Below are 42,425 nucleotides of genomic sequence, written 5' to 3' on the forward strand. Positions count from 1 at the left end.
ACCTTATGCAACGCGGATTTGGCTGCATTGATTTGGGCTAGTACATCTTCACAAGGAATGTCTTCTTCAATCATTCGATCAATAGCTTGTACTTGACCTAAAATTTTACGCAATCGACGATGTAGATTGTCTGAATCCATACACTGTTTCATAATACTCCTCCAATTTGGGCATGCTTCATCATCTTATCTATTATACGACAATATGGTTAACAAATACAATACATACAAGTATGCTAAAAATAGATAACTTATGATACAATACAATCAATATATGATAGTTGTATTATAGGGATGTTATTAGTGAAAGTTTATATACTTAGAAGTCTGCTGTAAGGTAGATATAGGTGAATCTATGTTTATATTTCGAATGGTGCGCCGATTAGTTCTTATCATTTGCATAGTACTAGGGGCTATATATGTGTATGATACATATCAAAGCTATCAAGGAACAAATCGCGTTAGTAAGGCTCATACAACTGTAGAACAGACAATTGAAGAAAATGAAGATACATTAAGTCGGTGGGAACGCATGCATCGTATTTTTACCTTCCGAGAAAAGGTTGAAGCCGCGCTTCATCAACGTGTGCCAAGGGATAAATGGGTGAAATCTGAAAACATTCCAGACAATGCGAAACGAGCTCTAGTGGCCATTGAAGATAAACGCTATTACAAGCATGGTGCTATCGATGTGCTCGGTGTAACACGCGCTTTTTATGTTAACAGCGTTGCTGGTGAAACTGTTGAGGGTGGTAGTACTATCACACAACAATTGGTAAAAAATCTATTTCTATCGTCTAAACGGACGATGTCCCGTAAAGCGGAGGAAGCTATTCTAGCGGTAGAGATGGAGCATTACTATAGTAAAGATGAAATTTTAACTATGTATTTGAATACGGTCTATTATGGTCATAATTATTATGGTATAAAAGAGGCTGCCGAAGGGTATTTTGGTACCAGCCCTAGTCGATTGACCTTAGGTCAATGTGCAATGTTAGCGGCATTGCCCAATGCACCAACCTATTTGGATCCTTATGAAAATTATAAAGGTGCTAAAGCTCGGCAAAAATTAGTTCTCGCTCAAATGGTAGATCAAGGTATGATATCTCAAGCGGAGGCGGACTATGCATATAAGCAAGAACTTGGTATAGAATAATATATTCATTAATATGACACTACATAGAAAACAATCATGGTGCTATACATACTCGCATCATGATTGTTTTTATTTACATATATTATTCGTAAACGAAATATATTATATAATTGAATAAAATTTCTGCTTGCATTTATAAATATGCAGTGATATACTAACACCTGTAGTCGATAAGACATGAAGAATTCATAATGAATTCGTAGTATAATAATAAATGGTATGAATCATACCTAGTATAATTTAGTTTATGAGGTGTTATCATGGGTAAAGCAAATAAAGTAGTACTCGCATATTCTGGTGGTTTAGACACATCCGTTATCATTCCTTGGTTAAAAGAAAATTATGGCGCTGAAGTTATCGCAGTGTGCGTAGACTTGGGCCAACCTGAGGATTATGATGCAGTTGAGAAAAAAGCAATCAAATCCGGCGCATCTAAAGCGTACATCGTTGATGCTAAAGAAGACTTCGTAAAAGATTATGTATGGCCAACAGTGAAAGCTGGTGCTGTTTATGAAGGCAAGTATTTATTAGGTACATCCTTCGCTAGACCTTTAATCGGTAAAATCCTTGTAGATATTGCTAAAAAAGAAGGCGCTGATGCTATCGCTCACGGTGCGACTGGTAAAGGTAATGACCAAGTTCGTTTTGAACTTGCTATCAAAGCATTGGCTCCTAATATGAAAATCATCGCTCCTTGGAGAGAATGGGATTTGAAATCCAGAACAGACTGCATGGAATATGCAGCTAAACATGATATTCCAGTTGTAGCTACGAAATCCCATCCATATTCCATGGACCAAAACGTATGGCATTTGTCCCATGAAGGCGGCGATCTTGAAAATCCAGCAAATGCGCCTAAAGATGATGTGTACTTGGTAACACATACGCCTGAACAAGCTCCAGATGAAGCTGGTTATGTAACTGTATCCTTCAAAGATGGCGTACCTGTAGCAGTAGATGGCCAAGAAGGTACTCCATTACAATTGTTAGAAAAACTCAACGAAATCGGTGCACACTATGGCGTAGGCGTTGTAGATATCGTTGAAAATAGATTAGTAGGCATGAAATCCCGTGGCGTTTATGAAAACCCAGGTGGATCCATCATCATGTATGCTCACAGAGAACTTGAATACCTTTGCCTTGACAGAGCTACATACCACTACAAAGAACTTATTGCTAACAAATACGCTGAACTTGTATACGATGGCATGTGGTTCGCACCATTGATGAACGCTTTGCAAGCATTCGTTGATGAAACTCAAAAAACTGTAACTGGTGAAGTAAAACTTAAATTGTACAAAGGCAACATTATTTCTGCTGGTGCAACTTCTCCATACTCCTTGTACAGCGAAGATTTCGTAACATTCGAAGAAGATGATGTATACAACCAAGCTGATGCGGCTGGTTTCATCAACTTGTTCGGTTTACCTCTTAAAATTAATGCATTAATGAAAGAAAAGGCAGGTAAATAATGGCTAAATTGTGGGGCGGGCGTTTCACAAAAGGCACAGATAAAGCGGTAGAGGATTTTACATCCTCTATCGCTTTTGATGCGCGGATGTACGCCGAAGATATTGCAGGCAGTAAAGCACATGCTACAATGCTGGCAAAACAAAATATTATCTCCGACGCAGATCGGGACGCTATTGTTGAGGGCTTAACAAAGATAAAAGGCCAAATCGATAAAGGTGAGTTCCCATTCTCCGTGGCTCTTGAAGATATTCATATGAATATTGAAAAGCGCCTAACCGATGATATTGGTGAAGCAGGTGGTCGTTTACATACAGGCCGTAGCCGTAATGACCAATGCGCAGTTGATTTACACATGTACGTGCGTAAAGCCGTAGTAGAAATGGGCGAGCTCATCGTAGATATGCAAAAAGCCCTCATCGAAACGGCTGAAAAATACAGCGATGTTATCATGCCTGGCTATACGCATTTACAACGGGCACAACCTGTATTGTTCGGTCATCATATGATGGCATACTTCTCTATGCTAGAACGCGACTTTGACCGTTTGTTGATGGTCTTCAAACACGCAGACATCATGCCACTTGGTGCAGGGGCCTTAGCTGGTTCTACATACGGTATTGATCAAACCTATACGCAAAAGCTACTCGGCTTCTCTCGTATTTACGAAAATAGTATGGATGCCGTATCCGACCGTGACTATGTAGTTGAATTCTTGTCTTTTGCATCTCTTGTGATGATGCACTTGAGCCGTCTTAGCGAAGAATTGATTTTGTGGTCTACCAATGAGTTTAACTTCATTGAACTCGATGATGCGCATTGCACAGGCTCTAGCATTATGCCACAAAAGAAAAATCCTGACGTATGTGAACTTGTTCGTGGTAAAACAGGTCGTACCTATGGTCATTTGTTGGGTCTTTTGACAACCTTGAAAGGATTGCCTCTTACCTATAATAAGGATATGCAAGAGGATAAAGAGGGTATTTTTGATGCTATCGATACAGTACACTTTGCATTGTCCATTAATGCGGCGATGATTCGCGGTATGAAGGTCAATGGGGCGCATATGAAAGCTGTCCTTGATGATGACTTCTCTAATGCTACAGATATGGCCGATTACCTTGCGAAAAAAGGCGTTCCATTCCGTGAAGCGCACGAAATTGTAGGCAATGCTGTACATCATTGTATCGAAAAAGGTTGTGTATTGCTTGACTTATCCGTTGAGGATTTCAAAGCAATTTCTCCATATTTTGATGCGGACATTCTAGATGCTATTTCCATTGAAGCTTGTGTAGCAGGTCGTAACAACTATTCTGGTACGGCTCCAGAATGTGTGAAAAGACAACGTAATAATGGGAAGCAAATTATTGCTAACGAAGAAGCACAAATCGATAGCTGGAAATCTATCGTAAACTCTGTACAAGAGTAAATCCTTTTTATTAGAATCATAGATGCTTTCTTAGTTTATAAAATTGGCTCCACCTTTAGGTGGGGTCAATTTTTGTCTATATTGGGTGGACTCGTAGCGGATAATGGTCTTGTGGAACAATACTATAATCTGAATAGATAGTGATTTTTCACACATTTAATTGATTAAACTAAAATAAAATGATACTCTTACATTCATCATACCGTTTCTAATCAAAAATAATATATAATTACTATATTTTTATTCAATTCGTGTAATATGCTTTGTCCACTAATAAAATACTTTTAATTTACCACCTATGGTGTTATTATTAATTCGAAAAACAAATAAAAACGGTACCTTCACATTCCCGCCCATTACAGCAGGAACTGAATGTACTTAGCGGTTTTAATATAGTTACGTGAATTATGGACGAGAAAAAATTCACCTTACGAAAGGGGATTGATACATGAAAACCACCGCTAAAAAAATGTCTGTATTCCAGCTAACCACAATGGTAGCAGCCAATATGCTAGGAGCTGGGATCATTATGTTACCAACCAATTTGGCTCAAGTTGGTACTATTTCAGTGTTATCTTGGCTCGTGACGGCTGTGGGTGCGCTTTTGCTAGCGTATATTTTTGCTCAAGCGGGTATGTTCTCTCAAATTAAAGGAGGCATGGGCGGTTATGCAGAACACCGCTTCGGTAAGACTGGACATTTTATGGCGAGTTATGCTTATAGCATATCTCTCATCATTGCTAATATAGCGATTGCAGTTTCCGCAGTTGGCTATGGCTCAGAATTCTTTGGTGTTGATCTAAATGCAACGCAAACAAGTCAAGTAACGATTGTCTTGTTATGGTTTGCAGCGATTTTGAATTTTAGAGGAAATCGCTTTACAGGTCAGCTCAGCAATATTACGATTTGGGGTTGTGTTGTGCCGGTTCTTCTAATCGGTACAATTGGTTGGTTCTGGTTTAGCCCAGATACGTATTTAGCGGCATGGAATCCAAACGACTTGCCGTTCTTTGAAGCAATTAAACAATCTATTGCTTTAACATTGTGGGGATTCCTAGGGTTTGAATCTGCAGCAGCAAATGCAGATGCTGTAGAAAATCCAAAGAAAAACGTGCCAATTGCAACATTTGCAGGTACATTAGCAGTGGCGGTGATTTACATCTTGTCTACAAACGTTATGGCCGGTATCGTGCCTAACACAGAATTACTTAATTCCAATGCACCATTTGGTCTCACATTTGCATACATGTTTAATGACACAATTGCAAATGTTATCATGGCGCTCATGATTATCTCTTGCTGTGGTGCTTTACTTTGCTGGCAATTTACATTGTCTCGCGTATTCAAGAATGCAGCAGAGGCAGGTTATTTCCCTAAGGTGTTTGCTCGTGTAAACAGCAAGGATGCACCTGTGCGTGGCGTATTTATCTTATTAGCGATTGAAACAATTCTTACATTGTTCACAGCTAATGATTCTTTACGCGATCAATTCGAGACATTGGTAAACCTTGCGGTTGTAACTAATGTAGTGCCTTATATTCTCTGCATTCTTGCAGTACCAACTATGATGCACATGTCTGGATTGGAAAAACGTCGTATTGATCGTTTCTATTTCGTTGCTGTTGCAGGTGTTTTATACTGCTCATACGCAGTATATGCGTGCGGTGTTGATGCCATGCTCGGTAGTGCTGTTGCAGTAACTATTGGCATTTGCATTTATATGATACGCAAAGGTTGGTTAGCGTATCGTGCACAACGATTCCAACAAAGTATCGATTAATTGAATACTTTCTCGTCTTATAGAGGCTGTCACTTCGGTGATAGCCTCTTTTGGTTATATGTATAGCAAAATGTTTTATATGTAAATTAAATTAAAATACAAATGTAAATATATACGTTTATATACAGAAAAGAAAAGTAAATAAAGTATTTATTTCAAAAAATGGGGCACAATATACGAATTAATGCATGTAAATGATAATGAATATTGCTTTTATGAATAAATATGATTGATTGACAAATATACAGTAGGGGGTATATGTATTGCTGGAGAATTATAAATATAGTATATTTATAATTAATAAAAGTGAATAAACTGAGTGTCGGTTTTACCGAGCGTAAAAGAGGAAAATGGGTGTAAATCCTATACTATGAAAATAGCTGTAATGAGGAGCGATATTTCGTATTAGGGTCACTGGGAAACTGGGAAGGCAGAAATATTGTGATGAATCAAAAGTCAGAAAGCCTGCTCAATCTTGAGGAACATTGTGCTAGAACACGGTGTTTTAATTTAGGTTAGTCAGGTAGGCTAATCTTTTTTTATGGTTATTTCATAGATCTTATTATACAGCATCATATTATATGTTTACTTTCTATGTTTATTCACTATTATGTGTTTTTATTTGAAAAGGGTATAGGAGGTGCCTATGGGCAAACGCTTTGCCAAACAACTAGGACAGTTTATTGTCACCTTGTTTGGCATCACATTTTTGACATTTTGTCTCACCTATTTAGCTCCAGGGGACCCAGTTACGATGCTACTGGAAACGGCGGATACCATCGTGTCTCAAGAAACGATTGATGAAACTCGAGCACAATTAGGCTTGGATAAGCCGTTTATCGTACAGTATGCAAACTGGGTAGTCAATGCAGCACAAGGTGACTTAGGAATGAGTTACTCTGCTAAAAAACCGGTAGTAGATCGCATGTTAGAAGCATTACCTGGTACGCTTGCATTGGCAGGAACCGCATTGGTATTTACGATTCTCTATGCCTTACCGGCAGGTATACTGAGTGCGTATAATCGGAATAAATGGATAGACTATGTGCTGAGAAGCCTTTCCTTCATAGGCGTATCTATGCCGACATTCTGGTTAGGCCTTGTATTAATTTACATCTTTGGCTTAAAGCTCGGTTTAGTTCCAATCGCTTCATCTCGTATAACGGCGACAGGTGTTATTTTACCGGCTGTTACATTAGCGGTTGTTGTAGGCTCTAAATACATGCGTCAGGTTCGACTCGTTATCCTTGAAGAGATGCAAAAGGATTACGTTATCGGTGCCCGTGCTCGTGGCGTGAGCGAAATGAAAATTTTATTCGGTCATATTTTGCCTAATGCCGTATTGCCATTAATCACCATTTTAGGTGTTCTTATTGGTTGGTTATTAGGTGGTGTAGCGGTAGTTGAAATGGTATTCTCCTGGCCTGGCCTCGGGAATATGGCAATCTATGCCATCACCATGCGTGACTATCCATTGATTGAAGGTTTTGTGTTATGGGTTGCTATTGCATACATGTGTATCAATGCTTTAGTTGATGCATCCTATGTTCTATTGGACCCTAGATTGAAAAGGGAGAGAGCATAATGAAAGAATTTATTCAGAAACATAAATTGTTCTCTTTCTACACTGCATTGATGCTCGTCATCGTATTCATTGCTATCTTTGCACCATGGCTTGCTCCGGGCGATGCTTTCACATCGGATATGTCCAAGGCATTACAAGCACCTAGTGCTCAGCATTGGTTTGGTACCGACAAATTGGGCCGTGACGTATTGTCTCGTATCATTTATGGTACTCAATTATCCTTGTTCATGGGTGTATCCATCGTAGTGATTATGGTGAGCATTGGTACAGTCATCGGTGCCGTAGCAGGTTACTTTGGTGGCAAGGTTGAAATGGTTCTTATGCGCTTGGCGGATATCATGTTATCTTTCCCAGGGGTAGTGCTCGCCATTGCCATCGCCGGTATCTTAGGTGGTAGTATTGTAAATACCATCTTAGCATTATCGGTTGTAGGATGGGCTAAATATGCGCGACTTGTGCGTTCTATGACGTTGAAAGTACGCGGTGAAGAATATGTAACGGCTGCCGTTATGATGGGGGCCTCTACATGGACGATTTTACGTCGTCATATTATTCCTAATATTTTGCCACTCGTTGTAACTACAGGTGCTCTTGATATTGGGGCTATTATGATTGAGGTAGCAGGTTTATCCTTCCTTGGATTTGGTGCGCAACCACCTACACCAGAATGGGGGCTTATGCTAAATGAAGGTCGTCAATACTTGCAAACAAGTCCTTGGCTCATGGCATTCCCTGGTATGTCTATTTTAATCGTAGTAGCTGTTTTCAATCTTTGGTCTGATTCTTTACGCGATGTAGTGGATCCTAAGAATCAAGGTTAATCTTAGTTTTTGGAATCTTTATTAGGCCTTTGCGGCATAATAATGATATATAAGCTTTGTATATTGTGTTAATAAGGAGATTTTAAATGAAAAAATCTTGGAAAAAGGCTCTTTTAGCAGGTCTTAGCATTGTAATGATGGGTTCCTTCATCGCTGGCTGTGGCTCTGATAATAATGGCGCTGCTAACAAGGATGTTTTAAAAGTTGGTGTAACTAACTTCGCATCCACATTAGAACCTACAGAAAACTTCTTCGCATGGGTCGTTATGCGTTATGGTGTGGGTGAAACATTGGCTAGATTTGATGAACAAATGAAGCCACAACCTTGGATTGCTTCTAAATGGGAAGTATCTCCAGACCATAAAACATGGACGTTTACCATCAACGATAAGGTAAAGTTCTCCAATGGTAAAAAGGTTGATGCAGCAGCTGTAAAAGCATCTATCGAACGGGCATTTGAAAAATCTAACCGTGCAAAAACATTCTTCGAATATGATTCCATCGAAGCTAATGGTCAACAATTAGTTATTCATACAACAAAAGAATATCCTAATATGCCTGGTCTTTTAGCTGACCCATTGTTCCTAATCGTTGACGTTCAAGCTGAAAAAGATGGCCGTAACTTTGCTAAAGAAGGTCCTATCGGTACAGGCCCATACGTAGTTAAATCTTTCACAAAAGAACGTGCTGAAATGGCAGCCAACGAAAACTACTGGGATGGCACAGTACCTTTCAAAACTGTAGAAATTCCTTCCATCGACGATCCTAATACGCGTGCTATGAGCTTGCAATCTGGTGATGTTGATATGGCGGTTAACATCGGTGCTGGTGAAATGGGCTTATTCCAAAATAACGATAAGTTCAAGGTTGATGAAATCGCATCTCTTCGCGTAGTATTGGCTCGTATTAACCAAAAAGGTGTTCTCGGTGATGATAAAGTTCGTGCAGCTGTTATTTCCGCAACAGACCGCAAAAACTATGCAGATGTGTTGCTTAAAGGTACATTCATCCCTGGTTCCGCTCCAATTCCACCATCCATGGACTATGGCTTCAAAGATTTGAAAGATCCTAATGCATATAATCCTGATCGCGCAAAACAATTGTTAGCAGAAGATGGTTGGAAAGATACTGATGGTGATGGCATCCTTGATAAAGATGGAAAACCATTAACATTCAATTTCGTTGTATATAACTCTCGTGCTGAATTGCCACTTTATGCCGAAGCTGTTCAAGCAGACCTTAAAAAAGTGGGTATCGACATGAAAATCAAAACAGTTGACTATAACTTGATTGATAAAATGGGTCAAGATGGCGACTATGATATGCTTATCTCCAACATCGTAACTGCTAATACAGGCGATCCAATCTGGTTCTTAGCTAACTACTGGCATACTAATGACAATGGTTCCAACCCTCAAAACGGTTCTGGTTACTCCAATCCACAAGTTGACCAATTGTTAGATGCTGCTGAAACTGAATTCGACCCTGCAAAACGTCGTGACTATGCAATTCAAATTCAACAATTATTGATGAATGACGGTGCTGCATTATTCTTAGGTTACCCTAAAACTAATATCGTTACTGGTTCTTACTTGAAAGGTGCAGTCATGTATCCAAGTGATTACTACTGGATTACAAATAAAATTACTAAATAATAAGGAGCTATAATGGCAGAAAACGTACTCACAGTAGAACATCTTAGTATCGCGTATCAAGGCGTGCCTGCTGTTATGGATGTAAATTTTACCTTGGAACGCGGCAAGGTATTGACCATTGTAGGGGAATCCGGATCCGGTAAGACTACCGTGATCCGCGCCCTCATGGGGTTATTACCAGTCGGTGGTGAGGTTACAGAAGGGACACTGCTATTTAATGGTAAAGACCTTCGAAATCTTTCAAAATCCGAATGGCGTTCCATACGTGGTAAAGATATGGCCATGATTTTCCAAGATAGCGGTAGTGCACTCGACCCGATTGTACGCATTGGTAAACAATTTAGAGAACTATTCAAAGCTCACATTGAAATCTCCAATGACGAATGTGATCGTCGTGCTATTGAATTATTAGAGTCTGTTGCGTTACCTAATTGCGCAGATATCCTTCGCCGCTATCCACATGAGCTATCTGGCGGTCAACGCCAACGTGTTGGTATTGCCATGGCATTAGCCTTAGACCCAGCATTACTCATCGGTGATGAACCAACATCTGCTCTAGACGTGACAACACAATCTCAAGTTGTTATGCAAATGATGGAATTATCTAAAGTGCATAATTCCGCTATCGTTATGGTAACCCATAACCTTGGTGTAGCAGCGTATATGTCCGATTACATCATCGTTATGAAAAAGGGCCGTGTTGTAGATGCAGGTACGCCACAAGATATCTTAGAAAACCCATCTAATGAATACACAAAACAACTAAAAGATGCGGTACCAACATTGGGAGGAGGTCGTTACATTGACTAAATACGCTGTAGAAATTAAAAATGTATACAAACGATTCCCTCTTCCGACTGGCGGAGAGCTAGAAGCATGTAAAGATATCAATATTACCCTTGAAAAAGGGCAGTCTCTTGGTATTGTAGGTGAATCTGGTTCTGGTAAAACAACTCTAGTTCGTATGATTATGAAGATGTTACCTATTACAGAAGGTGAAATCTACGTTGATGGTGTTGAAATTCAACACATGAATACAGAACAAACTAGAGAATATCGTCAAAAAATTCAAATGGTATTCCAAGATCCATCGGCAGCTTTTAATCCGCGTATGAAGGTTAAGGATATTATTCTTGAACCACTATATAATTTTGGGCTTCTTGAAAAGGGAAAAGAAGAACAAATCGCTGGGGATTACCTTGAAATGGTAGATTTACCGCGTGAGTTTATGCATCGATTCCCACATGAAATGTCTGGTGGTCAACGTCAACGTGTAGCCATTGCTCGTGCTATCGTATTAGAACCTGAAATCCTAGTATTAGATGAAGCAACAAGTGCTCTTGACGTATCCGTACAGGATTCCATAGCGGACCTATTGGCTCGCTTACAAAAAAAGAAAAATTTAACATACCTATTTATTGCTCATGATATTGCGTTCATTCGTACAATGTGCCACAAAGTGGTTGTTATGTACAAAGGTGCTATCGTTGAAGAATTAGATGCATTCCATTTAGCTGATGCGAAGCATCCTTATACAAAGGTTCTATTGAGTTCTATCTTTGAAATTGGTCAAGATCATAAACCACTTTCATTAGAAGAAGCTACATTAGAAGCATAATAGTATATGCATGAGGCTCGCTTTAAAATGAATTAAAGTGTATAGGTTAAGTAAAAATAGCAGTTAGTTGATGGGCTAACTGCTATTTTTTCATAATATACAGGTATGAAAATTATTTTAGTTGGGCCGTTGTAAGATATGGTGTGGGTGAAACACTTATCAAGTACGATGATCAAATGAAAGCAACCCCGTGGCTTGCATCTTCTTGGAAACAAAGTGATGATAAGTTAAGCTGGACCTTCAAAATTAATGACAAAGTAAAATTCTCAAATGGTAATCCTTTGACGGCAGAAGCTGTAAAATCTTCATTAGAAAGAACCTTTGCCAAGAATAATCGTGCAAAAACTTTCTTTAACTATACAGAAATCACCGCAAATGGTCAGGAGCTTACCATTAAGACAGACAAGCCATATTATAACTTGCCAAGTTTACTAGGGGACCCATTATTCCTTATTGTTGATGTGACGAGCGAAGCAAATGGTCGCAATTTTGCTAAAGAAGGACCCATTGGTACTGGTCCGTATGTAGTTGAGTCTTTCACAAAAGAACGTGCAGAACTCAAAAGAAATGATAATTACTGGGATGGCAAGGTAGGTTTTAGTAGGGTTGAAATTCCATCCATTAATGATGCGAATACACGGGCTATGGCGTTGCAATCCGGTGATGTGGATATGGCGATTGGCATCGGACCTGGTGAATATGGGATTTTCCAAAATGATAAGAATTTCACTATCTATGAAGTGGCATCCTTGCGTGATGTATTTGTTCGGATGAGTCAAAAAGGCAAGCTGAGCAATCCAAATCTTCGTGCTGCACTTTTCCTTGGATATCCTAAAATTAATATCGTAGGCAATAAACACATCGATGGTATTAAGATGACACCATCCGAATACTATATGATTACGAAAGATTTAAAACGAAAATAATCGCATCTGTAACAAATTATTCAGCCCAGTTATAATTATATAAATAGTTCTCATTTGCTTGACTAAATACTATAGTTTATAGTGTTTTTATATTGATATAATAATTCATTTATATCGACAATTATTGAAAAAGTTAAACGTATAGTAGGAGGTTAACATGGGGCTTAAAAAGTATTCATTGTTTGGTGCTTTCATATTATTAGTGGGAGCTTTAATCTTTTCAGGATGTGGAAAAGATACAAATAAAGATACATTAAAAGTAGGTGCTATGTCCTATGCAGAGACTTTAGAGCCTACGGAGAATTACTTTAGTTGGGGGATTGTTCGTTATGGAATTGGAGAAAATCTCGTTAAATTTGATGATTCTATGAAACCACAACCATGGATTGCGTCTTCGTGGTCAGTCGGAGATGATCACAAGACTTGGACTTTTTCTATCAATGATAAGGTAAAATTCTCTAATGGTCGTAAGGTTACGGCACAAGCTGTTAAGGAATCCTTAGAGCGTACATTTGAAAAAAGTAAACGGGCAAAATCCTTTTTTGCCTATGACTCCATGGAAGCAAATGGGCAGACTTTAACCATTCATACCGATAAGGTGTATCCTAATCTACCCGGACTACTAGGGGATCCTTTATTTTTAATTGTAGATGTTCAATCAGAACGAGATGGCCGTGATTTTAGTAAAGAAGGCCCTATTGCTACGGGCCCTTATGTGCCTATATCTTTTACTAAAGAACGCATTGAGTTAGATAAGAACGAAAATTATTGGGATGGTGATGTGGGATTTAAACATGTAGTGGTAGATTCTATTAATGATGTAAATACTCGTGCTATGGCGTTGCAAGCAGGGGATATTGATATGGCTGTTAATATCGCCGCTAGTGAGTATGGATTATTTAAAGATAATAAGGATTATATTATTGAAGAAACCCCATCATTGCGTGTTGTTATGGTTCGAATGAATCATAATGGATATTTGAACGATATTAATGTAAGACGTGCTTTAGTTGCTGGTGCAGATCGTGAAAATTATGCTACAAAACTTTTTAAGGATACCTTTGTAGCGGGACGAACTCCATTGCCACCATCCTTGAATTATGGATATAACGATATCAAAATTCCTGAAACGTATAACCCAGAACGTGCTAAAATGTTGTTGGCACAGTCTGGTTGGGTAGATAGCGATGGAGATGGTTATGTAGATAAGGATGGTAAAAAGCTACGTCTTAATTTTTATACTTATACAGCAAGACCTGAGGTAATCTTATATGCAGAAGCATTACAGGTTGATTACAAAAAAATTGGTGTTGATGTGAATGTAGAAATCGTTGATTCTAGTGTAGTGGATAAGGTGACACGTTCTGGTGATTATGACTTGGCAATAACCAGTGTTTCAACTGCTAGCACTGGTAGTCCTGTATGGTTCTTAAAACAATATTGGGGGACCAACATAGATGGCTCAAATCCGACCAATGTGTCCGGTTTTAGTAATCCTAAATATGATGAATTACTAGCTTTGGCTGAAACTACTGTTGATGATACACAACGATATAATGCCATTGTTGAGGCACAAAAGATTTTGTTAGACGATAGTGCATCCTTGTTCTTAGGTTATCCTAAGATTAATATGATTTGTAAAAGCTATATAAAAGGGCTTAAGATTTCACCTAGTGAATATTACATCATTACGAAAGACTTGAAAAAAGAATAAGGTTTACTATTTGTAATGCAATAAAAGGACTAGTCTTTGGACTAGTCCTTTGTGCTGTGCAAATATTATTTTTTACTATCTACCGCATCAAGATCATTCATATCCACCTCGTTAGCACGGCCAATCATGCGATTGTATTTTACATATAATTGCGTATATGCTTCGCCATAGGAGGAGTTGATAATGATGTAATTTCTTGCTTCTGCAATAAATTCTTTTACAGCATCTTGATATTGTTTAACCGCAGCTTGCGTTTCTGGTTTTGTACCAGGTTGCAAGTCATTCAAGCGTTTTGTAATTTCTTGTAGATTAGTTTCGACCTTTTGTGTATCTGTATTACCGTCAGGATCGATAATATCTATGGTTTGAGATAATAGTATATTTAATTGAATGAAATTAACTGCATTGACTCTGTTTTCATCAGTGAATTCTTTCATGCGTTCTGTATACAATTCGTTATTACGATTTTCAAGTGCTAAATCGTATGCATTATAGGCCGCATTGAATTGATCCGCTAATGGTATATATTGGCTAGCTAAGTTATCACTACCTACAAAATTATCTTTTTCAAAAGTTCTATCTGTGTAGTAGTTTTGAAGTTGGTCAGCCACAGGAATTAATTGCGATAAGATGGTAAGTAATTCATCCGTCGCTTTATTTACATCCTCATATGGTGTGGAACTTTCTTCTTTAGCTGCTTCAAGCTGAGCTTTTAATTTCTTATAGTCAGGTAATGTTACAGACGTATTATGTGTATGATTGCGCAATTCTTCAAGGGTTGGTTGTATTTGATAGGTATAGGCAACACTATTCAAATTAAAGGTATCAGCTGCCTCAATATAAGGTCGTAAGGCATTGATCTTATCCTCAATTGTAGAGCGATATAATATTGTAGTTGCTTTATTGGATAGGAAATGATAAGCGCAATAAATCCCACCACCAATAACAGCAATCCCTAGAATTACGGCTAAGATTAATTTAATATAACCCTTTTTCAATTGCCAATACTCCTTGTAAAACGCGTTTGTGAAAAAATATCTATACTTTATATTCTATACAGTTGATATCAGTATTATTATAGCATAGATTAAAGGGGCAAAAAAGATACATATAACTGATAATTATTAAATAAATATTAAATATTATAAAGTGTTAATGGCTATTTTAGTAAGTAATATATTTATTGATATGCAATGCAGTGTATGTTTATTTCATATTTATAAGTTGGTATAATTAAATTAACAAATGGGAGGTGATTGGAATGGATTTTGAACGTCGCTATGATTCTATTGAAGAAGTTTTAGATGTAGCAAAGTCTGCAGAAGGTAAGCTTGTAAAGGAGTATGATGTAACTAATCGACTTGAGACGAAGAAAAATAAGGGAGGCATAGGTCAGATCATTGAAGAAGGCTTATTTCATATGGCTCCTAATAGTCGTGCAGAAGCTGATTTTGCTAACCTAAATCTTGAATTAAAGGTTACTGGCATAAAAACAAATGTAAAACAGACATCCTTCTCAGCAAAGGAAAGATTAGTACTCAATATTATTGATTATATGGAAGAGTATAAGCGTACTTTTGAAGAATCATCGTTGTGGCATAAGAATAAAAAAATTTTGCTTATGTTTTATAAATGGATTGATGGTGTGAATAAAGGGGAATTTCCTATTCTTAAATCCGTTATCCATCAATTTTCTGAATCGGATTTAGCTATTGTTAAGCAAGATTGGCAAATTATTATAGATAAAATCAAAGCGGGTAAGGCTCATGAAATTTCTGAGGGGGATACCATGTATCTTGCTGCTTGTACAAAAGGTGCTAATGCAAAGAGCATGCGAAAGCAACCTTTTTCTGATATTCCTGCAAAACAGAGAGCCTATTCGTTAAAGAACTCATATATGACTACTTATGTAAGACGAATTCTTATGAATGAAGACGTAATCTCAGTTTTCAAACCAGAAGAGTTAAAGTCTAAATCAGTTGATGAGTTATTACATGAAAGATTTGCACCTTATATTGGGCGTACATTATATGAATTAAAGCGTCACATTAACTTTGCAGAAAACAAGAATAAAGCGATGTATGCAAATCTAGTCAGTGATCTACTTGGTATAAAAGGCACTAGTCTTGATGATACTGAGGAATTCGCTAAGGCGAATATCAAATTTAAGACTATCCGTTTAGAACCAAATGGTGTTCCTCGTGAACATATGTCATTTGAACAAATTGACTTTGATAGATGGCTCAATGCATCTTGGGAAGAATCCCAAGTATATGAAACATTTGAAAATACAAAGTTCTTATTTGTTGTATTTCAATTTACTGAGACCGAACGAGAGAACCCTAACAGAGTACCTTATTTGAAAGGCATTAAGCTGTGGAATATGCCGGAGCAAATTATTGAGACCGAATTAAAAAATCTATGGCAAACAGTGCATGACATATTAGCAGTTGGTGTTGAATTAACACAAACGCCAAGAGGTGTGAAAAATAATTTGCCAGGAGTTAAGTTTAATGGTGTTTGCCATATTAGACCAAAAGCTTCTAATGCTGCTGATAAAGTTCAATTACCAGATGGCCAAATGATTACAAAGCAGACATATTGGTTAAATAGAGAGTATATTGCAGAAATAGTGAGAGAGTTATAATTTATGGATTATAGTGAGAGAACCAAATATAATTTTGAAGATGATTTGTTGGGAGAGCAGGCCGTAAATAAGTTTTTGGTTGATTTTCTCTATGAAAAATTCAAAGAAAAAGGATATATTATCGATTTTGAGGTCTCTAGAGAGTTAAATAAGCAGCATGCAGGAAGTGATACTGTTCTTATTCTTAAGAGTGGAAAGAAAATTGTTGTAGATGAAAAGGCCGCTATCCATTATGCAAAAACTAATTTAAAGGAAAAAGCTATGCCTACATTCGCCTTTGAAGTGTCTTATATGTATAATGGGCAATTAAAAGAGGGTTGGCTGACTAATCCAAAATATAATGAAACACAGCGATATTTATTATGTTGGTTATGGGTACAGGCTGGGACCAATAAAAGCCGCTTAAAGTATCACGACATTGTACAAATAGAAGCTATGTTTTTTGAAAAGACCGACATTCAAGAATACATTATAAATATAGTCACTGCTGATACAGATATCGTAAAGTTTCATACTGTAGCTTCTAATAAGAGAGTAAGTTTAGAAGAAAAAATCTTGCAAAAAGCACTTGATAAAATTGATGAACCTGTAGGGAAAGAGACATATCCTAAGTGGTATTTAACTGGTAGGAATATATTATCTGAGCAACCTTTAAATATAATACTTTATAGGAATCAATTAGAAGATTTAGCTACATCGCATTGGTTGGTAACGAGAAAAGAACTTATAAATTTAAATAAGAAATAGAAATTTGATCTTGATCTCTTCTCTAGAATCTGATATAATATGTTCAAAGTATTTTATTGATAAGGGGTTATGATGAAGATATTTTCTATGTTTGATGGTGTAGGTGGGTTTATAGTAGGCCTTGAGAACTCAAGTAAAGAGGTCTTTCAAACACTATATTCTAATCAGTATGAACCATCGAGAAAGATACAAGATGCTTACGAAGTAGGTTTATATAAATTCCCTAATATGGAACATATCGGGACCGATGTTGCACTCATTCCAAATGAGAAGTTTGAAGAGATGAAGCAAAATGGCATTGATATGATTGTAGGTGGATTCCCGTGCCAAGATTATTCTGTAGCGAGAAGTAAAAAGAATGAACTCGGTATTGAAGGTAAAAAAGGGGTCCTTTTTTGGGAGATAATTCGTGCTACCGAGGTTATTAAACCAAAATATTTAGTTCTCGAAAATGTAGATAGACTACTAAAGGCTCCATCTAGTCAACGAGGAAGAGATTTTGCGGTTATGTTAGCTGCGTTTAATGAACTAGGTTATTCTGTTGAATGGCGTGTTATTAATGCTGCTGATTATGGACGTGCGCAACGACGTCGACGTGTTTTCTTCTTTGTATTTAGAAATGACACAAAATGGGGTGAACGCTTACATACAACATATGAAGCAAAATTCTCTAAAGATACAAATATAGAAGAACGATTAGCACAGTATCAAAACTATATTTTTAAGGATGGTTTGTTTGGTCGTCAGTTTCCAGTAGAAGGAACAGCGGTAAAAAAACGTGTACATGCGAATCAGTTAGTAGGTGATATTGCCGAGGTTTCCGAAACTTTCAATGATGGTAAATTTTGGAATTCTGGATTGATGACTAATGGATATTACTATACTATTGAAACCAATCCAATTGTTGAGCCACCGATTACAATGGGGAAAATCGTAGTTCCAGAAGAAATAGTCGATGCTAAGTATTATATTACTGGAGATAAACTTGAAAAGTTCAAATATCTCCGGGGGCCTAAAAAGTTAACACGCACCTCAGCAGATGGTCATGAGTATACCTATGCAGAGGGGGGGATGAGTGAATATGATTCCTTAGATTTGCCAGGTCGGACAATGCTTACATCGGAAGGTAGTGTCAATCGCTCAACCCATCTATTAAAAATTGATGGGAAATATCGTTTGATTACACCAATTGAAGCAGAGCGTTTACAAGATTTTCCGGATGATTGGACAAAATTCAAACTCAATGCAAAGGGTGAGGTTGAAGAAGTATCAGATCGGATGAGAATGTTCTTTATGGGTAATGCTTTGGTAACAGGTATCGTAAAGCGCATTGGCGATGAGTTACAAAAAATAGATAAGATATAATATTAAAGAGGCTTTTATAGCCTCTTTTTTGTATAATAACCGTTGCAGATTGTATTCTATACTTCCCTCGTATATAATGGTATTAACAGATTTGTATTTTTCGATATAATCACATGAAAGGAGTCATTATGTCTAATTTCATTACTCCTAACGAATTATTACCTATCATGGATGAGGTTATCATCCTCGATGCAAGAGGGTTTCAAGATTATAAACGAGGTCATATTAAAGGCGCTTTTCCCGTCGATATAGATAAGGATTTGACCGGCCCTATCGGTGAACATGGGGGACGTCATCCGTTGCCGGATATGGAGCAATTGGCGAAAACTTTCGAGACATTTGGTATTAATGAAAATTCTAAGGTCGTTGTCTATGATTCTTGGATTTTTTTGGCTGGTCGCCTTTGGTGGACCTTGCGCTACATGGGCCTTAAAGATGTACGCGTTCTATCTGGCGGTATTGAAAGATGGGTGAAAGAAGGTCATTTGTTGACTAAGGATCCTACGCCTTTGCCTACGGAGCCGACGACGTTCAATTATACTCTACAAAGCGAAATGACCATGAGTCGTAATGAGGTATTGGAGGCGAGTAAGTCCGGTTCTCATGTTATCGTCGATGCCCGCGCACCAGAACGTTATGATGGTTCAGTGGTCGATGTTATGGATGGCATGACAGGACATATTCCGGGGGCTGTTAACCATTTTTATGAAAGTGGCTATACTTCGGAAGGGCCTCGGTCTATTAAGGACTTAGAAAATGAGTTCTACAATGAAATCTATCAACAAAAACCTGTTGTTACCTATTGTGGATCTGGTGTTACCGCATGTAATGCTCTACTTGTTATGAGTGAAGCGGGACTTAACTCTGCTTTGTATGTAGGTAGTTCTAGTGATTGGGTAACCTATGATGAATTCCCAATTCAAACGGGGGTTGAAACATTATGAGAATGTTAAATCATATTTTATCGGTCGTTGCATTTGCTTATTTGTGCTATCATTTGTATACCTATGGCCCTGGTCTATTCAATGTAACGGTTATGATTATCTTTTTGTTATCCGTTGTGGCGAATTACTTTAGATATCGTAAGGAAAACGAAATGAAAGCCAATGAAGCATCGCGACAAGCACGCGCTCAAGCTAAGCATGATCGAAAACATAAACATGCTCGTGAAAGCTAACTTTCACAAATAATATTGTATATAAATGCCTTATAAGGAGTATCAATGAAATTAATATCCTGGAATGTAAATGGATTGCGTGCAGCCGTAACAAAAGGCTTTATCGATTCCTTTAACGAATTAGATGCAGATATTTTCTGCTTGCAAGAAACAAAATTACAACCCCATCAAATTGAATTAGAATTACCAGGTTATGAACAATTTTGGAATAGCGCAGTGAAAAAAGGCTATAGTGGAACCGCTGTATTTACACGTATTAAACCGATTGCGGTGACAAATGGTATCGGCATTGAAGAACATGACCAAGAAGGCCGTGTCATTACTGCTGAATACGATAATTTCTATCTCGTTTGCTGCTACACGCCGAATAGTCAACGTGAATTGGCGCGTTTAGATTATCGTATGACTTGGGAAGATGCGTTCCGTGCATACCTATTAGAATTGGATAAGAAGAAACCGGTTATTCTCTGTGGCGACCTCAATGTGGCTCACAATGAAATCGATTTGAAAAACCCTAAAACAAATCGTAAGAACGCTGGCTTCTCCGATGAAGAACGAGCTAAGATGACAGAATTGTTAGAATCTGGTTTTACCGATACATTCCGTTATTTGTATCCTGATGCGGTTGATGAATATAGCTGGTGGTCTTACATGGGCAAGGCTCGCGATAGAAACGTGGGATGGAGAATTGACTACTTTATTACATCTAAACGCTTGGATGACAAAATTAAAGAGGCCAAAATCCATCAACAAATCTTTGGTAGTGATCACTGTCCAGTGGAACTCGATATTGAATTATAATATGTGATATGGTGAAAGCTTGGCTTCATATATCGATATTAACGTATAAAGCCTCATCTACGGATGAGGCTTTCATAAGGAGGAACGATGGCACAAAAGCAAAAAGCCGTTGTATTATTTAGCGGCGGCGTAGATAGCACAACATGTTTGGCAATCGCTATTGAGCGATTTGGCAAAGAGAATGTGGTGCCCTTATCCATACAATACGGCCAAAAACATAGCAAGGAATTAGAGGCTGCAGCCAACGTATTATCATACTACGGCATAGAAGGCAAAACGATGGATGTAACAAAACTGTTTGCATTCAGTAATTCATCCCTATTGAAGCAGTCCACAGAGGACGTCCCTACTGGTTCCTACAAGGAACAACAAGATGAACATGGGGAAGGACCCGTTAGCACCTATGTACCATTTAGAAACGGCCTGTTCCTATCCGCTGCGGCATCCTTAGCCTTATCCCTCGATTGTGGCTATATCTATTATGGCGCTCATGCCGATGATGCAGCTGGCAATGCATACCCAGACTGCACAGAAACATTTTACACATCTATGGGTAATGCCATCTTTGAAGGCTCCGGCCAAGAATGCTCCCTTGAAGCACCATTCATCAATTGCAACAAAGCCGACGTAGTCCGCGAAGGCCTTCGCCTAGGCGTGCCATACCAACTTACCTGGTCCTGCTACGAAGGCGGCGACCACCCATGCGGCCATTGCGGCACCTGCATCGACCGCCAAGAAGCCTTCCGCGCAAACGGTGTAGAAGACCCGTCATATTAGTTGAGCGCCGTTTGGCGGGCGGATGTTAGGTTAGCGTAAAGAATGCAATTGAGCATAAACCGTTATGCTAAAGAATTGACTACTTCTACAGAGCGACTTTAGTAGGTCAAGGCCCTCGGCCGAAGACCGTTAAGCTAGCTGGAGCGGGTGCGAAAGCAATCAATTCTATCACCGCAATAATACCTAGCCGTAACAAATGATTTATGTTATGATAAATATCGAGCCAAACGGCGAACAACTACATAAGACAGTTTGCAACCATCCTGTCTCTAAACAAAACTACGGAAAACATAAGCACATTCGAGCATGGTAGTTTTGCCATGCTCTTTTTTATTGAAAAGGAGGTGAGTGCATGATTTCTACACGAAAATTAACGATTTCTGCTATGGTAGTAGCATTGTATATTGTCCTTATTTATCTAACCCAAGGAATTTCCTTCGGTGCGTACCAAATTCGTATAGCTACATCTTTATATGCACTTGCTTATGCCTTTCCGTTCTTAATCGTTCCTATGGGCATAGGTAACCTCATTTCTAATTTCTTGTTCGGTGGCCTTGGCATCCTTGATATGGTAGGGGGCTTTGGTGTTGGTATTTTGACGACTGGTATCATCGTATTGATGCGCCGTGCTGGACTTAGCGCGTGGTGGGCGATGCTGCCAATCATCTTAGTACCTGCATTATGCGTACCATTGTGGCTTAGCCCACTCGTAGGTGTTCCGTACTGGGCATTGGTGATCAATTTATTGATTGGTCAAACAATCCCAGGCATCGTAGGTGCTACATTGGTGAAAGCTCTCGCATCTCGCCGTACAGTAGCCACTTTGATGAACGCCATTAAATAATTACATAACATATAACATAAAAGGACTGACTTTCACAATGGAAAGCCAGTCCTTTTACTATATGAAATTGTTGGAGAATAATCTTAGCAATTGTAGCCACGAAGTGTTGTTTCGATGACAAGTCGTTCGAGGGCTACCATGTATGCAGCTAGGCGAGGGGCTACATTGTATTTTTGTTGCATTTGCCATACTGCTTCAAAGCTGTTTTGCATATTTCTAGTGAGGCGTTCATTTACCTCTTCGAGGGACCAGTAGAAGCCAGCTTTGTTTTGTACCCATTCATAGTAGGATACAACTACACCGCCACCATTAGCAAGTACGTCAGGAATAATATCGATGCCTTTTTCAAAGAAGTATGTATCCGCATCATTTGTAGTTGGACCATTAGCACCTTCTAAGATAATCTTAGCACGTACATTTTCCATGTTGTCCTTGTTAAGTTGATTTTCAAGGGCTGCCAGATAGAGAATATCCACATCTTGGGCTAACAATTCTTGGCCGGTAATGGTAGTCATGCCTGGCTCGGTGTAACCAACCAAGGAACGACCATGAGAATTAGCATATTCATAAGCTTTTTCAACATCGAGGCCATTTGGATTGTATAGATTAACAGCTACGTCGCCGATAGCTACAACCTTAGCACCCGCTTCTGCAATGAGGCGAGCACCAACGGACCCTACATTACCAAAGCCTTGAACGGCTACAGTCATGTTTTTAATATCTAAGCCTTTTTTAGCTAAATAGCATTGCAATGCGATGAGGCAACCGCGGCCGGTAGCTTCATTACGGCCTAGGGAGCCGCCTACTTCGATAGGTTTACCTGTAACGATACCTGGGCTCCATTCGCCTTTTAATGTGCTGTATTCGTCAACAATCCAGCTCATGATTTGTGCATTTGTATTTACATCTGGAGCAGGAACGTCGGTATTAACACCGATGATAGGTGCAATGCGACGTACAAAGTTACGGGTTAACCGTTCTAATTCGCGAGGGTTCAATGTTTTAGGATCAACCTTGATGCCCCCTTTACCACCACCATAAGGGATATTAGCGATAGCATTTTTTATAGTCATCCAAGCCGCTAATGCACGCACTTCGTTTTCATCAGAATCTGGGTGAAAACGAAGACCGCCCTTGGCACTGCCACGCAATGTGGAGTGTTGGCAACGATAGCCTTCATATACGCGGACTTCGCCATTATCTAGTTGGAGTGGAACGGATACCTTTAGTTCCCGTTCTGGATGGCGCAGTACTTCATAATCATTTCTTGTGTAGCCAAGCTTTTCGGCCGCTACATCAAGTGTGTTTAACATGTTTTCATAGGGATTATAGTTTTGCATATAAAAGTCCTCCTGATAATTCAGAATCAATGGATTGTTTAAATATCTTGCTATTTATTGTATTCGACATGGACGAATGAATACCCTACATACAATGTTAACTATATTCTATAGTTGAATATGATTGTAAATAGTTAGAGCTTTCACAAAAAATAGGGTCCTTATTCCAAAGAATAAAGACCCTAAGAATCGGTATATATTATTTTTCGATTGTATCTTCTACAGGTGTAGCAGGTACAGAGGAATCTGTAGTTTGACCTTCACCCCACCATACAATACCAAATGTATGATTAAGAACGGAACGGTTAAATACAGGCGTATCGATACCAGCTTTACGTTGTTTGATGTAATCATCAAGCGCAAGACCTGCGGTACGTCCCATGCGAACGATGGAGCTAATGTTTGTTAACACTAAGAATGCCATGAATAAGTCGGCTAAGTTCCATACAAGATCAAGGGATGCGATAGAGCCGATGAATGTCATTAGGACTACGCCGATACGGAATAAATGGAGACAATATTTTTTGTCTGTTAAGTGGCTGATGTTGATTTCACCATAATAGTAGTTACCGATAAGGGAACTAAAGGAGAACATTACGATGAATACAGCAACAGCAGTAGGTGCCCAGGAACCGAGCTCTTGAGCTAGATTGTATTGAACAAGTGCTACACCAGTAAGACCTGTTGTGCTATAGTCGCCAACCATGAGAACGATAAACGCGGATGCTGTACAGATAATGAATGTATCAAGGAATACACCGAATGCTTGAACAAGGCCTTGTTCTACAGGGTGATTAACAGCGGCTGTTGCAGCTGCGTTTGGTACAGAACCTTCACCGGCTTCGTTGGAGAATAGACCACGTTTAATACCATTCATTACAGTAGCACCTAATAGACCACCACCGGCTGCAGATGGTTCAAATGCAGATGTAACGATTGTATAGATTACATGAGGAAATTGGCTGATATTGGAGATGACTACGAATAAGGCAGTCACAATGTAAAGAACAGCCATGATTGGAACGATGATTTCAGATGCTTTGGCAACGCGGTTGATACCACCAAAGATGATAAGACCAACAAGTACGGCTACAACAACACCAGTATAGGCTACATCAAAGTTGAAAATTTGAAGGGATGCAGCCAATGTGTTGGCTTGTACAGAGTTGTAAATCCAACCATAGGTAATGCTGATTAAAATAGCGAATAAAACGGCTAGGAATTTGTTGTTAAGACCATAGCGGATATAGTAGGCAGGACCACCGTAGAAACCGCCTTTGGCAACAGGTTCCTTGTAAATTTGAGCGAGTGTACTTTCAATAAAGCCAGTAGCAGCACCGATAAGGGCGATAACCCACATCCAGAACACGGCACCAGGACCGCCAAGTACAACGGCGATAGCGATACCAGCGATGTTACCAACACCTACGCGAGATGCGGTACTAACGCAGAATGCTTGGAATGAGGATACATGGTTCTTTTCTGTTTTTGAACCAGCGCCAGAAGCGACAAGGCGAACCATTTCCTTAAACATGCGAATTTGGACGGCACCAGTGGTCATCGTAAAGAAGAGACCAGCACCGATGAGAATAAAGATGATCAAGTAGTTCCACAGGTAGGTATTGACCGTGGAGACTGCATCATTGAGTAGAGCTTCCATAAAACTCACCTTTCTTTAATAACACTATAAAATTTGTATCTATTGTACCAAAAAATGAAACATTCTTCTATAGAATATAACAAACACGCATACATAAATACAATTTATATCTATGTATGCGTGTAGTATGCAGTCATCTAGGAGTTTCTAGTATTATATATCCTCTGTATTAAAGGACTTGGCATCCTCCATGCCTTGTAATAAGGTTTGTTCAGAATGTTCCATGTGGATACGCGCTAGTTTACGAGCTTGTACCGCGTTATGGGATGCGATGGCTTCGACCAAGAGGCGATGCTCTTCCCACGTTTTGCGTAACCGGCCTGGTTGGTTCATGGAAAAGCTGCGGAATCGGTATGTTTGTTCCCGCAAGTTGTGGACGATGTCTGCTAAGCGTTCATTACGGGAAGCCTTGTAGAGGACCTCATGAAATGCTACGTCTGCGGCTACTACACTATCCATATCTTTGTTTTCCATGTGATCGCCGATTTCCACGAGCATGCGCTCTAGCGTTTCTATTTCATCGCTTGTAATGCGCTCTGCTGCAAGGCCAGCGGCTAATTCTTCAAGGGCGGAACGGATTTCGAATACTTGGGTAATATCTTTTAACGAAATATTTGCCACATAGGTACCGCGACGTGGAACCATTACGACGAATCCCTCAAGTTCGAGTTTGCGAATAGCTTCGCGGATAGGGGTTCTGCTCACACCGAGTTCTTCGGCGAGGGGGATTTCCATGAGGCGTTCACCCGGTTTAAGGGTGCCGTCCTGAATGGCTGAGCGTAATGTTTCACTCACTACTTCGCTTAATGGTTTATAGGCATCTAGACGTATAGGTTGCAATCGTTTTGTCATTGTACCTCCTCCTGTGTGCAGGTTTTTGTAATTAGTGAAAGCCAGTTATGACCAGCTTTTTTGATCTCTTCTTGTAAGGACAATGCTTGAGCCGGCTTTTCTAACAACACAACCATGGTAGGGCCACTGCCGGTCATGATGGTTGGATAGTCACGGCTCGTAAAGAACTCTTTACACGTAATCAGTTCTTCGTGATCAGGGAATAATAATTCTTCAAATGTATTAGCACTATTTGTGAAAGCCCCATACATATCATTTTGTTCTAAATGGTGTAATACATTAGTAATTGTATCTGATGTGGCGTTGGACTGGCCGTTATAACGACCGTAGGCTACTGCAGTGGATACAGAAATTTCAGGTTTTACCAATAATAGCCAATGAGGTTCAGGTGATGGATGATAGACGAGTTCTTCGCCGCGACCTGTACCACGAGCCGTGCCACCTTTTAATAAGAATGGTACATCGGAGCCGAGTTTAGCACCTAATGTCATCAACTCATCCATGGTGAGGCGCAAATCCCAAAACTTATTGAGGCCTAGTAGCATCGCTGCTGCATCTGCGCTGCCACCGCCAAGACCTGCCGCCGCGGGTACGCGTTTCATGAGGTGAATAGCGGCACCTGCCTTACATCCTGTATACTTTTGTACTTCGCGCAATGCTTTTAATGCTAAATTGCGTTCATCATAGGGGATGAGATCTTGAATGTATTGTGGTAACTCTGGTGCTACACCGGAGAATACAACGGAGTGATGTTTGGCAAAGTAGATGGAGTCCGCCAAACGAATAGACTGGAATATACTGTCGATATTGTGATATCCGTCATCGCGTTTACCAGTAATAGCAAGGCCGATATTGATTTTACTATGACCTAATTGTTCGATACTTTTTGACATAAAATCCTCGATGCGACATATGATTTGTACAAATTTCTATACCATTCGTACATGAGATTAAAAATGATTGAAAATAAACATTAAGTAGTTTATGATGAAACTGTATATGTATGTAAATATATAGTGATAATGCTATATATTCAATTAATTAATTATAGAATATTTATAGTGAAATGGCAATTTAGGGAGGCCTATATGTGGTCTAAATATAAAGATGATGTATACCAATGTATAATCGTTGCCATAGGCTGTGCTATTTTTGGCGTTGGCATCGATGCGTTTGTGTTACCGCACAAATTGGTGAGCACAGGAATTAGTGGTGTTGGTCTTATACTCTATTACATCACAGGACTTTCCGTTGGTACATGGAATGTGATTTTAAACATTCCTATATTTTGGGCGGCTTGGCATTGGCTAGGCAAGCGCGTGGTGGTCAATACCTTGTATGGTACCGTCATGTTGTCCTGGATGGTAGATGCCTTTGATTTCTTGCAATACAATATGGTCATTTCTGATCCATTATTGAGTTCTATGATGGCTGGTGTTACAACGGGGGTAGGCCTCGGTATGGTATATCGTGTTGGCGGTAATACGGGTGGACTTGATCCGATAGCATTGATTGTCCGAAAATACTATGGACTTCAAATGGGATCCATTAATAGTGTCATCAATGCTGTTATCTTAGCAGCTGCTGTATTTGTGGTTGGCTTAGAGGCTGTAGCGGTTACACTCGTATCATTGTATGTATATACGATTATCACCAATAAGGTCGTCATTGGTTTTAATCAACGAAAGGTAGCTTTCATCATTACCTATCGAACCTATGAGGTCTGTGATGCGGTCATTAGTAAGGTTGGCCGTGGTGCGACGATTATCAATGGTATCGGTGCTTATACTAGAACGCCGAAACAGATTGTAATGGTAGCGGTTAATTTGCTGCAAGTCAATAAATTAAAAGAAGTTATAGAAGAAGTGGATAATGAGGCTTTCATTCTCATCACAGATGCACAAGAGGTTATCGGCAAAGGATTCACTACACCTGTTGTGCCGACGTCGATAGAAAATCTCGTCAAAGAATGTAAGGATAATGCTCATTATGTAGAACACAAAGATTAGAATAAGGAGGCTAGCATGGCTCATGCATTAGCAGGAAAACCTGTTCAAGAACAAGATATTATAGATGTACAGACCATTGTAGATGCGTACTTTGATAATGTTCCAGATATGACAAATCCTACACAATTGGTTTCATTCGGTACATCTGGCCATCGTGGTACCTCCGTAGATGGTACATTTACAGACCTTCATGTGGCGGCTATTACACAAGCCATTTGTGATGGTCGTAAACAATTTGGTGCTACTGGTCCTATATTCGTAGGCCAAGATACGCATGCATTATCTCAGCCCGCACTTGTGACCGTGCTTGAGGTATTAGCTGGTAATGGCGTTACAGCTATGGTAGATTGTGATATGGCTTTCGTTCCAACACCTTCTGTATCACGCGCTATTATTCGATACAATGAAGAACATGACGATAAGGCGGACGGTATCATTATTACACCGTCTCACAACCCGCCTGATAATGGAGGCATTAAATATAATACGATTATCGGTGGTCCTGCTGATACGGTGGTGACAAAATGGATTGAGATGCGTGCCAACGAGTATTTGACTGCCTATTGTGAAAGTGAGGACTTTAAGCGCATTAGCATAGATAATATTGAACCTACTGCACAAGTGCCATATGACTATAAAGGCTTATATGTGGAAGAATTAGGCGATGTTATTAATATGGAGGCCATTAAAGCGGCCGGTCCAAAGGTATTGGTGGACACATTAGGTGGTAGCGGTGCCAGCTATTGGAATGCTATCAAGGAACGATATGGTCTTGATTTAACTATCATTCATGATGATTATGATCCGACCTTTAGTTTTATGACCTATGACCATGATGGCAAAGTTCGTATGGACTGTTCTTCCACTTATGTGATGGCTTCGGTTATTAATCGAATCGGGGATTTTGATTTAGCAGTTGGTAATGATCCTGATTATGATCGCTATGGCATTGTCGTGTCCAGTGGGCTTATATCGGCTAATACATTTTTAACATTAGCAGCTCGCTATTTATTTACCACGCGGGGATGGAAAAATAAGGGTGTTGGTAAGACTGTTGTATGCACTACGATGATTGATAAATGGGCTGCTGATGCTGAAACTCCTGTGTTTGAAGTACCTGTGGGCTTTAAATATTTTTCACAGCTTTTATTTGATGGAGCCATTGGCATAGGTGGTGAAGAAAGTGCGGGCGCTTCCTTCTTGAAAAAGGATGGCACTGTTTGGACTACCGATAAAGATGGTATGATTATGGCTTTGTTAAGTATGGAAATCATGGCCGTTATGGGAAAATCTGCACTAAAAATGGCTGACGAATTTGTTGAGGAGTTTGGAAATCCAAGTTTTGGCCGTATTGATGCACCATGCAAAAAAGAGCAAAAACAAATCCTAAAACAAATGAGTGCTGAATTAATTACTGCCACTACTGTTGATGGTGATCCCATCATGAATATTCGTACCACATCATTGTATAATGATATGCCAATCGATGGTGTACGCGTAGAAACTGATAAAGGGTGGTTCGTAGCTAGACCATCTGGTACAGAAGATTTATACAAAATTTATGGTGAAAGTTACAAAGGCGATTTAGGTCTTGTGGCACTACTCACTGCAGGTGAGGAAATTGTCAATGCTGCATTAAATGGCACCATAGAGACTGAATGAGCATTCTCATAAAGTTTTCACGCTCTTAATATGATATATGTGATATAATATATTAATATAGTTTATAGAATGAATGAATTTTCATGTACATAGTTTGTAGTGAGTCAGAAAAGGTGATTGTATGAAATTAGTAGTTACCGTAGTTGGTGTCGACCGTGTAGGTATCATTGCTGGTGTCAGCAGTATTTTGGCAGACCATAAAGTAAATATCTTATCTATTAATCAGACGATTCTAGATGGTTTGTTTAATATGATTATGATGTGTGAAACCGAAACTAACGACGTAAAAGATTTAACATCTATTCAAGATGCTTTATCCGAACTAGGTAATACATTAGGCGTAGAAATTCGTGCGCAACATGCTGATATTTTCCTTAGTATGCACCGCGTAGGATAGGGAGGCGCACATGTTATCTATTGACAATATTCTTGAAACGAATCAGATGATTCATGATAACAAGCTCGATGTGCGTACCATTACAATGGGCATTAGCTTGTTAGAATGTGCATCTAGCTCTGGTAAAGAACTCTGCAATCGCATTTATGACCGTATTACAAAAGAAGCTGAACATTTGGTTAAAACCGGTGAGGACATTGAGCGTGAATTTGGTGTGCCTATCATCAATAAACGTATTTCTGTAACACCGATTTCCTTAGTGGCTGGTGGCAGTGATTTAAGATCTTATGTACCAATTGCAGAAGCGCTTGACCGCGCAGCCAAAACTGTGGGTGTTAATTTTATCGGTGGTTTTTCTGCACTCGTTACAAAAGGTGAGACTAAAGCTGACCGTATTCTTATCGATTCTATTCCTGAAGCGTTAGCCACAACAGACATCGTTTGTAGTTCTGTTGGTGTTGGTTCCACTAAAACAGGTATCAACATGGATGCAGTTCGTGATATGGGTATTATCGTTAAAAAGACGGCTGACCTTACTAAAGATAATGATGCACTTGGTTGTGCTAAGCTCGTTATTTTCTGTAATCCTGTAGAAGATAATCCATTTATGGCAGGTGCTTTCTTCGGTGTAACCGAAGGTGATAGCGCTATTTCCGTAGGTGTATCTGGCCCAGGTGTTGTAAAACATGCTCTTGAAGCAGTGCGTGGTGAACCATTTGACGTTGTGGCCGAAACTATTAAACGTACGGCGTTCAAAATTACACGTGTTGGTCAATTGGTAGCACAAGAGGCATCTCGTCGCCTTGGTAAACCATTTGGTATCATCGACTTGTCCTTGGCACCAACGCCTGCAGTAGGTGACTCCGTAGCTCATGTACTTGAAGAAATGGGCTTATCTTCTTGTGGTTGTCATGGCACTACAGCAGCATTAGCATTGTTAAACGATGCGGTGAAAAAAGGTGGTCTTATGGCATCCTCTCACGTAGGCGGTTTAAGTGGTGCTTTCATTCCGGTTTCTGAAGATGCAGGCATGATTGATGCTGTATCTTGCGGTAGTCTATCCCTTGATAAATTAGAAGCTATGACTTGTGTATGTTCCGTAGGTCTCGATATGATTGCTATTCCTGGCGACACAACAGCAGATACAATTTCTGCTATCATCGCCGACGAATCTGCTATCGGCATGATTAATAATAAAACAACAGCAGTCCGCGTTATCCCAGTTCCTGGTAAAACAGTTGGTGAAGTTGTTGAATTTGGCGGCCTTCTTGGCTATGCTCCAATTATTGAAGTAAGTCCATACAGCGCAGCTGAGTTTATTGCTCGTGGCGGTCGTATTCCAGCACCTATTCGCAGCTTAACAAACTAAGTTGAAACCTCGAATCTGTTGAATTCGAGTTGTTGGAGGTGTACTTATGAGTGAGTATGTGCCTGATTATGTGTGGGCCTTTGTGTTGGCTCTCGTCATAACCTTTGCACTAACCCCCTTGGTTAAGCGATTTGCTGTTGCCGTAGGGGCCATTGATAAACCTGATGCTCGTAAAGTGCATCATGGTGCTATTCCCCGTCTTGGTGGATTGGCTATTTTCCTTGGTTATATGGGATCTGTGTTATTTAACAATAGTATTCCTCATGACCATAAATTATTCGGGTTCGTATTGGGTACTGTAATTTTAGTCCTTGTTGGTATTTGGGACGATATCCGACAAATTGAACCGAAGACGAAATTGATGGGGCAAATTATTGCTGCCGCCATTCTTGTGGCCTATGATATTCGCGTAGATTTTATCAATCTTCCTTGGGGTGGTGTAGTTTATTTAAAGTATTGGGCCATTCCGTTGACCATATTCTGGATTGTAGGATTTACAAATATTGTCAATCTAATCGATGGGCTTGATGGCTTGGCAGCAGGGATTTCCTTTATCGCTTGTATTGCCGTATGTGCGATGACATTACAATTAGGTCAAATTGATTTAGCTTGTATCGCATTGGCTCTTGCAGGTGCGACGGTAGGTTTCTTGCGGTACAATTTTAATCCCGCCAAGATATTCATGGGGGATACCGGTTCGATGCTCCTCGGCTATACCTTAGCAGCTATATCTGTTATGGGGGCCGTGAAAACGGCAGCTACCATTGCTTTAGTTGTTCCAGCTATCGTTCTTGGTTTACCTATATTAGATACATTGTTTGCTATCGTACGTCGTAAGATTAGTGGACGACCTATCTTTAAACCAGATAAAGGTCATGTACACCATCGTTTATTGGCACAAGGCTTATCTCAAAAACAAGCAGTATTGATGATGTATGCCGTTACTGCTCTCTTCGGTGGTGTTTCGGTTATCGTTGCAGAGGTTAATGCTTGGATTGGTTGCGTACTAGTCTTAGCCATTTTCCTATGTAGTATCTATGTGGCTCGTCGCTTGGGTGTTATTACACATAGTGATGCGGCGGGACATCCCTTACCTCGCCCTACAATTGAACGTAGCAATTTAGATGAAACTATTTCGTTTGATCGCAAAGAATTGGCAAAAGCATTAGAGCATGCAGATGATGACTCTAAAAAAGAGTAACCAATGTAGGGGCGCAATGCGCCCCTTTTTTATTAGACTCTGTGGAGGATGAGTAAATGTTGAAAGTAATGACTATCTTTGGTACAAGACCAGAGGCAATCAAAATGGCTCCGCTAGTAAAAGCCTTAGAAGCGGCACCAGATATGGAGCCAATTGTAACTGTAACAGCACAACATAGAGATATGCTCGACCAAGTGTTGCGCCTGTTTGACATTACGCCTGATTATGATTTGAATATCATGAGCCAAGGTCAAACGTTGTACGATGTGACAAATCGTGCATTGATGGGATTAAAATCCGTTTTAGAAGAAGCAAAACCTGATGTAGTACTCGTTCATGGTGATACGACAACAACCTTTGCAGGTGCGTTGGCATCCTTTTACCAAGAAATCCCAGTAGGTCATGTGGAGGCAGGCCTTCGTACAGGCGATATTTACTCTCCATTTCCAGAAGAGATGAACCGCAAATTAACAGGTTCCTTGGCAACATATCATTTTGCACCTACCGCTAGTTCTGAAGCGAATTTAAAACGAGAAAATATTAATACTGATCACCTTTATGTTACTGGTAATACTGTAATTGATGCACTAGATACAACTGTAAAAGATAATTATGTCTTTGATGATGCGGCTATTAATGCACTCGATCCCAATAAGCGTACAGTTCTTGTTACCACACATCGTCGTGAAAACCTTGGTGAACCTATGCGCCATGTGTATCAATCCATTCGTGATTTATTGAAAGATTTTGACGATATTCAAGTGGTATTCCCAGTGCATAAAAACCCTAAGGTTCGTCAAGTGGTTCAAGAGGAATTAGGCGAGGTGGATCGCGTAACGCTCATCGATCCTCTAGATTATGAACCGTTTGCAAACTTGATGGCTAAGTCTTACTTAATTCTTACAGATTCTGGTGGGATTCAAGAAGAGGCTCCTGCTCTTGGTAAACCAGTTCTCGTATTGCGCGATACTACTGAACGACCAGAGGCTGTAGATGCTGGTACAGTTCGCCTTGTAGGTACTGATAAAGAGGCGGTATATGAAGCTGCTTATGAGCTATTACACAGTGAAGCAGCCTATAAGACAATGTCAAATTCCGTTAACCCTTATGGTGATGGCAAAGCATCTGAACGTATTTTACAAGCGTTGCGTCACGAGTTCTTAGGCGATGCTAATCGTCCTAATCGATTTGGTAAATAATATGGACAAGGATATGGTGAAAGCTCTGGCGATGGCAACATCGGCAGGGCTGACCCTGCTATTTTGTATCGGTGGATTTATCTGGATTGGATATAAACTGGATACATGGATGGATACTATGCCACTATGCATGGTTATTTTAGGCTTAGTCGGTGCCGTTACAGGCTTTTATATGTTATATAAACAGGTTAAATAGTGAGGTGTTTATGAATCAATATATTAAATTCATACGTCATGTGCTATGGGCCTGTTTTTTTGTTACCTTTTTAGGCCTACTCATCCAATACGTTGTGGGCTGGAACCAGTATATGCTCGGTTGGTTATGGGGCATGTTGACTATGATGTTCTATTTAGTGCTGTTAGGTTTACACAGTAAAGGCTTGGCTTATGGAAGTCCACATCAGGCAGTTGCTAAGGCGCGGCGTCAAATGATGTGGCGCTTGGCATTGATTGGTGCATTTGTAGTTATAGGCTTACAAATGCCAAGTGTAAAAGTTGAGAGTTTATTCATTGCAATTGTACTTATACAGCCTGTATTGTATATCGTATTTTGGCGATTGAGTAAGTAAAAAATTTTATTGCATTGGTAGATAAGGTTAAAGCGCATGAAATAAGGACTGAACATACTTCTAGTATGATTTTTAAATGCATAAAATGCATTTTTGATATGTAAAACGCGAATTGTTTACTCCGGAAGTGTTGATTATATACCTATAAAGAGGTATGATAATACATAGATATATATTATATGGATATATATAAAATTTATATTGCTACGTGAGAAAGGGGTTGAGTCTGTGGAACTGCATGCAGGTCACCATCAAGTAGTACAGTGGCTAGGATTATCGTTTAATATCGATACATTAATTGCCACCTGGATTACGATGGCGATCGTCATCATCATTTCCGTGCTTGCTACGCGAAATCGAGCTTTAGTGCCTTCGGGTGTACAAAATGTAGTGGAAACTATATTGGAAGCATTGGAAGGTCAACTATCGCCAACGCTTGGCAAATACTGGCCGATGGTGAGTTCATTGTTATTCACATTCTTCTTATTTATCTTTGTTGGTAATGAACTTGGTTTGTTGCCAACGCTACATGCTGTTACATCGCCTACGGCGGATATTAATACAACAGCAGCACTCGCATTGTGCAGTAGCTTTATAGTTTGGGGAATGGGGATTAAAATTAAGGGCTTATCTTATTTTAATCATTTCTTACAGCCTTATAAGGCTATGCTAGTTCTAAACATATTTGAAGAAATAGCAAAACCTATCACATTAGCTTTCCGTCTATTTGGTAATATTGTAGCTGGCGAAATTTTATTGGAAATCCTTTATAATTTGCCTTGGTTCGTACCTGTACCATGGGTTTGGATTGCTTTTAGTTTATTTATTGGTATCATTCAAGCTTTTATTTTTACAGTTCTAACAGCCAACTATTTAGGTATGGCATTAAGTGAAGAACACTAATTTTAATGGAGGATTTATTATGGAAGTTCAAGGTTTATTCGCATTAGCTGCGGCAATCGCAGTAGGTTGTGGTGCTATCGCGGCAGGTATTGGTGACGGCATGGTAGCTAGTAAAGTTATTGAAGGTATTACACGTCAACCTGAATTGCGCGGTCAATTAACGTCCACAATGTTCGTAGCTATCGGCTTAATCGAAGCTATGCCTATCATCGGCGTAGTAGTTGCTTTCATTTTATTGTTAAGATAATAGCGAGGAGGAACGACCTTGGTAGATTTAACACTAGGGACAATTCTTGCTCAAATGCTAAACTTTTTTATATTAGTTTGGATTTTAGCCCGTTTTGCATATAAACCATTGGTTTCTATGATGCAAGAGCGTAAAGAACGCATTGCTAAGGACTTAGCAGATGCTCAAGCTGCTCGTAATGAAGCGGAACAATTCAAAGCTGATTATGCTGCGCAAATAGCGAATGCACGTCAAGAGGCTCAACAAATCGTTGAAAAGGCAGTGCAACAAGCAGAAGCGACTACGCGTGAACAATTGGCAGCGGCTCGTGAACAAATTGAACGTGAAAAAGAACGAGCTCGTCAAGATATCGTAAACGAACGTGATCGTGCTATGAATAATTTGCGTAACGAAGTTATTTCCTTATCTGTTGCAATGGCGACTAAGGTTGTGGCAAAAGATATGGACAGCGAAACTAATACAAAATTAATTGAAGACGCTATTGCGAAACTTGATAGTAAAACGATAGGGTTGTGATATTATGAGCACAGAAATTGTAGCAGATAAATACAGTTCAGCTATGTTAGAGCTAGCTCAAGAACAAGGTAATTTAGTGACTACAGAAGAAAATCTTTTATATGTGGCCTCTGTTCTTAATGAACAACCAGAATTGGTAGGGTTTATTAATAATCCTATTGTGGAAGCAGATGCAAAGATTTCTCTACTTGGAAAGGTCTTTGGCACTGCTGTAGAAAAGACAGTACTTCATTTCATGTATGTCATGGTTAAACGTGGCAGATATCGTTATTTGCAAGATACAATTAGAGCTTTCATAAAAAAATCTCGCGAAGCACGAGGTATTTTAGAAGCAATTGTAACTGTAGCAGAACCATTAACTGATACATTGCGTGATGATGTACAAGCTAAATTACAAGCGATGACCGGCAAGGATGTCATTGTATCGGTGCGTCAAGACCCTAGAATCATGGGTGGTATTATCATTCAAATCGGTGATAAACGCATTGATGGATCGATTGCACGTCGCTTAGACGAATTGAAAAAAACGTTAGTACGAACTGACTCTATTAGATTGGGGTGAATGGGTATATATGAAAATGAAGCCTGAAGAAATCACTGCTATAATCAAACAGCAGATTCAGGACTATGATGTTGACCTTAATGTCGATGACGTGGGTACTGTCCTCGACGTAGGGGATGGCATCGCCCATATTTATGGTCTTGAAAGAGCCATGGCCGGTGAATTGTTAGAATTACCACACGGCGTATATGGCCTGGTTTTGAACTTAGAATTAGACAATGTTGGTGCCGTACTACTTGGTGACGACTTCTTGATTAAAGAAGGCGATGAAGTACGCCGTACCGGCAAAATCATGGACGTACCAGTAGGGGATGCCCTTATTGGTCGCGTAGTTAATCCGTTGGGGCAACCTATCGATGGCAAGGGTGCTATTCAAGCGACAGAACGTCGTCCTGTAGAACATCCAGCACCTGGTATTGCGGATCGTCAATCTGTAAACGAACCTTTGCAAACAGGTTTGAAGGCTATCGATGCGATGGTACCAATTGGTCGTGGTCAACGTGAGCTTATCATTGGTGACCGTGGTACAGGTAAAACTGCAATTGCTCTTGATACAATCATCAACCAAAAGGGTAAAGATGTAATTTGTATCTATGTAGCGATTGGTCAAAAAGAATCTACCGTAGCTCGTGTAGTACAAAAATTAGAAGAAACAGGCGCATTGGATTACACAATCGTCGTTTCTGCGAGTGCTTCCACAGGCGCTCCACTTCAATACATTGCTCCATATGCAGGTGTTGCAATGGGCGAATACTTTATGTACAAAGGAAAACATGTACTCTGCGTATATGATGATTTAACAAAACAAGCGGCTGCATATCGCGCTATGTCTCTATTATTACGTCGTCCACCAGGGCGTGAAGCGTATCCAGGGGACGTATTCTACTTACATAGCCGTCTATTGGAACGTGCTGCTAAACTTTCACCAGAACTTGGTGGCGGCTCTATTACAGCGTTGCCAATCATTGAAACGCAAGCTGGTGACGTATCTGCTTATATCCCAACAAACGTAATTTCCATTACTGATGGTCAAATTTTCTTGGGCACAGATATGTTCTACTCCGGTATTCGTCCTGCTGTTGACGTAGGTTTGTCCGTATCTCGTGTAGGTGGTAGTGCGCAAACTAAAGCGATGAAACAAGTAGCTGGTCAATTGCGTTTGGACCTTGCACAATATCGTGAATTAGCAGCATTTGCTCAGTTCGGTTCTGATCTTGATGCAGCCACAAAAGCACAATTAGACCGTGGTGAACGATTGACTGAAATGTTGAAACAAGGTCAATATGAGCCAATGAGTGTAGCTGAAATGGTTATTAACCTATATGCTGGTACTAAGGGATACTTAGCTAGCATTCAAGTAGCTGATGTATTGGCATTTGAAGCGGAATTATTACGTTTTATTCGTGCAAATTATCCTGAAATTATCAGCAATATTGAAAGCACAAATAAACTTGATGAAGCAACAGAAAACTTGTTAAAACAAGCTATTCCAGAATGTGTAGAAGCCTTTGGTGCTACACATACATTAGTTTCCCGTAAGGAGGCGTAATGTATGGCTAGTGCACAAGATTTGCGAAAGCGTATAAAGAGTGTTACTAATACGCAACAAATAACAAAAGCGATGAAGATGGTAGCTTCTGCTCGTCTTCGTAGGGCTCAAGCAAAAGCTGATGCAACGCGGCCATACGCAGAAAAAATAGGGCAAATCTTGCGTCATATCTCCACTAGTGATTTACGAGATTATGTAAGTCCTCTACTTGAAAGTAGACCTGTAAAACGGACTTGTTATATCGTTATCGGTGCTGACAAGGGCCTTGCAGGCGCCTATTCGTCTAACGTATTAAAATTGGCAATAGAACAAATCGGTCAAAAAACACCTGATGAATATTGCCTCATTACAGCTGGGCGAAAACCAAAGGATAGTTTAAAATCTCGTCACTATCATATTGATCAATCGTACAGTGGTTTTTCCGATAAACCAAGTTACGAACATGCGCGACATATTATGGATCATGCACTTTCATTATATGAACGTCATGAAGTTGACGAAGTTATCATGATTTATACGCGTTTTGTAAATTCTATGACGCAAATTGCACAGGCAGAGTGCATTCTACCGTTAGAGCAACCAGATGATGAAGTAAAGGGCGAAGAGTATGAATTTATGCCGGACCCTGCAGCAGTTCTGGATGCATTATTACCAAAATATTTAGAAATTACCGTATATAATGGATTATTACAAGCGGCGGCAAGTGAATTAGGTGCTCGTATGACAGCTATGACATCTGCTACTGATAATGCTGGGGATCTCATCAGTTCCTTAGGGCTTGAATATAATAAATTACGTCAATCCAGTATTACGAATGAAATTTCTGAAATTGTTGGCGGTGCCAATGCCTTGCAATAGATAAGGAGAGACCTCTTAATGAGTAATAATATTGGGAAAGTGGTGCAGGTCATCGGCCCAGTTGTAGACGTGCGTTTTGAAGCTGGTCATTTACCAGCTATCTATAACGCCATTCACATCTACCATGACCATAAAGCGCACGATAGACAAAAAATTGTAGTAGAAGTTATGCAACACTTAGGGGACGATATGGTTCGCTGCGTTGCTATGAGTTCTACTGATGGTATGACCCGTGGTATGGAAGCAGAAGACACTGGTGCTGCAATCTCCGTACCAGTTGGTGAAGGCGTATTGGGTCGTATCTTTAATGTGTTGGGTGAAACCGTAGACCATGATCCAGCTCCTGTAGTAGCAGATGAAATGTGGCCTATCCATCGTCCAGCACCTAAATTTGATGACCTTTCACCAGATACACAAATTCTTGAAACGGGTATCAAAGTCGTAGACTTGATCGCACCATACGTAAAAGGTGGTAAAATCGGTTTGTTCGGCGGTGCCGGCGTAGGGAAAACTGTATTGATTATGGAATTGATTCACAATGTTGCCACAGAACATGGTGGCTATTCCGTATTCTCTGGCGTAGGTGAACGTACCCGTGAAGGTAATGACCTTTGGAACGAAATGAAGGAATCCGGCGTTATTAATAAAACAGCCTTGGTATATGGACAAATGAATGAGCCACCAGGGGCTCGTATGCGCGTTGGTTTGACAGGTCTTACAATGGCTGAATATTTCCGTGATGTGAAGAAACAAGACGTGCTCTTGTTTATCGATAACATCTTCCGTTTTATTCAAGCTGGTTCCGAAGTATCTGCTCTTTTAGGTCGTATGCCATCTGCTGTAGGTTATCAACCTACATTGGCAAATGACGTAGGTGCCTTACAAGAACGTATTACATCTACAAAAGAAGGTTCCATTACGTCTGTACAAGCCGTATACGTACCTGCCGATGACTTGACTGACCCTGCACCAGCAGCTACATTTGCTCACTTGGATGCAACAACAGTATTGTCTCGTTCCATCGCGGAACTTGGTATTTATCCTGCCGTAGATCCACTTGATTCTACAAGCCGTATTTTGGACCCTCATATACTTGGGGATGAACATTATAACGTGGCTCGTGGCGTTCAAGAAGTGTTGCAAAAATATCGCGATTTACAAGATATCATCGCAATTCTAGGTATGGAAGAATTATCTGATGAAGATAAGTTAACTGTATCTCGAGCTCGTAAAATCCAACGTTTCTTGAGTCAACCATTCTTCGTAGCAGAAGTATTTACCGGTTCTCCTGGTAAATATGTACCATTACAAGAAACATTGCGTGGCTTTAAAGAAATCCTTGATGGTAAACATGATGATTTACCAGAAGGCGCATTCTATATGGTTGGTACCATTGATGAAGCCGTTGCAAAAGCAAAGGAAATGCAAGAGAAGGGGGAATAATCCATGGCGGAACCTATGACCCTAACGATAATAACACCTGATGCGATTGTATATGATGGTAAGGCTGACTTTTTCGTAGGGCATGCTATCGATGGCGAATTTGGTGTATTGCCTAATCATGCACCTATGATTATTGCCCTAGATATAGCCCCTTTACGTGTCGATAATCCTGATGGACAACAGCATACATTTGCTGTTTTCGGGGGCTTTGTTGAAATTGAACACAACAAGGTGAGCATTGTAACACCTAATTGTGAAAGCCCAGAAACCATCGATATCGATCGCGCGAAACGAGCAAAAGAACGCGCTGAAGGCCGTTTGTCTAACCCTACACCTGATATAGATGTAGAGCGTGCTGAACTCGCCTTAGCTCGGGCATTACTTCGTTTAAAGGTAACACAACGCATATAGTAGTTATACATTGATATAGCCTTGGTAAATAAGGAGTACTCTTGTAGTACTCCTTATTTGCTTGTATACGCAAAAAGGGTGTCACCCATGTGGGCGACACCCTTTTGCTGTTGCATTATTTTGAATTATAATACACTAACACCTTTTAGAGAGTAAGCTGTATTTTTTGGTTGTTCTACTTGAAATTCATAGTCTGGAACAACTGGCATTTCTGCATTAATACCAGGAGCTTGATAACGATCTCGATCCGTTGGAACACGTTTATATGGTAATTGTTCAAGTAAGTCTTTAATAACTTTATTCCATATGGATTTATGTGTTGGCATAGTCAAGGTATCATCGATTTGGTTAAAACCACTACGGATGGTGTGAACGATACCTTCATTAGTATCGTAGAAATAAATCATAGCAGATACTTTAGCTTGAATGTGAATGTCGTCGCTATCATCATGATAGTATTGGCTGAGATAGGACGTTGGTAATTGTACATATATGTCTTGCATTGGCACAGGCATAATGACAATTTCGGAATGTTGTGATGCTGCCACTTCGGCTAAATCAACGGCTGTGATTTGTGCTAATGGTGTGTTGGTGCTTACTACGGTTGTATCATAGTATGGATAGCGCAAGACATTTGCCACTGAATCGGATAAATATTTACCAAAGGCAGCCGTATTTTCATTACGCAATGTTGTTGGTACTACAAGTGTTACCTTGCGAGATGGGAAATTGTCTAAATGGCCATCGTAGTTAGCCTTTCCCACTGTAGATGGTGTATTTGACGTGGTCGAAGTAATTTGAATCGGCGACGTTTTGATAGTGCCAGGATCAGGGATGATCTTTACTGGCGCAATAGGAATAGAACGGGCTTTTGTAGTTTGAGCATCTACATTTGCTGCATTAGCGATTGTAAAAGTTGAAACAAATGCTAAGGCGAGACAAAAACTGATACGCATGGTTGCTTCTCTAAAGTTCATATTCGACTCTCCTTGATATAAATATAATCAAAACTATATCTTACAGTATACCATAGTTGCAATAAAAAAGAAGCAAGCGTCAGCTTGCTTCTTACTGTGGTGGACGATGACAGGATCGAACTGCCGACATCCTGCTTGTAAGGCAGGCGCTCTCCCAGCTGAGCGATGCGATCTTGTTCCGCTTTAATAG

At 39.8% G+C, this 42,425-nt stretch carries 41 protein-coding genes, 1 pseudogene and 1 riboswitch (1 of these 43 cut by a window edge); of the genes and pseudogenes, 35 read left to right on the forward strand and 7 right to left on the reverse strand.

Annotated features, from left to right (window positions below; translation table 11 throughout):
• On the reverse strand, positions 1-152 hold the 5' portion of the coding sequence (locus tag HMPREF1504_RS05385; protein ID WP_005377006.1) for a metal-sensing transcriptional repressor. It extends 127 nt beyond the left edge of the window; only the first 152 of its 279 coding nucleotides appear in the window; its start codon is at positions 150-152; the stop codon falls past the left edge of the window.
• 202 nt (positions 153-354) lie between these two features.
• Here HMPREF1504_RS05385 and HMPREF1504_RS05390 point away from each other — a divergent pair, with 202 nt between their 5' ends.
• The 11 genes and pseudogenes from HMPREF1504_RS05390 (at position 355) to HMPREF1504_RS05440 (ending at position 14,153) form a co-directional block, all read left to right on the forward strand.
• A complete protein-coding gene (locus HMPREF1504_RS05390; protein ID WP_005377117.1) occupies positions 355-1,155 on the forward strand; it encodes a transglycosylase domain-containing protein in 801 nt (266 codons plus the stop codon).
• Positions 1,156-1,415: 260 nt separating this feature from the next.
• On the forward strand, positions 1,416-2,627 hold the full coding sequence (locus tag HMPREF1504_RS05395; protein ID WP_038124087.1) for an argininosuccinate synthase: 1,212 nt from the start codon (positions 1,416-1,418) through the stop codon (positions 2,625-2,627).
• The gene (gene argH / locus HMPREF1504_RS05400; protein WP_038124090.1) at positions 2,627-4,054 is read left to right on the forward strand and encodes an argininosuccinate lyase; all 1,428 of its coding nucleotides are present in this window, start codon (positions 2,627-2,629) and stop codon (positions 4,052-4,054) included. Before HMPREF1504_RS05395 ends, argH begins: the two co-directional genes overlap by 1 nt.
• A 448-nt stretch (positions 4,055-4,502) precedes the next feature.
• Positions 4,503-5,834, forward strand: coding sequence for a putrescine-ornithine antiporter (gene potE, locus HMPREF1504_RS05405; protein WP_038124094.1), 1,332 nt, complete (start codon positions 4,503-4,505; stop codon positions 5,832-5,834).
• 300 nt (positions 5,835-6,134) lie between these two features.
• Positions 6,135-6,322: riboswitch (cobalamin riboswitch) on the forward strand.
• Between the two features lie 158 nt (positions 6,323-6,480).
• Positions 6,481-7,419: a nickel ABC transporter permease gene (gene nikB / locus HMPREF1504_RS05410; protein WP_005381292.1), complete on the forward strand. Its 939-nt coding sequence runs from the start codon at positions 6,481-6,483 to the stop codon at positions 7,417-7,419.
• Entirely contained in the window at positions 7,419-8,240 is an 822-nt protein-coding gene (gene nikC / locus HMPREF1504_RS05415; RefSeq protein WP_038124097.1) for a nickel transporter permease, read from the forward strand. Before nikB ends, nikC begins: the two co-directional genes overlap by 1 nt.
• Positions 8,241-8,326: 86 nt before the next feature.
• Positions 8,327-9,895, forward strand: coding sequence for an ABC transporter substrate-binding protein (locus HMPREF1504_RS05420; protein ID WP_005381284.1), 1,569 nt, complete (start codon positions 8,327-8,329; stop codon positions 9,893-9,895).
• A gap of 12 nt (positions 9,896-9,907) precedes the next feature.
• Positions 9,908-10,705 (forward strand): ABC transporter ATP-binding protein, encoded by a 798-nt coding sequence (locus HMPREF1504_RS05425; RefSeq protein ID WP_005381283.1) that lies wholly within the window; start codon positions 9,908-9,910, stop codon positions 10,703-10,705.
• Complete coding sequence (locus HMPREF1504_RS05430; RefSeq protein ID WP_005381281.1) at positions 10,698-11,513, forward strand: ABC transporter ATP-binding protein; 816 nt, start codon at positions 10,698-10,700, stop codon at positions 11,511-11,513. The genes HMPREF1504_RS05425 and HMPREF1504_RS05430 overlap by 8 nt, the downstream gene beginning before the upstream one ends.
• A 107-nt stretch (positions 11,514-11,620) precedes the next feature.
• Positions 11,621-12,355, forward strand: a pseudogene (locus HMPREF1504_RS05435) (ABC transporter substrate-binding protein); the annotation flags it as partial.
• A gap of 241 nt (positions 12,356-12,596) precedes the next feature.
• The gene (locus HMPREF1504_RS05440) at positions 12,597-14,153 is read left to right on the forward strand and encodes an ABC transporter substrate-binding protein (RefSeq protein WP_005377055.1); all 1,557 of its coding nucleotides are present in this window, start codon (positions 12,597-12,599) and stop codon (positions 14,151-14,153) included.
• Positions 14,154-14,218: 65 nt separating this feature from the next.
• Here HMPREF1504_RS05440 and HMPREF1504_RS05445 read toward each other — a convergent pair whose 3' ends face one another.
• Positions 14,219-15,151, reverse strand: a complete 933-nt coding sequence (locus HMPREF1504_RS05445; protein WP_038124100.1) for a DUF3829 domain-containing protein — start codon at positions 15,149-15,151, stop codon at positions 14,219-14,221.
• 263 nt (positions 15,152-15,414) lie between these two features.
• On the opposite strand from HMPREF1504_RS05445, the gene HMPREF1504_RS05450 reads away from it, so the two are divergent.
• The 8 genes from HMPREF1504_RS05450 (at position 15,415) to HMPREF1504_RS05485 (ending at position 22,511) form a co-directional block, all read left to right on the forward strand.
• Complete coding sequence (locus tag HMPREF1504_RS05450; protein WP_038124102.1) at positions 15,415-16,800, forward strand: Sau3AI family type II restriction endonuclease; 1,386 nt, start codon at positions 15,415-15,417, stop codon at positions 16,798-16,800.
• 3 nt (positions 16,801-16,803) lie between these two features.
• Entirely contained in the window at positions 16,804-17,547 is a 744-nt protein-coding gene (locus HMPREF1504_RS05455; RefSeq protein WP_038124104.1) for a hypothetical protein, read from the forward strand.
• Positions 17,548-17,616: 69 nt separating this feature from the next.
• Entirely contained in the window at positions 17,617-18,912 is a 1,296-nt protein-coding gene (gene dcm, locus HMPREF1504_RS05460; RefSeq protein WP_232203324.1) for a DNA (cytosine-5-)-methyltransferase, read from the forward strand.
• Positions 18,913-19,040: 128 nt separating this feature from the next.
• Positions 19,041-19,856: a sulfurtransferase gene (locus HMPREF1504_RS05465; RefSeq protein WP_038124110.1), complete on the forward strand. Its 816-nt coding sequence runs from the start codon at positions 19,041-19,043 to the stop codon at positions 19,854-19,856.
• Positions 19,853-20,089: a hypothetical protein gene (locus HMPREF1504_RS05470; RefSeq protein ID WP_005377052.1), complete on the forward strand. Its 237-nt coding sequence runs from the start codon at positions 19,853-19,855 to the stop codon at positions 20,087-20,089. Before HMPREF1504_RS05465 ends, HMPREF1504_RS05470 begins: the two co-directional genes overlap by 4 nt.
• A 45-nt stretch (positions 20,090-20,134) precedes the next feature.
• Positions 20,135-20,890: an exodeoxyribonuclease III gene (locus HMPREF1504_RS05475; protein ID WP_005377116.1), complete on the forward strand. Its 756-nt coding sequence runs from the start codon at positions 20,135-20,137 to the stop codon at positions 20,888-20,890.
• 87 nt (positions 20,891-20,977) lie between these two features.
• Positions 20,978-21,667: a 7-cyano-7-deazaguanine synthase QueC gene (queC, locus tag HMPREF1504_RS05480; protein ID WP_038124114.1), complete on the forward strand. Its 690-nt coding sequence runs from the start codon at positions 20,978-20,980 to the stop codon at positions 21,665-21,667.
• 352 nt (positions 21,668-22,019) lie between these two features.
• Positions 22,020-22,511: a QueT transporter family protein gene (locus HMPREF1504_RS05485; protein ID WP_038124118.1), complete on the forward strand. Its 492-nt coding sequence runs from the start codon at positions 22,020-22,022 to the stop codon at positions 22,509-22,511.
• Positions 22,512-22,594: 83 nt separating this feature from the next.
• Here the strand turns inward: HMPREF1504_RS05485 and HMPREF1504_RS05490 are convergent, their stop codons facing one another.
• The 4 genes from HMPREF1504_RS05490 to ispE form a co-directional block, all read right to left on the reverse strand.
• Positions 22,595-23,851, reverse strand: a complete 1,257-nt coding sequence (locus HMPREF1504_RS05490) for a Glu/Leu/Phe/Val dehydrogenase (RefSeq protein WP_005381581.1) — start codon at positions 23,849-23,851, stop codon at positions 22,595-22,597.
• Positions 23,852-24,050: 199 nt separating this feature from the next.
• Positions 24,051-25,511 (reverse strand): sodium:alanine symporter family protein, encoded by a 1,461-nt coding sequence (locus HMPREF1504_RS05495; RefSeq protein WP_038124120.1) that lies wholly within the window; start codon positions 25,509-25,511, stop codon positions 24,051-24,053.
• Positions 25,512-25,664: 153 nt separating this feature from the next.
• Positions 25,665-26,363 carry a GntR family transcriptional regulator gene (locus tag HMPREF1504_RS05500; protein ID WP_005376998.1) on the reverse strand — a complete coding sequence of 233 codons (699 nt, stop codon included), beginning with the start codon at positions 26,361-26,363 and terminating at the stop codon, positions 25,665-25,667.
• Complete coding sequence (ispE, locus tag HMPREF1504_RS05505; RefSeq protein ID WP_005381580.1) at positions 26,360-27,256, reverse strand: 4-(cytidine 5'-diphospho)-2-C-methyl-D-erythritol kinase; 897 nt, start codon at positions 27,254-27,256, stop codon at positions 26,360-26,362. The genes HMPREF1504_RS05500 and ispE overlap by 4 nt, the downstream gene beginning before the upstream one ends.
• Before the next feature lie 195 nt (positions 27,257-27,451).
• Between ispE and HMPREF1504_RS05510 the strand changes: the two genes are divergently transcribed.
• The 16 genes from HMPREF1504_RS05510 (at position 27,452) to atpC (ending at position 41,258) form a co-directional block, all read left to right on the forward strand.
• Positions 27,452-28,372: a YitT family protein gene (locus HMPREF1504_RS05510; protein WP_005381583.1), complete on the forward strand. Its 921-nt coding sequence runs from the start codon at positions 27,452-27,454 to the stop codon at positions 28,370-28,372.
• Positions 28,373-28,387: 15 nt separating this feature from the next.
• On the forward strand, positions 28,388-30,034 hold the full coding sequence (locus HMPREF1504_RS05515) for a phosphoglucomutase (RefSeq protein WP_038124123.1): 1,647 nt from the start codon (positions 28,388-28,390) through the stop codon (positions 30,032-30,034).
• Between the two features lie 121 nt (positions 30,035-30,155).
• Positions 30,156-30,431, forward strand: a complete 276-nt coding sequence (locus HMPREF1504_RS05520; protein WP_005377141.1) for an ACT domain-containing protein — start codon at positions 30,156-30,158, stop codon at positions 30,429-30,431.
• Between the two features lie 10 nt (positions 30,432-30,441).
• Positions 30,442-31,800: a PFL family protein gene (locus tag HMPREF1504_RS05525; protein ID WP_016476478.1), complete on the forward strand. Its 1,359-nt coding sequence runs from the start codon at positions 30,442-30,444 to the stop codon at positions 31,798-31,800.
• Positions 31,801-31,846: 46 nt separating this feature from the next.
• Entirely contained in the window at positions 31,847-33,001 is a 1,155-nt protein-coding gene (locus HMPREF1504_RS05530) for a glycosyltransferase family 4 protein (protein ID WP_038124126.1), read from the forward strand.
• Positions 33,002-33,057: 56 nt separating this feature from the next.
• Complete coding sequence (gene wecB, locus HMPREF1504_RS05535; protein ID WP_038124129.1) at positions 33,058-34,200, forward strand: non-hydrolyzing UDP-N-acetylglucosamine 2-epimerase; 1,143 nt, start codon at positions 33,058-33,060, stop codon at positions 34,198-34,200.
• Between the two features lies 1 nt (position 34,201).
• A complete protein-coding gene (locus HMPREF1504_RS05540) occupies positions 34,202-34,396 on the forward strand; it encodes an AtpZ/AtpI family protein (protein ID WP_005381587.1) in 195 nt (64 codons plus the stop codon).
• A 10-nt stretch (positions 34,397-34,406) separates the two neighbouring features.
• Positions 34,407-34,769, forward strand: coding sequence for a hypothetical protein (locus HMPREF1504_RS05545; protein ID WP_038124133.1), 363 nt, complete (start codon positions 34,407-34,409; stop codon positions 34,767-34,769).
• Between the two features lie 228 nt (positions 34,770-34,997).
• On the forward strand, positions 34,998-35,672 hold the full coding sequence (atpB, locus tag HMPREF1504_RS05550; protein WP_038124136.1) for a F0F1 ATP synthase subunit A: 675 nt from the start codon (positions 34,998-35,000) through the stop codon (positions 35,670-35,672).
• A gap of 19 nt (positions 35,673-35,691) precedes the next feature.
• Complete coding sequence (gene atpE, locus HMPREF1504_RS05555) at positions 35,692-35,919, forward strand: F0F1 ATP synthase subunit C (RefSeq protein WP_005381575.1); 228 nt, start codon at positions 35,692-35,694, stop codon at positions 35,917-35,919.
• Between the two features lie 18 nt (positions 35,920-35,937).
• Positions 35,938-36,435, forward strand: a complete 498-nt coding sequence (atpF, locus tag HMPREF1504_RS05560; protein ID WP_005381595.1) for a F0F1 ATP synthase subunit B — start codon at positions 35,938-35,940, stop codon at positions 36,433-36,435.
• A gap of 4 nt (positions 36,436-36,439) precedes the next feature.
• Entirely contained in the window at positions 36,440-36,997 is a 558-nt protein-coding gene (atpH, locus tag HMPREF1504_RS05565; protein WP_005377000.1) for an ATP synthase F1 subunit delta, read from the forward strand.
• A gap of 10 nt (positions 36,998-37,007) precedes the next feature.
• Positions 37,008-38,546, forward strand: coding sequence for a F0F1 ATP synthase subunit alpha (atpA, locus tag HMPREF1504_RS05570; RefSeq protein ID WP_005377173.1), 1,539 nt, complete (start codon positions 37,008-37,010; stop codon positions 38,544-38,546).
• A gap of 3 nt (positions 38,547-38,549) precedes the next feature.
• Positions 38,550-39,404: an ATP synthase F1 subunit gamma gene (gene atpG / locus HMPREF1504_RS05575; protein ID WP_005383954.1), complete on the forward strand. Its 855-nt coding sequence runs from the start codon at positions 38,550-38,552 to the stop codon at positions 39,402-39,404.
• A gap of 18 nt (positions 39,405-39,422) precedes the next feature.
• Positions 39,423-40,847: a F0F1 ATP synthase subunit beta gene (atpD, locus tag HMPREF1504_RS05580; protein WP_038124139.1), complete on the forward strand. Its 1,425-nt coding sequence runs from the start codon at positions 39,423-39,425 to the stop codon at positions 40,845-40,847.
• 3 nt (positions 40,848-40,850) lie between these two features.
• Positions 40,851-41,258: an ATP synthase F1 subunit epsilon gene (gene atpC, locus HMPREF1504_RS05585; protein ID WP_005377150.1), complete on the forward strand. Its 408-nt coding sequence runs from the start codon at positions 40,851-40,853 to the stop codon at positions 41,256-41,258.
• A 125-nt stretch (positions 41,259-41,383) separates the two neighbouring features.
• Here the strand turns inward: atpC and HMPREF1504_RS05590 are convergent, their stop codons facing one another.
• Positions 41,384-42,235, reverse strand: a complete 852-nt coding sequence (locus HMPREF1504_RS05590) for a hypothetical protein (RefSeq protein WP_005377182.1) — start codon at positions 42,233-42,235, stop codon at positions 41,384-41,386.
• Between the last annotated feature and the right edge of the window lie 190 nt (positions 42,236-42,425).

The organism is Veillonella sp. ICM51a (genome assembly GCF_000524355.1).
GTDB lineage: Bacteria > Bacillota > Negativicutes > Veillonellales > Veillonellaceae > Veillonella > Veillonella atypica.

What these genes read in the sequence shown, in the direction of transcription:
- HMPREF1504_RS05455 (WP_038124104.1), top strand. Translation starts at nt 16,804, where the DNA reads ATGGATTATAGTGAGAGAACCAAATATAATTTTGAAGATGATTTGTTG.
- nikB (WP_005381292.1), top strand. Translation starts at nt 6,481, where the DNA reads ATGGGCAAACGCTTTGCCAAACAACTAGGACAGTTTATTGTCACCTTG.
- HMPREF1504_RS05470 (WP_005377052.1), top strand. Translation starts at nt 19,853, where the DNA reads ATGAGAATGTTAAATCATATTTTATCGGTCGTTGCATTTGCTTATTTG.
- atpC (WP_005377150.1), top strand. Translation starts at nt 40,851, where the DNA reads ATGGCGGAACCTATGACCCTAACGATAATAACACCTGATGCGATTGTA.
- HMPREF1504_RS05590 (WP_005377182.1), bottom strand. Translation starts at nt 42,235, where the DNA reads ATGAACTTTAGAGAAGCAACCATGCGTATCAGTTTTTGTCTCGCCTTA.
- HMPREF1504_RS05515 (WP_038124123.1), top strand. Translation starts at nt 28,388, where the DNA reads ATGGCTCATGCATTAGCAGGAAAACCTGTTCAAGAACAAGATATTATA.
- HMPREF1504_RS05495 (WP_038124120.1), bottom strand. Translation starts at nt 25,511, where the DNA reads ATGGAAGCTCTACTCAATGATGCAGTCTCCACGGTCAATACCTACCTG.
- HMPREF1504_RS05395 (WP_038124087.1), top strand. Translation starts at nt 1,416, where the DNA reads ATGGGTAAAGCAAATAAAGTAGTACTCGCATATTCTGGTGGTTTAGAC.
- HMPREF1504_RS05545 (WP_038124133.1), top strand. Translation starts at nt 34,407, where the DNA reads ATGAATCAATATATTAAATTCATACGTCATGTGCTATGGGCCTGTTTT.
- HMPREF1504_RS05490 (WP_005381581.1), bottom strand. Translation starts at nt 23,851, where the DNA reads ATGCAAAACTATAATCCCTATGAAAACATGTTAAACACACTTGATGTA.
- queC (WP_038124114.1), top strand. Translation starts at nt 20,978, where the DNA reads ATGGCACAAAAGCAAAAAGCCGTTGTATTATTTAGCGGCGGCGTAGAT.
- HMPREF1504_RS05420 (WP_005381284.1), top strand. Translation starts at nt 8,327, where the DNA reads ATGAAAAAATCTTGGAAAAAGGCTCTTTTAGCAGGTCTTAGCATTGTA.
- HMPREF1504_RS05465 (WP_038124110.1), top strand. Translation starts at nt 19,041, where the DNA reads ATGTCTAATTTCATTACTCCTAACGAATTATTACCTATCATGGATGAG.
- HMPREF1504_RS05510 (WP_005381583.1), top strand. Translation starts at nt 27,452, where the DNA reads ATGTGGTCTAAATATAAAGATGATGTATACCAATGTATAATCGTTGCC.
- atpG (WP_005383954.1), top strand. Translation starts at nt 38,550, where the DNA reads ATGGCTAGTGCACAAGATTTGCGAAAGCGTATAAAGAGTGTTACTAAT.
- HMPREF1504_RS05525 (WP_016476478.1), top strand. Translation starts at nt 30,442, where the DNA reads ATGTTATCTATTGACAATATTCTTGAAACGAATCAGATGATTCATGAT.
- potE (WP_038124094.1), top strand. Translation starts at nt 4,503, where the DNA reads ATGAAAACCACCGCTAAAAAAATGTCTGTATTCCAGCTAACCACAATG.
- wecB (WP_038124129.1), top strand. Translation starts at nt 33,058, where the DNA reads ATGTTGAAAGTAATGACTATCTTTGGTACAAGACCAGAGGCAATCAAA.
- HMPREF1504_RS05520 (WP_005377141.1), top strand. Translation starts at nt 30,156, where the DNA reads ATGAAATTAGTAGTTACCGTAGTTGGTGTCGACCGTGTAGGTATCATT.
- HMPREF1504_RS05475 (WP_005377116.1), top strand. Translation starts at nt 20,135, where the DNA reads ATGAAATTAATATCCTGGAATGTAAATGGATTGCGTGCAGCCGTAACA.
- HMPREF1504_RS05530 (WP_038124126.1), top strand. Translation starts at nt 31,847, where the DNA reads ATGAGTGAGTATGTGCCTGATTATGTGTGGGCCTTTGTGTTGGCTCTC.
- nikC (WP_038124097.1), top strand. Translation starts at nt 7,419, where the DNA reads ATGAAAGAATTTATTCAGAAACATAAATTGTTCTCTTTCTACACTGCA.
- HMPREF1504_RS05500 (WP_005376998.1), bottom strand. Translation starts at nt 26,363, where the DNA reads ATGACAAAACGATTGCAACCTATACGTCTAGATGCCTATAAACCATTA.
- HMPREF1504_RS05440 (WP_005377055.1), top strand. Translation starts at nt 12,597, where the DNA reads ATGGGGCTTAAAAAGTATTCATTGTTTGGTGCTTTCATATTATTAGTG.
- argH (WP_038124090.1), top strand. Translation starts at nt 2,627, where the DNA reads ATGGCTAAATTGTGGGGCGGGCGTTTCACAAAAGGCACAGATAAAGCG.
- atpD (WP_038124139.1), top strand. Translation starts at nt 39,423, where the DNA reads ATGAGTAATAATATTGGGAAAGTGGTGCAGGTCATCGGCCCAGTTGTA.
- HMPREF1504_RS05425 (WP_005381283.1), top strand. Translation starts at nt 9,908, where the DNA reads ATGGCAGAAAACGTACTCACAGTAGAACATCTTAGTATCGCGTATCAA.
- atpE (WP_005381575.1), top strand. Translation starts at nt 35,692, where the DNA reads ATGGAAGTTCAAGGTTTATTCGCATTAGCTGCGGCAATCGCAGTAGGT.
- atpH (WP_005377000.1), top strand. Translation starts at nt 36,440, where the DNA reads ATGAGCACAGAAATTGTAGCAGATAAATACAGTTCAGCTATGTTAGAG.
- HMPREF1504_RS05485 (WP_038124118.1), top strand. Translation starts at nt 22,020, where the DNA reads ATGATTTCTACACGAAAATTAACGATTTCTGCTATGGTAGTAGCATTG.
- atpA (WP_005377173.1), top strand. Translation starts at nt 37,008, where the DNA reads ATGAAAATGAAGCCTGAAGAAATCACTGCTATAATCAAACAGCAGATT.
- dcm (WP_232203324.1), top strand. Translation starts at nt 17,617, where the DNA reads ATGATGAAGATATTTTCTATGTTTGATGGTGTAGGTGGGTTTATAGTA.
- HMPREF1504_RS05390 (WP_005377117.1), top strand. Translation starts at nt 355, where the DNA reads ATGTTTATATTTCGAATGGTGCGCCGATTAGTTCTTATCATTTGCATA.
- HMPREF1504_RS05450 (WP_038124102.1), top strand. Translation starts at nt 15,415, where the DNA reads ATGGATTTTGAACGTCGCTATGATTCTATTGAAGAAGTTTTAGATGTA.
- HMPREF1504_RS05540 (WP_005381587.1), top strand. Translation starts at nt 34,202, where the DNA reads ATGGACAAGGATATGGTGAAAGCTCTGGCGATGGCAACATCGGCAGGG.
- ispE (WP_005381580.1), bottom strand. Translation starts at nt 27,256, where the DNA reads ATGTCAAAAAGTATCGAACAATTAGGTCATAGTAAAATCAATATCGGC.